The following is a 57,671-nucleotide window of genomic DNA, read 5'->3' on the forward strand; positions in this document are numbered from 1 at the left end:
CGAGATCCTGGAGCTGAAGTCGACCATCAACACCATGGTGGACCAGCTCTCCGCCTTCGCCGACGAGGTCACCCGCGTCGCCCGCGAGGTCGGCACTGAAGGCAACCTCGGCGGCCGGGCCCAGGTGCGCGGTGTCTCCGGGGTCTGGAAGGACCTCACCGACAACGTCAACTTCATGGCGGACAACCTCACTTCGCAGGTCCGCAACATCGCCCTCGTCTCCACCGCGGTGGCGCAGGGCGACCTCGGCAAGAAGATCACCGTCGAGGCGAAGGGCGAGATCCTGGAGCTGAAGTCGACCATCAACACCATGGTGGACCAGCTCTCCGCCTTCGCCGACGAGGTCACCCGCGTCGCCCGCGAGGTCGGCACCGAAGGCAACCTCGGCGGCCAGGCGCAGGTCCGTGGTGTCTCCGGCGTCTGGAAGGACCTAACCGACAACGTCAACTTCATGGCCCTGAACCTGACCTCGCAGGTCCGCAACATCGCGCAGGTGACCACGGCCGTCGCCAACGGCGACCTCTCCAAGAAGATCACCGTCGACGCGCGCGGCGAGATCCTCGAACTGAAGGACACCGTCAACACGATGGTGCAGCAGCTCCGCGCCTTCGCCGACGAGGTCACCCGCGTGGCCCGCGAGGTCGGCACCGACGGCCGGCTCGGCGGCCGGGCGCAGGTGCTGGGCGTCTCCGGGGTCTGGCGGGACCTGACGGACAACGTCAACTACATGGCCGACAACCTGACTTCCCAGGTGCGGAACATCGCCCAGGTGACCACCGCCGTCGCCAACGGCGACCTCTCCAAGAAGATCGACGTGGACGCGCGCGGCGAGATCCTGGAGCTGAAGACCGCCATCAACACGATGGTCGACACCCTCTCCTCCTTCTCCTCCGAGGTCACCCGCGTGGCCCGCGAGGTGGGAAGCGAGGGCCAGCTCGGCGGCCAGGCCCGGGTGGAGGGCGTGTACGGCACCTGGAAGCGCCTGACGACCAACGTGAACGAACTCGCCTCGAACCTCACCACCCAGGTCCGCGCGATCGCCGAGGTCGCCTCCGCGGTGGCCCAGGGCGACATGTCCCGCTCGATCACGGTCGAGACCCGCGGCGAGGTCGCCGAGCTGAAGGACAACATCAACCTGATGGTGGCCAACCTGCGCGAGACGACCCGCGCCAAGGACTGGCTGGAGTCCAACCTCGCCCGTCTGGCCGCCCTGATGCAGGGCCACCGGGACCTGATGGAGGTCGCCGACCTGCTCCTGCGCGAGCTGACCCCGCTGGTCAACGCCCAGTACGGCGCGTTCTTCCTGGCCGACCCGGACGAGGAGAGCGCCTCACTGCGGACCGCCGTTCCGGCGAAGGGACTCGCGTTCATCGCCGGGTACGGCTCGGCCCAGGGCACGACGATCGAGACCGGCGGCCTCCCGGTGCACGGGCTGGTCCGGCAGGCGGCCCGCGAGAAGAAGCGGATCCTGGTCGAGGAGGCCCCGCCGGACTACATCAAGATCAACAGCGGGCTCGGCGAGGCGGCTCCTACGAGCGTCGTCATCATCCCGATCCTGTTCGAGGACAAGCTCCTCGGCGTGATCGAGCTGGCGTCCTTCTCCCGCTTCTCCGATGTGCACCTGGCGTTCTTCGACCAGTTCGTGAACACCATCGCCGTCGCCATCAACACGATCATCGCCAACTCCCGTACGGAGTCCCTGCTCGGCGAGTCCCAGCGCCTGGCAATGCAGCTCCAGGAACGCTCGGACGAACTCCAGATGCAGCAGGCGGAGTTGCAGCGCTCGAATGCCGAACTGGAGGAGAAGGCGGCGCTGCTGGCGACGTCGTCGCAGTACAAGTCGGAGTTCCTGGCGAACATGTCGCACGAGCTGCGCACCCCGCTCAACTCCCTGCTGATCCTGGCCCGCCTGCTCTCCGACAACCCGGACGGCCGTCTCTCCGACCAGGAGGTCCAGTTCGCGACCACGATCCACCGGTCGGGCTCGGACCTGCTCCAGTTGATCAACGACATCCTGGACCTGTCGAAGATCGAGGCGGGCCGGATGGACGTACGCCCGAAGAAGCTGCCGCTGATCAAACTCCTCGACTACGTCCACGCCACGTTCCGCCCGCTCACCCTGGACCGGGGGCTCGCCTTCGAGGTGTCGGTCGGCGAGAACGTGCCGCGCGAGATGTACTCCGACGAGCAGCGTCTGCAGCAGATCCTGCGCAACCTGCTGTCCAACGCGATCAAGTTCACCGCGACGGGCCGCGTCGAGCTGCGGGTGGGCCGGCTCAAGGACCCCGAGCACCGCTACGTCCGCGAGAGCGACGAGGTGATCGCCTTCGCGGTCAGCGACACCGGCATCGGCATCGCGCGGGAGAAACTCCCGGTGATCTTCGAGGCGTTCCAGCAGGCCGACGGCACCACCAACCGCAAGTACGGCGGCACGGGACTCGGCCTGTCCATCAGCCGCGAGATCGCGGGCCTGCTGGGCGGCCGTATCGTCGCCGAGAGCGAACCCGGCAAGGGCTCCACGTTCACGCTGTACGTCCCCGTCGTCAGCCCCGGTCACCCGGCGACCGGACCGGCACCCGAGGACCGTTCGCTGCCGGTGCCGGAGCAGTTGTCGACGGAGCCGTTCCAGACGACCCACGACGCGGACGACTCATGGCCGACGCCGACCAAGCTGGAGGCGTGGCAGACGGGCCGGGCGGGCCAGGTCCTGCCGGGCCGGCGGGTGCTGATAGTGGACGACGACATCCGCAACGTCTTCGCGCTCACCCATGTGCTGGGCCGGGTCGGCATGCCGGTGCTGTACGCGGAGAACGGCCGCGAGGGCATCGAGTCGCTGGAGCGCACGCCTGACGTCGAACTCGTCCTGATGGACATCATGATGCCGGAGATGGACGGATATGAGACGATCTCCGCCATCCGCCGCACCCCGCGCTGGGCGCACCTGCCCATCGTCGCGCTGACCGCGAAGGCCATGCCCGGAGACCGGGAGAAGTCCATCGCGCGGGGCGCCAACGACTACGTACCGAAGCCGGTGGACGTGGATCAGCTCCTCACCGTCGTCTGCGACCTCCTGGACCCCGAGGGCGCGCAGCCGGAGGGCCGTACCGCGAAACCGGACCACACCGCAGTACCGGGACCGGACACTTCAGAGGGAGAAGAGGTCCCGCCGACCATCACCGAATGAGGCCACTTCACCATGAGCGCTGAGGCAACGACCGACGAGCGTGCCGGCATCCTCCTAGTCGACGACATGGAGGACAACCTGATCGCGCTGGAGGCCGTCCTGGGGTCCCTCAACGAGCCGCTCGTCCGCGCGCGTTCGGGCGAGGAGGCCATGAAGGCGCTGCTGCGGCAGCGCTTCGCCCTGGTCCTGCTCGACGTCCGGATGCCGGGCATGGACGGTTTCGAGACCGCCGCGAACATCAAACGGCTCGACCAGACCAAGGACGTCCCGATCATCTTCCTGACCGGGGCTGAGGACGAGCCGGGTTACGCCTTCCGCGGCTACGCCACCGGGGCCGCCGACTATCTGACCAAGCCGTTCGACCCCTGGGTGCTGCGCGCGAAGGTGTCGGTGTTCCTGGATCTGTACCGCAAGAACAGGCAGTTGGAGCACCTGCTGAGCCGCGAGCACGTCCAGAGCAAGCAGCTCAGCACACAGCTCGCGGCCCTGGAGGACCAGCTCTCCGACGGCACCGCCCCGGACGTGACGGACCTGCGCGCCAGGGTCCATGAGATACGCCGGCTGGTCGGCTAGGGGTGCCCGTCCCGACCTGAAGGGGCGCGGGGCCGTCTCGGTTTACGGCTCCACCGCGTGGGCGCGACCGGCCGCAACGGACCGGCAGACGCCCCGCAGCCCCGCCCTCCCCTACGCCTCGCGCGTACCGGCGTACATCTCCTCGATCAGCGCCTTGTACTCCCGCTCCACAACGGGCCGCTTCAGCTTCAGGCTCGGCGTGATCTCACCGTGCTCCACATCGAGGTCCCGCGGCAGCAGCCGGAACTTCTTGATCGTCTGCCACTTCTGAAGCCCCTCGTTGAGCTTCCTGACGTAGCCGTCGACCATCTCGACGGTGGCCGGCGCGGCCACGATCTCCGCGTACGGCTTCCCGGACAGCCCGTTCTCCTCGGCCCACGCCTGGATCGCGACCTCGTCCAGCGCGATCAGCGCGGTGCAGAAGTTCCGGTCGGCGCCGTGCACCAGGATGTTGGAGACGTAGGGGCACACGGCCTTGAACTGGCCTTCGACCTCGGCCGGCGCGATGTACTTGCCGCCCGACGTCTTGATGAGGTCCTTCTTGCGGTCGGTGATGCGCAGGTACCCGTCCGGGGACAGCTCGCCGATGTCACCGGTGTGGAACCAGCCGTCACTCTCCAGCACCTCGGCGGTCTTGTCGGGCAGCCCGTGGTAGCCCTCCATGATCCCGGGGCCCCGCAGCAGGATCTCCCCGTCGTCCGCGATGCGGACCTCGGTGCCGGGCAGCGGCTTGCCGACCGTGCCGGTGCGGTAGGCCTCGCCCGGGTTCACGAAGGACGCCGCCGAGGACTCGGTGAGGCCGTAGCCCTCCAGGATGTGGATGCCGGCGCCGGCGAAGAAGTAGCCGATCTCCGGGGCGAGCGCGGCCGACCCCGAGACGCAGGCGCGCAGGTTGCCGCCGAAGGCCTCACGGATCTTGGCGTACACGAGCGTGTCGGCGACCTTGTGCTTGGCGGCGAGGCCGAACGGCGCGGAGTGGGTGCCGGTACGCCGGAAGTTGTCCTGGGTGACCTTGGCGTACTCACGGGCGACCTCGGCGGCCCACTGGAAGATCTTGTACTTGGCGCCGCCGCCCGCGCGGGCCTTGGCGGCGACCCCGTTGTAGACCTTCTCGAAGATGCGCGGCACGGCGGCCATGTACGTCGGCTGCACGACCGGCAGATTCTCGATGATCTTGTCGACGCGGCCGTCGACGGCGGTGACGTGGCCGACCTCGATCTGGCCGGAGGTGAGCACCTTGCCGAAGACGTGCGCGAGCGGCAGCCACAGGTACTGCACGTCCTCCGCGCTGACCAGGCCGGTCGCGGCGATCGCCTTCGCCATGTACGACCAGTTGTCGTGCGGCAGCCGCACGCCCTTGGGGCGGCCGGTGGTGCCGGAGGTGTAGATCAGGGTGGCGAGCTGGTCCTTGGTGATCGCACCGACCCGCTGCTTGATCAGCTCGGGGTCTTTTTCCAGCCGGGCCGCGCCGCGGGCCTCCAGCTCGGCGAGGCTGAGCACCCAGTCACCGGTCTCGACACCAGCCGCGTCGATGACGACGACATGCGTGAGGTTCGGCAGCTCGGCGCGCTTCTCCAGCGCCTTGGCCACCTGGGCGGCGTCCTCCGCGATCAGCACCCGGCTCTCGGAGTCGGAGAGGATGAACGCCGACTCCTCGGCGTTGGTCTGCGGGTAGATGGTGGTCGTCGCGGCGCCGGCGCACATGATGCCGAGGTCGGCCAGTATCCACTCGATCCGGGTCGAGGAGGCGAGGGCCACCCGCTGCTCCGGCTGGACGCCCAGCTCGATGAGCCCGGCCGCGATGGCGTAGACCCGCTCGGCGGCCTGCGCCCAGCTCAGCGACTTCCACTCGTCGGGACCCTGCCCCGAGGCCGGCGGCAAGGGATAGCGGTATGCCTCGGCGTCCGGCGTGGCATCCACGCGCTCCAGGAAGAGGGTCGCCACGCTCGGCGGGCGGTTCTCGATCAGTGTCTGTGTGTCGCTCACGACATCCTCCGGGGGCCCGCGACTGTGCGGCTGGTTCCACTCACGTTGTTTAACTCGCGAGTAACTATCGAGCAGGGATCAGGTTAAAGGTCGACAGGCCACTGCGTAAGGGCCCGCGCCCTGTCACTTCCTCCAGAGGGTCACTCGGTACACACAAAGGGGCCCGTTGCGCTTTCGCACGACGGACCCCTGTTGCGGCGATTTGCCGGGCCACCCGGTGTTACCTGCGGTTACTTCTTGCCCTTGCCCGACCCCGCGCTGTCATCACTGCTGAGCACGGCGATGAAGGCCTCCTGTGGAACCTCCACGGAACCCACCATCTTCATGCGCTTCTTGCCTTCCTTCTGCTTCTCCAGCAGCTTGCGCTTACGGGAGATGTCGCCGCCGTAGCACTTGGCGAGGACGTCCTTGCGGATGGCACGGATGGTCTCGCGGGCGATCACCCGGGAGCCGATGGCGGCCTGGATCGGCACCTCGAACGCCTGCCGCGGGATGAGCTCGCGCAGCTTGGCCACGAGCCGCACGCCGTACGCGTACGCCGCGTCCTTGTGGGTGATCGCCGAGAAGGCGTCCACCTTGTCGCCGTGCAGCAGGATGTCGACCTTGACCAGGCTGGAGGTCTGCTCGCCGGTGGGCTCGTAGTCCAGCGACGCGTAACCGCGCGTCTTCGACTTGAGCTGGTCGAAGAAGTCGAAGACGATCTCCGCGAGCGGAAGGGTGTAGCGGATCTCGACGCGGTCCTCGGAGAGGTAGTCCATGCCGAGCAGGGTGCCGCGCCGGGTCTGGCACAGCTCCATGATCGAGCCGATGAACTCGGTCGGCGCGAGGATCGTGGCGCGCACGACCGGCTCGTACACCTCGTTGATCTTGCCTTCGGGGAACTCGCTCGGGTTGGTGACGGTGTGCTCGCTGCCGTCCTCCATGACCACGCGGTAGACCACGTTCGGCGCGGTCGCGATCAGGTCGAGCCCGAACTCGCGCTCAAGGCGCTCGCGGATCACGTCGAGGTGGAGCAGGCCGAGGAAGCCGACGCGGAAGCCGAAGCCGAGGGCGGCGGAGGTCTCCGGCTCGTAGACCAGGGCGGCGTCGTTGAGCTGGAGCTTGTCCAGGGCCTCGCGCAGCTCCGGGTAGTCGGAGCCGTCCAGCGGATACAGGCCGGAGAAGACCATGGGCTTGGGGTCCTTGTAGCCCCCGAGCGCCTCCGTGGCCCCCTTGTGCTGGCTGGTGACGGTGTCACCGACCTTGGACTGGCGGACGTCCTTCACACCGGTGATGAGGTAGCCCACCTCACCGACGCCGAGGCCGTCGGCCCCGAGCATCTCCGGCGAGTTCGTGCCGATCTCCAGCAGCTCGTGCGTGGCGCCCGTGGACATCATCTTGATGCGCTCGCGCTTGTTGAGCTGGCCGTCGATGACACGGACGTACGTCACGACACCTCGGTAGGAGTCGTAGACCGAGTCGAAGATCATCGCGCGGGCGGGGGCGTCCTTGACGCCGACCGGTGCCGGGATCTCCTTGACCACCTTGTCGAGCAGCGCGTCGACGCCGAGGCCGGTCTTCGCGGACACCCGCAGCACGTCGTCCGGGTCGCAGCCGACGAGGTTGGCGAGCTCCTCGGCGAACTTCTCGGGCTGCGCGGCCGGCAGGTCGATCTTGTTCAGTACGGGGATGATCGTGAGGTCGTTCTCCATCGCCAGGTAGAGGTTGGCGAGGGTCTGCGCCTCGATGCCCTGGGCGGCGTCGACGAGGAGGACGGTCCCCTCGCAGGCGGCGAGCGACCGCGAGACCTCGTAGGTGAAGTCGACGTGCCCCGGGGTGTCGATCATGTTGAGGATGTGCGTGTTGCCGGGTTCGTGGGTGGGAGCCCACGGCAGCCGCACCGCCTGGGACTTGATCGTGATGCCGCGCTCGCGCTCGATGTCCATCCGGTCGAGGTACTGAGCACGCATCTGCCGCTGCTCGACCACACCGGTGAGCTGGAGCATCCGGTCGGCGAGCGTGGACTTGCCGTGGTCGATGTGCGCGATGATGCAGAAATTGCGGATCAGAGCCGGGTCGGTACGGCTCGGCTCGGGCACATTGTTAGGGGTCGCGGGCACGCAGGGTCCTGTCTCTTGAGGCGCCTTATGCCTCGGGTCGGATCGATACGTAGGTTCCATGGTCCCATGGGCGGCGACCGGGGACCGTTTTGGGCCGTCGGCCGGGCCACTGGTAGCCTGGGTGGCTGTGTCTCATGCCCTCTCAGCGCGAGGCACACCCAGAAAAATTCATCGGTGCGGGTCCCCTGCGGTCCCGTGCCAGAACCTGAAAAGGCTCAATCAGTGGCGAACATCAAGTCCCAGATCAAGCGGATCAAGACCAACGAGAAGGCTCGGCTGCGCAACAAGGCCGTCAAGTCCTCCCTGAAGACCGCGATCCGCAAGGCCCGTGAGGCCGCTGCCGCGGGTGACGCCGAGAAGGCCACCGAGTACCAGCGCGAGGCCGCGCGGGCGCTCGACAAGGCCGTCTCCAAGGGCGTCATTCACAAGAACCAGGCCGCCAACAAGAAGTCGGCGCTTGCTTCGAAGGTCGCTTCCCTCAAGGGCTGAACCCCTTATCTGGTCTGATCGGATCCGGCTTCCCGGATCCAGCCGCCGGTAGGACCCAGAGCGGGCCCTCTCTCTTCCGCTCCCGACCGGCACTCCGGATTCGCACGCGGCCTGCGTTCGCCACGCGGGTGCGGATCCACCAGCTCGATGCGAAGGCCCCGGAGCCTCGCCCTTCCCCAGGGCGGGCGCCGGGGCCTTCGGCATGCCCCGGTCAGGACCAGAAGTCGTTGCCCTTTTCGATGTCGGCGACGCACTCGTCGAGATCGGTGATCTTGTCACCGACGATCCGGAAGACGATGCCGCCCATCTCGTCGATGCTCTTGCCGCCCCGCTTGGCGGTGAAGTGGTGCACGGACATGGCGTGCCCGCGGCCGTCGACGAATATGTTGCGCAGCTCTACCCGGAATGTGCCGTCCGTCTCCGAGAAAAGCCGGCCGTAGTACCCGTCGAATATCGAGTCGACCCCTTTGTGGTCCCCCGACAGCGGGTGGGAGCCGGGCACATGATGCGTGCAGTCCCCGGTCATCATGCCGCGCAGGGTGTCCATGTCTCCGCGTTGGAAGGCCTCGTAGCCCTTGCGGACGATTGCTGCGTGCGGGTGTTCAGCCATGGTGCTCGCCACCTTTCGTCAGTCCGGCGATTTACGGCTGATACGCCCGATTCTCCTCTCCCGCCCCTAGCCACGCCCTCTGGACCGAGCCGCCCGCGCGATGGTCACGACCGCCTTCTCCAGGGCGTACTCGGGGTCGTCCCCACCGCCCTTCACACCGGCGTCGGCCTCGGCGACCGCACGCAGTGCGGTCGCGACTCCGTCGGGTGTCCACCCGCGCATCTGCTGGCGGACCCGGTCGATCTTCCAGGGCGGCATGCCCAGCTCGCGCGCGAGATCGGCGGGGCGGCCGCCGCGCGCGGAGGACAGCTTGCCGATGGCCCGGACGCCCTGGGCGAGCGCACTGGTGATCATGACGGGCGCCACGCCGGTGGCCAGCGACCACCGCAGCGCCTCCAGCGCCTCGGCCGCCCGCCCCTCGACGGCCCGGTCGGCGACGGTGAAGCTCGACGCCTCCGCGCGGCCGGTGTAGTACCGCCCGACGACCGCCCCGTCGATGGTGCCCTCGACATCGGCGACGAGCTGGCTCACCGCGGACGCCAGCTCCCGCAGATCGCTCCCGATGGCGTCGACCAGCGCCTGGCAGGCCTCGGGCGTCGCCGAGCGCCCGGTCGCCCGGAACTCGCTCCTGACGAACGCCAGCCGGTCGGCCGGCTTGGTCATCTTCGGGCACGCCACCTCCCGCGCCCCCGCCTTGCGGGCGGCGTCGAGCAGCTTCTTGCCCTTGACCCCGCCGGCGTGCACCAGCACCAGCGTGATCTCCTCGGCGGGCGAGGCGAGATACGCCGTGACGTCCTTGACCGTGTCGGCCGACAGGTCCTGCGCGCCGCGCACGACCACGACCTTGCGCTCCGCGAACAGCGAGGGGCTGGTCAACTCGGCCAGCGTGCCCGGCTGCAACTGGTCGTGGGTCAGCTCCCGCACATCCGTGTCCGCGTCGGCGGCCCGGGCGGCGACCACCACCTCCCGCACGGCACGGTCGAGCAACAGCTCCTCCTGACCCACGGCGAGGGTCACGGGGGCGAGTAGGTCGTCGTTCGCACTGTTCTTGGCCATCGCGACAAGGATGGCACGGGCCACTGACAGCCCCCGCCGGCGCCGGACACCGTGCGGGCTACGGCACGGCTACGGCTCCTCCCGCCACCCGTCCCACTCCCCCGCGAACTCGTCCAGCGCCCCCGGATCGAGCCGCCCGCCCTCGTCCCGCAGCACGACGAGCCACTGCGCGTCCTCGGCATCGTCCTCGCCGGCCAGGGCGTCCCGCACCAGGCGCGGCTCCTCGTCGATCCCGAACCGCTCCCCGAGTGCCTCCGCGGCTTCCTGGGCCGCGTCACGGTCGGGCAGCACCAGCACATGTCTCACATCGCTCACGGAGCCATTCTCGGGCACCGGGCGCGCGGCGAATCCCGGGTCAGCGGCGGCTGCACGTCCGGCTCGACTGGTTGCTCGGTCCCACCACCGCGATCCCCCGCGCCGGTATCGTCCGCCGGCTCACGGTGAAGCCGTCACGCCGCAATTCGGTCGTGGCCCAGCAGGCCGCCCGGGTCGGTGATCCGCACCGCCCTGTCGCGTCAGCCGCCCCGGCCGGGCTCGGTCACCGTCGGCACCCGGTCCAGCTCGATCCCGAACCGCTCCCGGTACATCCTCAGCACCTCCTCGTCCGTCCCCAACTCCCGCTCCTCCCGTGCCCCGTCCGCCGCCGTCGTCTTGAATGTGCGTCCGCTGAGCGTGATTCGTCCCCCTTCCTCCGTCACCCGCGAGCACACCAGCGACTGCGTGAAGTGCGACAGCGGCGAGGTGCTGTGCCACCACGCCCCGGCCACGAAGTCACCGAGCGCCCGGGGCCGCCGGTCCAGCCGGTACTGCGGCCTGGCGTCCATCACGACGTCCAGGTCCGCCGCCTCCGCCGAGTCGTACCCGCCGCGCACCCCGGCCGCGTCCGGCCCCGCCTCGACGACCCGGAACACCCCCGCCGGATCCACCTGCTCACCCCGCGCCTCGAACGCCAGCGGATAGTGGCTGTGCGCCCCGAACCCGACGTCCGCCAGCCAGGCGCCCCCGTCCACCGTGCCCACCTTCAGCGCCATGTGGTCGTAGGGAATCCCGAGCCGCCCCTCCTTGCCGTAGACGCGCGCCGCGAGCAGCGTGACATCGAAGCCCAGCGCGCCGAGCAACGCCCCGAACGCCCCGTTCAGTTCGTAACAGAACCCGCCCCGCCGCGCGCCCACCACCTTGTCCAGCAGCCGCTTCTCCTCCAGCACGATCTCCTCGCCGAGGTGGACCGAGAGGTTCTCGAAGGGCACGGTCTGCAGATGGCGCAGTTGCAGCTCACGCAGTACGTCCACGGTGGGCCACGCCGGGCGCTCGACTCCCAGACGTCGGAGATAGGCATCAGCCTCTACGGAATCCATGACCTCAGTCTCCCGCCACGGTGAGCCCCGCGCCCGTACCCGCGACGGCAATCGCCCCGTCCTCGTCCGTCCGCAGCACCACCGCGCCCTGCGCCCGCAGCGCCGCGACCGTGCCGGGAGCCGGGTGACCGTACGGGTTGTCCTTCCCGCACGAGATCAACGCCAGCCTCGGCGCGGCCCGGCGTATGAGCTCCGGGTCCTGGTACGCCGAGCCGTGATGGGCGACCTTCAGCACATCCACGCCGCCCAGCAGCGGCCCCGCCGGTGATCTCAACAGCGAGCGCTGGGCGGGGGGTTCCAGATCGCCGAGCAGCAGGAACCGCAGCCCGGCCGACCGGACGAGCAGGGTGACGCTGGAGTCGTTCGGGCCGTCAGGGGCGTCCGGGGCCAGGGCCGGGTGCGGCGGCGGCCACAGCACCCGCCAGCTCAGCGCCCCGGTGCGCCGCTCCTCCCCGGCCGCGGCCCGCGTCACCGGAATCCGCCTGGCAGCCGCCTCCCTGCGCACGAACTCCATCTGGTCCACCGGTTCTTCGTGCCCCGTCGTCTCGATCGCCCCCACCGCCCGCCCACGCAGCACACCGGGCAGGCCCGCCACATGGTCGGCGTGGAAGTGGGTCAGCACGACGAGCGGGATCTTCGTGATGCCGAGCTGACGCAGACACCGGTCGACCAGGGTCGGATCGGGACCGGCGTCCACCACCACGCCCGTCCCCTCGCCCGCCGCGAGCACCGTCGCGTCGCCCTGCCCCACGTCACACATCGCGAACCGCCACCCCGGCGGCGGCCACCCCGTGACCACCCTGGTCAGCGGCGGCGGCTGCACCACCGCAAGCAGGAGCAGCGCCCCGCAGACACCGCACCACCAGGGATGCCGCAGCAGCAGCCGGCCGGCGAGCAGGACCACCACCGTGCCGAGGGCGAGCAGCGCGGCTCCGGTCCAGTCGCCGGGCCAGTCCACTCCCGCGCCGGGCAGCGCCGCACCCGTGCGGGCGACGTCCGCCAGCCACCCGGCCGGCCAACTCGCGCACCAGGCCAGCACCTTGGCCACCGGCAGTGCGAACGGTGCCGTCGCCAGCGCGGCGAAGCCCAGCACCGTGGCCGGCGCGATCGCTAACTCCGCGAGCAGATTGCACGGCACCGCCACCAGGCTCACCCGGGCCGACAGCACCGCCACGACCGGCGCGCACAGTGCCTGCGCGGCAGCCGCGGCCGCGAGCGCCTCGGCGAGGCGCGCCGGCACCCGGCGTCTGCGCAGCGCCGCGCTCCAGCGGGGCGCGAGGGTGAGCAGGGCGCCCGTCGCCAGGACGGAGAGCAGGAAGCCGTAGCTGCGGGCCAGCCACGGGTCGTACAGCACCAGCAGCAGCACGGCCGTCGCCAGCGCCGGGATCAGCGATCTGCGCCGCCCGGTCGCCAGGGCCAGCAGCGCGACGGCCCCGCAGGCAGCGGCCCGCAGCACGCTCGGGTCCGGCCGGCACACCACGACGAACGCGAGCGTGAGCGCTCCGCCGAACAGTGCGGTCGTGCGCAGCGAGATACCGAGGCGGGGTGCGAGACCTCGGCGCTCGACGAGCTGGGCGAGGCCGGGCGGGCCGATGAGCAGGGCCAGGATGATCGTGAGGTTGCTGCCGGAGACGGCGAGCGTGTGCGCGAGGTCGGTCTCCTTGAACGCCTCGTCCAGCTCCGGTGTGATCCGCGAGGTGTCGCCCACAACCAGCCCCGGCAGCAACGCCCGCGCATCCGCCGGCAACCCGTCGGTCGCCTCCCGCAGCCCACCCCGCAACCGCCCTGCCAGCCGCTGCACCGCCGACGGCTCCCCCACGACCTCCGGCCCGGCCGACTCCCGCACCCGCAACACGGCCGCGATCCGATCCCCGTCCGCCAGGACGGGAGCGAGCCGGGCGGTCACGCGCAGGCGGGTGGAGGGGAGGAGGGTCAGCCAAGGGGAGGGGTGGGTGGCGGAGGGGGCGGAGGGGGCGGAGGGGGGTTGCGGGTGCTTGTGAGCGTTGGAGGGAGGCCGCAGGTGCTCGTGAGCGTTGGAGGGAGGCCGCAGGTGCTCGTGAGCGTTGGAGGGAGGCCGCAGGTGCTCGTGAGCGTTGGAGGGAGGCCGCAGGTGCTCTTCGGGATCGGAGGCAGGCTGCGGGTGCTCCTCGGCATCAGAGGCAGACTGACGCCACTCGTCGGCGACGGCTGAGGGCCCCCGGCCCGCGTCGACGATCACCAGCACCGGAGTCCGCGTCTCCACCGCCGTGCCGTCCGGCTTCTCGACGCGTCGTACGTCCGCGTTGACCAGCACGGCGGTCGGCGCCATGTGATCACCCTTGACCCTGGGGCGGGTGAGACGTGGGTCGGAGGTGACCTCGACCTCGGCGGTCACCGTGGCGTACTCCCGCGCCAGCCCGGGCACCGGCCCACGCCGCAGGTCAGCCCCGTGCAGCGCGGCGGAGACGGCGGCCGCGGCGATGCAGAGCAGCAGGGCGGCGGCCGACGTTCGGGGCCAGGCCAGACGCACCGGCACCCGGCCGCTCTGCGCGCTCGCCCCACCCCGTCGCACCGGCACCAGGCTGCTCTGAGAGCCCGCCCTGCCCCGTCGCACCGGCACCCGGCCGCTCTGCAGGCCCGCCCCACGTCCCGGCGCCGGCACCTGGCCGCTCCGCGAGCCCGCCCCATCCCGTCGCACCGACACCCGACCGCTCCGTGAGCCCATCCCACCCCGCCGCACCAGCAGCAGTACGCCTGCCGCGAGCAAGCAGACCACCGCCGCGCCGGCCACCCACTCCGGCGGAGCGTCCAGCGTCAGTGCCGCCGTCGCCCAGGCGGCGAGCGCCGGCGGGACCAGGCGCAGGTCCGGCGGTCCTTCCTGACGGGGGTGGGCTGCGCCGAGCCGTCCTCCGGACGCGGCGTGAACAGCGGCCCGGGCGGGACTGAGGTCGGGTGCGAGGGTGTCGTGGCCGTCCTGCCTCATGGCCGTACGAGATTCCGTAGATCGGCGAAACGGCGATCGCCGATGCCGTTGACCTCACGCAGCTCGTCCACCGAGCGGAAGCCGCCGTGCTGGGTGCGGTAGTCGATGATGTGCTGGGCCAGCACAGGGCCGACGCCCGGGAGGGTGTCCAACTGGTCCACGGTGGCGGTGTTGAGAGGGATCGGCGCGGCGGGTGCGGCACCGGGGGCCGCTGCGCCGCCCATGCCCGTGCTCGCGCCGGCCTCAGGAACCGCCGCCGCTGGAGCGCCGACGATCACCTGCTCGCCGTCCACCAGGAACCGGGCCCGGTTGAGGGTGTCGGTGTTCGTGCCGGGGCGCACTCCGCCGGCCGCACGCAGCGCGTCGGCGACGCGCGAGCCCGCCGGCAGGCGATGGATCCCCGGCTCGCGCACCTTGCCGCTGACGTCCACCACGATCTCGGGCGCCGCAGTCCCCACAGCACCGGCCGCCGAGGCACCGGCGCCTGATTCAGCGGACCCGGGGTCATCGCCTTGCTCCCCGCCGGCTTCGCCTCCTCCCCCGTACGGTGCCGCCGCCCGCACCACCTCAGGAACCCGCACGGACTGTGCCCGCCCGGCCCAGAAGTGCTGCACCGCGAAGCCGGCCGCGAGGACGAGCACCACGGTGAGCGCGACCACGTTCCGCCGCTCCAGCCCACATCGCGCCTGCAACCACACCGGCACCCGCTCCCGCAACGCCAGCCCGGCCCGCACCCGCCACTCCCCCGAGCCGGCACCTACGGCCAAGCCCGCGACGCCAGCACGGGCCCCAGCCCCAGCACCGGCACCGGCACCGGCACCGGCACCGGCACCGCTGCCAGCATCGCCGCCAGCGTCATCACCAACATCAGCCGCACCGACGCCATCACCAGAAGCAGCCCCGGAACCAAGCCCGCGGCCCGCCCCGGCGGCCACACCGGCATACGCCACATCGGGGTCCCTTCCCGCACCCGAACTCCGACCCGGCGGCCCCACCTCAGCGGCCACACCGGCATACGCCACATCCGGGTCCCTCTCCGCACCCGCACCCGCACCCCGACCCGGCGGCCCCGCCCCCGACTCCCCCCACTCCCGGACCCGTTCGGCGAAGATCACCTCCGCCCTGCGCCGCAGCTCCTCCGCCGACGCGTGGCGCTGACGTGCCCTCCCCGTGACATGCATGCCTCGCCGGTGACGGGTGCGCCCGTCGGAGTGCGGGCCGCGCCCCGGGCCGCTGGTCGCTGCCGCGGTGCGGGCGCGTGTGGACGTGGGCGTGGACGGGCCCGGACGCGTGACGGTACGTGAACGTGTACGTGATCGAAGTGCCATGCGACGAGGATCGGACACCCCGCCACACCCGCGATGATCTTGCTCAATTCCCGGGGATTACCGCCCAGTTGTGGAAAACCCCGCCACCCGCACGAGTGACTCAAGCACCCAGTTGGCGCGTGATCGCAGCAACGCCTATCGCGGCGAAACCACAACCCCCAACAACCCGGGCCCCGTATGCGCCCCGATCACCGCCCCGACCTCGCTCACATGCAGGTCGGCCAACCCCGGCACCCGCGCCCGCAGACGATCCGCCAGCGCCGACGCCCGGTCCGGCGCCGCGAGATGGTGGACCGCGATGTCGACCTGTGCGCTGCCCGCTCGGTCGGCCGCGATCTCCTCCAGGCGGGCGATCGCCTTGGAAGCCGTGCGGACCTTCTCCAGGGGACCGATCCGGCCGCCCTCAAGCTGCAACAGCGGCTTCACAGCGAGCGCGGAGCCCAGCAGGGCCTGCGCGGCGCCGATACGGCCGCCGCGGCGCAGATAGTCGAGGGTGTCGACGTAGAAGTAGGCGGCCGTGGCCCCGGCCCGTTTCTCGGCGGCTGTGACGGCCTCGTCCATCGTGCCGCCCGTCTCCGCGACCTCGGCCGCCGCGAGCGCGCAGAACCCCAGCGCCATGGCGATCATGCCGGTGTCCACCACCCGCACCGGAACCGGCGCCTCACGCGCCGCGAGGACCGCCGCGTCGTAGGTGCCGGAGAGCTCGGCGGACAGGTGCAGGGAGACGATGCCGGTGGCGCCGGACTCGGCGACCTGACGGTAGTGCTGTGCGAAGACCTCGAGGCTGGGGCGCGAGGTGGTGACGGGGCGTCGCTTCTGCAACGCCTGGGCGAGGGAACGGGTCGAGATCTCGGTGCCCTCGTCCAGTGCCTGGCCGCCGACGACCACGGTCAGGGGCACCGCTGTGATGCCGTGGCGCTCCATCGTCCGGGGCGGCAGGTAGGCCGTTGAATCGGTGACGATAGCGACATGGCGGGACATGAGCTGGAGGTTACCTGGCGTAGTGCCCGGGCGGCAGCCCGACCCCGCTCAGCCGGTGAAGCCTTGACCGGAGCGGCGCGTGGCCGTGGGGGCTCAAGTCGTGCTCTCGGGACGGGGTTTCTTCTGCCAGGGGTATGTCTGGCGCGGGCCCGGCGGGTTGATGGCGGGCCTCGTCGGTTCCTCGGCCCGCTGCCGCTGAGGGCTGTCCGGCCAGGTCTGCTCGGCGGTGCCGGCCGCGTCGGCGTCGGGTGCCTCCGGCCACGGGGGCGGCGGGGAGGACGGACGCTCCGGCGCCTGCCCCGCTGCCGCGGATCCCGCCTTCGAAGATCCCGTGGCTGAAGATCCCGTCGTCGAGGATCCGGCCGTCGAGGACCCGGTCGCGGTGGACCCTGTCGTGGCGGACCCGGTCGTGGCGGACCCGGTCGCCGTGGATTCCGTCGTCTGCCAGTGCCGCAAGGCGCCGGTCTCCACGTCGATCTGCGCGCTGAGGGTGTCCAGGTCGTCGTCGGCGAACCGGCGGGCCCGGTCGCGGGCCGCCCAGCGCAGCGAGTCCGCCGCCTCGACGACGCGCCCGGTGCGCTCGCGCAGCTCGGGCAGCCGCGTGGCGAGCGTCGTACGGTCCGGCTCGGACTCCAGGCGGCGCAGCTCCGCGTCCAGTTCGTGGCCGTGCGCGCTGAGGCGCTCGAAGAGGCCGAGGGACTCCTTGAGGGACTCGTCCTCGCTCACGCCCGCGTGCAGGGCGTCCTGGGTGGCGCGCATCGAGGTGCGCAGCTTCAGCCGCAACTGCGCGAGCTCGCCGGCCGCGCCGGGCTGGGCGAAGGACTTGGCGCGCAGGGTGTGGTCCTCGACCGTGCGCCGGGCGTGGGTGATCGTGTCGTCCACGCGGCGCTTGGCGGCGCCGACCACCTTCACCGTGGCATACGCGCCGAGTGCGACGAAGAGCACGAAGAGCAGGGCCACGACTGCGATCACTGCTTCCACAAGCTCCTCCTCGGACCGGCCGCGACCCATGTCACGTCACTCTTCAACGGTAAACGCAGCGGGCAGGCCCGGAGTTCCAGAAGAACCCCGAACCTGCCCGTAGGGGATCACCCCGAGCCGTCCGTCGTGATCATGACGCCCGGCGGCATGCTCACCGACCGGACGGAGACTTCCGGCCCAGTCCGAGCACGCCGCCGGACGGAGACTTCCGGCCCGGCCCGAGCACGCCGCCGGACAGAGACCGCCGGCCCAGCCCGAGCACGCCGCCGGACAGAGACCTCCGGCCCGATCCGAGCACGCCGCCTGGACAGCCCGGCCCGAGCACGCCGCCGAACAGAGACTTCCGGCCCGATCCGAGCCCCGAAGCCCTACGCCGGAACGATGTTCACCAGCTTCGGCGCCCGCACGATCACCTTCCGGATCCCGGCCCCGTCCAGCGCCGCCACGACCTTCTCGTCGGACAGCGCGACCTTCTCCAGGTCCTCCTCGGAGATGGCCGGCGAGACCTCCAGGCGGGCCTTGACCTTGCCCTTGATCTGCACGACGCACGTCACCGTCTCGTCGACCACGTATGCGGGGTCGGCGACGGGGAAGTCCTCGTGCACGACCGAGCCGGTGCGACCCAGCTTGCGCCACAGCTCCTCGGCGATGTGCGGGGCCAGCGGCGCGACCATCAGCACCAGCGACTCGGCGACCGAGCGCGGCACGGCGCCGCCCGCCTTGGTCAGGTGGTTGTTCAGCTCGGTGACCTTGGCGATCGCGGTGTTGAACCGCATGCCCTCCAGGTCCCCGCGCACACCGTCGATCGCCTTGTGCAGGGCACGCAGCGTGTCCTCGTCGGGCTCGGCGTCCACCACCGTCACGGCACCGGTCGACTCGTCGACGACGTTGCGCCACAGCCGCTGCAGCAGCCGGAACTGGCCGACCACCGCGCGCGTGTCCCACGGCCGGGAGACGTCCAGCGGGCCCATCGCCATCTCGTACAGACGCAGCGTGTCGGCGCCGTACTCGGCGCAGATCTCGTCCGGAGTGACGGCGTTCTTCAGGGACTTGCCCATCTTGCCCAGCAGCCGGGAGACCTTCTCGCCCTGGTAGTAGTAGGCGCCGTCGCGCTCCTCCACCTCGGCGGCCGGCACCGCGATGCCGCGGCTGTCGCGGTAGACGTATGCCTGGATCATGCCCTGGTTGAACAGCTTGTGGAACGGCTCCGCGGAGGAGACGTGCCCCAGGTCGAACAGGACCTTGGACCAGAAGCGCGCGTACAGCAGGTGCAGCACGGCGTGCTCGGCGCCGCCGACGTACAGGTCGACACCGCCGTGCGGCTGGCCCTCGCGCGGGCCCATCCAGTACTGCTCGATCTCGGGGTCGACCAGTTGCTCGCTGTTGTGCGGGTCCAGGTAGCGCAGCTCGTACCAGCACGAACCGGCCCAGTTGGGCATGGTGTTGGTCTCACGCCGGTACCGCTTCGGGCCGTCGCCCAGGTCCAGCGTGACGTTGACCCAGTCCTCGTTGCGCGACAGCGGCGTCTCGGGCTCGGTGTCGGCGTCGTCCGGGTCGAAGGTGCGCGGGCTGTAGTCCTCGACCTCGGGCAGCTCCAGCGGCAGCATCGACTCGGGCAGCGCGTGCGCGATGCCGTCCTCGTCGTAGACGATCGGGAAGGGCTCGCCCCAGTAGCGCTGGCGGCTGAACAGCCAGTCGCGCAGCCGGAAGTTGACCGTGCCCTCGCCGACGCCGGACTGCTCCAGCCATTCGGTGATGCGCGCCTTGGCCTCGACGACGCCCAGGCCGTCCAGGGAGATGCCCTCAGCCGTGGAGTTGATGATCTTCGCGTCGTACGACCCGAAGGCGTTCTCCCACGTGGAGGTGTCGGTGCCGCGTCCGTCCGTCGGCTCGACGATGCAGACGATCGGCAGCTCGAAGGCGCGCGCGAACTCGAAGTCACGCTGGTCGCCCGCCGGTACGGCCATGATCGCGCCGGTGCCGTAGCCCATCAGGACGTAGTCGGCGATGAAGACGGGGACCTGCTCGCCGTTGACCGGGTTGGTCGCGTACGAGCCGATGAAGACGCCGGTCTTGTCCTTGGCCTCGGCCTGGCGCTCGACGTCGGACTTGGAGGCGGCCTGCGCGCGGTAGGCGGCGACGGCCTCGGCCGGGGTCGCGTGGCCGCCGGTCCACACGTCGTGCGTGCCCTCGGGCCAGGCGTCCGGGGTGAACTTGTCGACCAGCGGGTGCTCGGGCGCCAGCACCATGTAGCTCGCGCCGAACAGGGTGTCGGGGCGCGTGGTGAAGACGGTGATGCGCTCGCCGTCGACGGGGAAGTCGACGCGGGCGCCCTCGGAGCGGCCGATCCAGTTGCGCTGCTGCAGCTTGATGGCCTCGGGCCAGTCCAGCTCGTTCAGGTCGTCCAGCAGCCGGTCGGCGTACGCGGTGATCCGCATGTTCCACTGCCGCAGCTTGGCCTTGAAGACCGGGAAGTTGCCGCGCTCGGAGCGGCCCTCGGCGGTGACCTCCTCGTTGGCCAGCACGGTGCCCAGGCCGGGGCACCAGTTGACCGGCGCGTCGGAGGCGTACGCCAGGCGGTACTCGCCCAGGATGTCGGCGCGCTCGCCGGCGGTCAGCGCGTCCCAGGAGCGCCCACCGGGAACGGCCCGCTCACCGGACTCGAACTGCGCGACCAGCTCGGCGATCGGCCGGGCCTTCTTCGCCTCCTCGTCGTACCAGGAATTGAAGATCTGCAGGAAGATCCACTGGGTCCACTTGTAGTAGTCCGGGTCGATCGTGGCGAACGACCGGCGCTTGTCGTGACCCAGGCCCAGCCGGCGGAGCTGGACCTTCATGTTCTCGATGTTGGCCTCGGTGGACACGCGCGGGTGCGTGCCGGTCTGCACGGCGTACTGCTCGGCGGGCAGGCCGAAGGCGTCGAAGCCCAGGGTGTGCAGGACGTTGTGGCCGGTCATGCGCTGGAAGCGCGCGAAGACGTCGGTGGCGATGTAGCCCAGCGGGTGGCCGACGTGCAGACCCGCACCGGAGGGGTACGGGAACATGTCCATGATGAACTTCTTCGGCTTGGCGACCAGCCCGGGATCGCCCGCCAGATCACCCTTGGGGTTCGGCGCCGCGTACGTGCCCTCGGCGTCCCAGAAGTCCTGCCAGCGTGCCTCGATCTCGGCGGCCACGGCCGCCGTGTAGCGGTGCGGCGCGGCCACCTCGGCGGCAGCGGGGTTCGTCTCGCTCATGATCCTCAAAGCTCCATCGATCGTCTCTGCCGGCGGCTGCGATTCCCGAAAAACGAAAAATCCCCTCGCACAGGAGGGGACGCCGCGCCGATGCCGACCATCCGTTTCGCCCGGTGGTCGGGATTGATCAGCGCGGCTCGCTAAGCAGAAGGCGTACGGCACGCATGGCGTCAGGGTACCGCAGCGCCGTAGCGGGTCGCGACGGGCTTCTCAGGGGGCGCGTGACAGCACTCATGAGAGGCCTCACACATGAACAACCGTGCCCCCCGCTCCGTACCTGTGAGTTGTGAAGACATGGAAAAGCTGAACAACGTTCAATTGTTACCTGGCGTAACAGTCACTAAGGGACACCGCGAGTCCCACACAGCCCGTAGATAACAACGCAATAACTCAAACGCCGTACCCCCCGGTATGGAGCCACTTAGAGTGCGGCAGCGGGACCGCCTTCCCGAACCGCTCGGAGTTGCCCCCATGAACCCTCGTCGTAGTAACAGTTCGCTCCCCAGGCCGGGCCGGTCGGCCTACGGGGTGGCGACCGCTGCTGTACTGCTTCTCATACCCCTGGTCGTGCTGCTCGGCGGCGCCTGGCTCCAGGAGTTCCTCAACTTCGGTGCCGGCGTCCTGTCGCTCGTCTGCCTCACCTGCTCGGTGATCTGGGGCCTCGTCGCCCAGGACCGGATGATCCTCAACACCCGCCAGCGGATCATCGCGCAGGGCATCCACCGGGTGACCGCCGTGGGCTCGATCGCCTTCCTCCTGGTGCACATCGGCGTCAAGCTGGCCCTGGACCACGCCAGCCCGATCGCCGCACTGATCCCCTTCAGCCTGGTGTTCGCCGGCGGCAGCGAGATCCCGGGCAGCGCGTTCCTCATCGGCCTGGGCTCCCTGGCCGCCCTGCTCATGATCTTCGTGGGCATCACCGGCGCCCTGCGCAACCAGTTCGCCTCCCCGGCGCCGGTCGCCGCCCGCTGGCGCGCGATGCACATGCTGGCCTACCCGGCCTGGTGCTCGGCCCTGATCCACGGCCTGTTCGCCGGCCGCCCGGCGAAGACGTTCTTCATGGTCAGCTACGAACTCTGCGTCGTCGCCGTCGCCGCGGCCCTCGCCCTGCGCGCCGCCCCGCGCCCGGTCAAGCGCAAGGTCGCCGACCGCCTCGCCCAGATCATCGGCAACGAGCCCGGGCCACGCGAGGACCTGGAGGAGAGCCGCACCCGGGCGGCGTCCGGTTCCTCCCTGCCGGGCTACGAGAGCCGGCGTCCGGGGCGGGGTTCGCGCGACGAGCGCCCCTCCCGCGACGAGCGCACCGGCCCGCTGCCCGGCATGCCCTCGCAGGCCCCCTCGGCCGCGGAGACCACGGGCGGTTTCGCCGCCGCCTACCGCGCCGTCAACCCCCGCTCCCGCGGGCAGCAACAGCAGCCGTACGCCGACCAGACCTCACGCATGGACATGCCCCTGGACATGCAGCCGACGGAGGCGATCCCGCGCGTCGACGGCAGCATGAGCGGCACCGGCAACTGGCCCATCCCCTCCCCACCCCCGGTCGGCGAGGCACCCCCGTCCTCCTACGACCCGCTCAACGACACGGGATACAACATCCCGGTCTACGACAATTCCGGCAACACGACCTACGGTTCGAACACGTCGGGCTACGGCGCCAACGCGGCCGGCTACGGCTCGAGTGATGTGTACGACACCGCTGAGACAAACGCCGCCTTCGGTACGTACAACCAGAACGACACGTACAACAACAGCGGTCCCGCCACTGAAACATTCCCCGGTGCCTCCTACGACTTCGACGCACCGGGTTCGGGCGAACCTTGGAACACGCCTTCCGGAGGGTTTAAGTGAACGAGGCCCTGCCCGACGTACCCGAAGTCCGCGTGGTCGGGCTTCCCCAGCTCACGTCGGGCTTCGACCTTGTCGAGAGACTCGATCTGCCCATGCACCTGAAAGTGCACGGGCCGCTCGAACCGATGGGCGGCGAGCAACTCGCCAAGCTCGCCGAGAACATCAACCTGAAGGGCCGCGGCGGCGCGGGCTTCCCCTTCCACAAGAAGCTGCGCTCGGTCGCCGAGGCCGCGATCAAGCGCGGCGTACGGCCGGTCGTCGTGGTCAACGGCAGTGAGGACGAACCGGCCTGCCGCAAGGACACGGTGATGATCAACCGTGCCCCGCATCTCATCCTGGACGGCGCGCTGCTGTGCGCCGAGGCCCTGGGTGCCCGCACGCTCGTGGTGGGGGTCACCCGGGAATCGACCCAGCGCTCCATGGAGGCCGCCCTCGCCGAGCGCGGCCTGAGCAACACCCGCCGCTCGGCGCTACGCGCGTTCGTGCAGCGCAATCCGGTGCGCATGGTCACCGGCGCCGCCGCCTCCCTGATCCGCTCGATCGACGGCGGCCCGGCGATCCCGGCCGGCCGCAAGGTCAGCGCCTCGCAGAACGGCGTCGGCGGCGCCCCCACCCTGCTGTCCAACGCCGAGACGTTCGCCCAGCTCGCCATCGCCGCCCGCATCGGCCCGGAGCGCTACGGCAACACCGGCCTGTACGACGAGCCGGGCACCGTGATGCTCACGGTCTCCGGCGCGGTCGCCCGCCCGATGGTCATCGAGGTGCCCACGGGCGTGCCGCTGCGCTACGTCCTGCAGCTCGCCGGCGCCCCGCCGGTGCCGCAGGGCGTGCTGACCGGCGGCTACCACGGCAAGTGGATCGACGCGGCGACGGTCAACGAGGCGGTCGTCTCACGCAACTCCCTGGACGCGGTGGGCGGTTCGCTGGGCGCCGGCGCGATCCTGCCGATCACTCAGGAGACCTGCCCACTGGGCGAGTCGCTGCGGGTGGCGCAGTGGCTGGCCGAGGAGAGCGCGGGCCAGTGCGGCCCCTGCTACCTCGGCCTGCCGGCCGCCGCGCGCGGCCTGGAGGACATCCTCAACGGCGGCGGCCCGGCCGCCCTGGAGGCGCTCAAGCAGGTCGCCAAGAACGTGAAGCGGCGCGGCGCGTGCTCGCACCCGGACGGCTCCGCGATGTTCCTGGAGTCGACCATCAAGGCGTTCACCGACGACCTCGCGGCCCACGTCCTCGGCAATGGCTGCGGACGGCCCGTGGAGGGCGTTCTGCCGCTCTTCGAGGGCGGCAGGGCACCCACCGGCATCCCGGGCGGCGCCGAGGAGGAGGAGAACGGCCCCAGCCGCCAGAAGATCTACGTCGACTGGACGCTGTGCCGCGGCCACGGCCTGTGCGCGGACATCCTCCCGGAGGTGTTCCAGCTCGGCGCCGACGGCTTCCCGACCGTCGCCCAGGCGATGGTCCCGCGCTACGCCGAGGCCAAGGCCCTGCGCGCGGTGCGCCGTTGCCCCGCCCTCGCCCTGCGCATCGAGGAGGACACCCGCGGGCAGGACACCTCCCGCAACAACCTGCCGGTCCTCTCCCAGGGCCGCGGCAGGCGCGCCCTGGGCCGCTGAGAGTCGGGGCCGTCCCACCGGGACGGCCCCTGGAACCAGCGGTGTTCGCACACGAAGAAGATCCCGCCGGATGGATTCCATCCGACGGGATCTTCTTGTCTCACTGTGGAGCTAAGGAGAATTGAACTCCTGACCTCCTGCATGCCATGCAGGCGCTCTACCAACTGAGCTATAGCCCCTTGCGTTCCGCCCGGTCTCCCTGGCGGCGACGCCAACATTACCGGTCGACCGGGTGCAGCACCAAATCGTTTGCCTTCGAGGGCAGTACGACCCTAAATGTCGGAATTTACGACCCGAGGATCATGCCGTGACGAAGGAATAGAAGCGCTTGAGCGTGCAGTGTTCTTCGAGCAGGCGGCCATAGATCGGCTCGCCCTCGAGTTCACGGTACGTCTCGATCGGGTCGCCTTTTATGATCAGCGCCCGCGCGCATTCCTCGCACCAGTACTGGTAGTCGGGGTTCACCGGTTCCATGTCACGGACGATCGGCGTGCCGCTGCCGCACCAGTCGCACTTACGCCTGTGTGCACCCATCGATCAGCTCCAGATGTGGCCGCAGGCCGTGCACACGTAGGAAACTCCGCCGTTGTCACCGAGAAGCTGGGCGACATGGACGGAGCCGCAGGAAGGGCAGGAGAGGCGGGTGATCGTATCCCGTGTCAATGCTGCTTCGGAGAGGTGACCGACCTCTCCGAGGATGCTCGCAGGCATCGCTACTCCCTCCCGTCGGGCCGCGCCCCCTCCGGCCGTTTGATTCTGCCACGGCCGGACCAATACGGTCAGCGACGCCTCAGTACCAGTCCGGACACGGCAGCCTCCGTGGCCGTGCGGACGATGCGAACACGCACCCCAACGCGCCTCTCCTGAGAGGTATACGCCTGCGAGGCCCAAGTGACTCAAGCCGGACCCGAACAGTTCGGATACCAGAAGATCCCGCCGATCTGAGCGATCGACGGGATCTTGTTGTCTGACTGTGGAGCTAAGGAGAATTGAACTCCTGACCTCCTGCATGCCATGCAGGCGCTCTACCAACTGAGCTATAGCCCCTTGCGTTCCGCCCCGCTCAGCGGCGCGAACAAGAAGAACTTTAGCCTGCGACCTGCCAGAAAGTGAAATCCGGGTCCCGGGTCGTCCCGGCCGGGACCCGCACGTCAGTCGTCGTCGCCGAGCACCGGCTCCGGCAGGGTGCCGGCGTTGTGCTCCAGCAGGCGCCAGCCGCGCGCGCCCTCGCCGAGGACGGACCAGCAGCAGTTGGAGAGGCCGCCGAGGCTCTCCCAGTGCCGGGCCTGGAGGCCGAGGAGGCGGCCGATGGTCGTACGGATGGTGCCGCCGTGGCTGACCACCACGAGCGTGCCGTCGTCGGGGAGCTTGTCGGTGTGCCGAAGCACCACGGGCGCGGCGCGTTCGGCGACCTCGGTCTCCAGTTCGCCACCGCCGCGGCGCACCGGCTCACCGCGCTTCCACGCGGAGTACTCCTCGCCGTACCGGGCGATGATCTCCTCGTGCGTCAGGCCCTGCCAGACGCCCGCGTAGGTCTCGCGCAGGCCCTCGTCGTGCGTCACCTCCAGGCCGGTGAGCCCGGCCAGCTCGGCGGCCGTGTTCGCGGCGCGCTGGAGGTCGGAGGCGATGATCGCGTCGGGTTTGAGGCCCGCGAGCAGCCGGGCGGCACGGCGGGCCTGGGAGATGCCCGCCTCGGTGAGAGGGACGTCCGTGGTGCCCTGGAAGCGGCGCTCCACGTTCCAGGAGGTCTGGCCGTGCCGCCACAGGATGACGCGGCGGCCGCGGCCGGGCTTGCCCGCGGACACCTCGCCGGTGGCACTCATCGCCACTCACCGCCGAGCTCGGCGGCCTCCTCGGCGGCCTGGAGCTTGGCATGCTCGGCGGCCTTGCCGCGGGTGGCCTTGGCGTCCTCGGGCAGCTCGAGCTCGGGGCAGTCCTTCCACAGTCGCTCCAGGGCGTAGAAGACGCGCTCCTCGCTGTGCTGGACGTGGACGACGATGTCGACGTAGTCGAGCAGCACCCAGCGGGCCTCGCGGTCGCCCTCGCGGCGCACCGGCTTGGCGCCGAGCTCCTTGCTCAGCCGCTCCTCGATCTCGTCGACGATCGACTTGACCTGGCGGTCGTTGGGCGCGGAGGCCAGCAGGAAGGCGTCCGTGATCGACAGGACGTCGCTGACGTCGTAGGCGATGATGTCGTGCGCGAGCTTGTCGGCTGCGGCCTGGGCGGCGGTGTTGACGAGCTCGAGGGAACGGTCGGTAGCGGTCACTACAAGGCTTTCGATCGGCGGACACTTGACTTCACTCGACATCAAGGGTCTCACGGACCAGTGACAGCACCCCACGTGATTATCACTTCACGTGGGGTGGCCTGCGGTGATGTGCCGGCTGCCGCTACGAGGACGACGGTTCGTAGTCCTGGCCCAGGAGCACCGAGACGTCGGCGTTCGCGGACACGTCCCCCTTGGCGACCGCGTCGGCGGACAGGCCCAGGGTCTTGGCGACCTCGGTGGCGTTGTCCTTGTCGGCGGCGTCGGCGTAGACGACCTTCGACGTGGCCTCGGTGGACACGTTGCCGCCCTCCAGGAACGTGAAGCCGCCGTTCAGCAGCACCACGCGGGCCTTGCCGGTGTTGTCCTTGACGCCGCTGGCATTGCGCACGGACACCCGGATCGCGGCGTCCTTGTCGGGGCTCTTCGCGGTGCCGCCGAGGACGTCCTTGACCACGCCGGCGCTCGCCTGGGCGCTCAGCGAGCCGTCGGTCCGGACCGGCAGCATGGCGGTCTTGTAGTCGCCGCCCTTGGCGAGGTCGGCGAGTCTGGCGAGGAAGGCGCCGAGGTCCTTGTCGGTCAGCGGCGGCTCGATGATCATGCCCAGCGTCTGCACGGTGGTGGTCGCACCCTGCGCGTCCGAGGTCAGCTTGCGCAGCACCGCCTGCATGACCTGCCCGAACCGCTCGAGCTGGGCGTTCTGCGCCTCGCCCGAGCCCTGGTAGGTGGCGTAGGCGACGGCCGACTTGCCGCTGAGGGTCTGGGCCTTGCCCTTGCGCACCAGGGGCGCGGTGCCCTTGGACTTGGCGTCCGGGTCGGGGACGTTCGCGTTGGTGTCGACCTCGATGTTGCCGATCAGGTCGACGAGGTTCTGCAGGTAGGGGGTGTCCAGCCGCCAGGTGCCCTGGATCTCGGTGCCGAGGACGGTGTCGATCTCGTCGCGGGTGCCGGAGGAGCCGTCGTCGTCGACCGACTTGGCCAGCGTGGTCGTGGTGCCGTCGTCGCCGGAGAGCGCGAGGGAGTTGGGCAGCAGAACGGTCGTGCCCTGCTTGGTGGTGGTGTTGTCGACGAGCAGCGCCGTGGTGGTGCCGCCCTTCTTGGTGTTGTGCAGGTGGACGACGATCACGTCGCGCTTCTGGGCGCCCACGGGCGTCGCGGTGTCCTTCTTGTCGTCCGACGACGTGAGGCCGGGCAGCTTCCCGGCGTACCAGAGGTAGCCGACGCCGCCGGCCGCGGCGAGCGCCAGGACGACCACGAGGGCGACCACACGCGCGCGTGCCCGCCGCTTGGCCTCCTCGCGGCGCTCGGTGCGGTTCTCGGTGAACTTCAGCCAGTCGATGACGTCCTCGGAGTCCTGGTCGGGCTCCTCGACGAAGGCGAACTGCTCGGTGCGGTAGTCCCTCTCGCCCCGCTCCTGGGTCACCGGCTCCTCGACCGGCCCGGCCTGGTGCGGGATGTAGGCGGTCTGCTCGGCGACCCGGGGCTGCTGACCGCTGGTGGCGGTACGGCCGTAGGGGTCGTACGGCGCCGAGTGCCCGCCGGTGTACTGCTGCTGATGCGTTCCGGTGTGCTGCTGGTGCGTGCCGGTGCCGTACGGGTCGTAGGGCGGCGTGGCCGGCTGCCGGCCGGTGTCACCGCCGCCGTAGGGGTCGTACGGCTGGGCCGGCTGCTGCCCGCCCGTGGCGTACGGGTCGTATCCGTAGCCCTGCTGTGTGTAGCCGTCGTACGGCTGCTGGGTCTGCTGCTGCGGCGGGACCTGTCGGTACACCGGCCGCCCGTACTCGTCGTAGCCGACCAGTTCGTACTGGTCGGCGCCGTGTCCTGCGGCCCCCGCGTCGTATCGGTCGTTCACCGGTAGCCCCTCTCGGCTCACTGCCTCACTCGCCGCGGTACAGCTCACGTTTGTCGATGTAGCGCACGACTCCGTCCGGCACCAGATACCAGATGGGATCTCCCTTCGCGACTCTCGCGCGGCAATCGGTGGACGAGATGGCCAGCGCGGGAACCTCGACCAGCGACACGCCGCCCTCCGGGAGACCCGCGTCGTCCAGGTCGTGGCCGGGCCGGGTGACCCCGACGAAGTGCGCGAGGGAGAACAGCTCCTCCGAGTCGCGCCAGGTCAGGATCTGGCCGAGGGCGTCGGCGCCGGTGATGAAGAAGAGGTCCGTGTCCGGATTGAGCGCGCGCAGATCGCGCAGGGTGTCCACCGTGTACGTCGGACCGCCGCGGTCGATGTCGATGCGGCTTACGGAGAACTGCGGGTTCTCGGCGGTGGCGATGACCGTCATCAGATAGCGGTCCTCGGCCGGGGAGACGTGCCGGTGGCTCTTCTGCCACGGCTGGCCGGTCGGCACGAACATGACCTCGTCCAGGTGGAACTGCGCGGCGACCTCGCTGGCCGCGACCAGGTGCCCGTGGTGGATCGGGTCGAAGGTTCCGCCCATGACGCCGAGACGGCGCTTGCCGGGGTTCGACGGGCCGTTTCCGGGGCCGGTAGGCATGTCCTGCTCTCCCATGCGTGCAGACCCTACCGGCCCCGCCTGAGGGCTCCGGCCGGCAGTCGCGCGGGCGGAGCGGGGGGCCTGGCCGGGACTCAGCGGTCGCGGTTGAAGCGGGTGGTGATCCACAGCAGCAGCAGGAGAATGAGGAACGCGCCGCCGCCGGTGGCCAGCGGGCTGATGCTGCTGTGGTTGCCGCTGTGCTCCTCGCCCTCGGCGGCGAGGGTGACCAACTGGGCAGCGGCGCTGTGGAGGCTCATCTTCGGCGTGACCTATCGGTGTGGGCGGGATAGAGATGTCGGCCCATCGTAAGCGGGCGCCGTGACGGCGAACACGCCGACTCCACCGTTGGGGCGCGCCGGACGGACCGACGGGCAACCTTCGCGGCGGTTCAGTCGTCCTTCTGCCTGTAGCCCCGCAACAGGAACCACGCGGTCAGCACACAGCCCACGACCATCACGATCAGTACCACCCGGAGCAGATTCCCCGCTCCCTGCTGCTCGGCCGCCCTCGCGGCCTCGGTGAGCCAGGCGGCCGAGGGGTTGTGCTCCATGACGCGGAACTCCTTCGCTGTAGTGCCCGTCCAAGGTAACTCCGCCTAGGCTGGGCTCTGCTTCGGGGGGCGCAAAGGACGGAACAAGGCTCCGCAAAGGGCCGAGAGAGACCCATCCACTCGCACATGGGGGAAGACATGTCCGACGGCCACGAGCACAACGGGCACGAGAACGTGCCGAGCAGGCAGCGCAGGCGTTTCCCGGGGATCTCCTCGCGTGCGTACGAACACCCCGCGGACCGTTCGGCCCTGGTGGCCCTGCGCAAGCTCAGCGGCTTCGACACGGTCTTCAAGGCGCTCAGCGGGCTGCTGCCCGAGCGCAGCCTCCGGCTGCTGTTCCTGTCCGACTCGGTGCGGGTGTCGGACCAGCAGTTCACGCACCTCAACGACATGCTGCGGGACGCCTGCTACATCCTGGACCTGGAGAAGGTCCCGCCGATGTACGTCAACCAGGACCCGGTGCCGAACGCGATGTGCATCGGCCTGGACGAGCCGATCATCGTCGTCACTACGGGTCTGGTGGAGCTGCTCGACGAGGAGGAGATGCGGGCGGTCGTCGGCCACGAGGTGGGCCACGCCCTCTCCGGCCACGCGGTGTACCGCACCATCCTGCTGTTCCTGACCAGCCTCGCCGTCCGGGTCGCGTGGATCCCGCTCGGCAACCTCGCGATCATGGCGATCGTGACTGCGCTGCGCGAGTGGTTCCGCAAGTCGGAGCTGTCCGCGGACCGGGCGGGCCTGCTGGTCGGCCAGGACCTGAAGGCCTCGATGCGCGGGCTGATGAAGATCGCGGGCGGCAATCACCTGCACGAGATGAACGTGGACGCGTTCCTGAAGCAGGCCGAGGAGTACGAGGCGGGCGGTGACCTGCGCGACTCGGTGCTGAAGATCCTGAACGTGCTGCCGCGCTCCCACCCGTTCACCACGGTCCGCGCGGCCGAGCTGAAGAAGTGGGCCGAGAGCCGCGACTTCCAGCGGATCATGGACGGCCACTACCCGCGGCGCAGCGAGGACAAGGACACCTCGGTCACCGACTCCTTCCGCGAGTCGGCGTCCCACTACGCCACCCACGTGAAGTCCTCCAAGGACCCGCTGATGAAGCTGGTCACGGACATCGCCGGCGGCGCGGGCGACCTGGGCGGCCGGGTGCGACGGGGCTTCGGCGGCTTCACGAGCGCGCCGCCGAGGGACGAGCCGGGGCGGGACGGCGCCGACGGCACGGACGGCGGCACCGACCGGGCGGACGGTCCGGACGGAGCTGACGACACCGGGAAGGACCGCTGACGGCGGTCCCTCGAAGCTCGCGCGGAGTTCACACCTTCGGCTGCGACCCCGTCGCCAGCGACCCGCACAGTGCCGTGGCCCCGCCCGTGGCGTACGGGTCGGTGCCGGCCGGGCCGCCCTCCTTCGCCGTCTGGCCCGCGAGCAGCGGATGCAGCCGGTTCGTGGAGTCCTCGGCGCAGGACAGCGGGCCCGCCTGGACATAGGAGACGACGAGCTGGGTCTGGTGCAGCCGCAGGTCCTCGCGGTCGAAGCGGAAGTGCAGCTCACGGCGCACGGTGAACAGCGACGCCTCGGCCGCCTTCGCCGCGGCGTCCGCCTTCTCACCGGCCCCGTCCGCCACTGCCCGCAGCGCGTACACGAACGTGTGGTCGGCGGTGACCTCAAGCGTCGAGGAGTCGGTCTCGGCGGCCTGGAGCGTCCCCTGCACCCGGATGCCTCGATCGGCCAGCTTCGCCTGCGAGGAGTCGAAGCGGACCAGCCACCCGGTCGGCGCATGCCGGCCGTCCGCGGCCGGGTGCCCGAAGCTCTGGTCGAACTGGTCCAGTTGGTCGGGGTCCAGCAGCACCCGCACCGGCCGGACCTGGTCGCCGGTCAGCACCTCCGGGTACAGCGAGGACCGCACGATGTAGTCCTTCGCGATGCTGAGCGCGTTCGTGACCTGACCGTCCGAGAAGTGCGCGGTGCGCCGCGCGGCCGGCAGCGGGATGCCCTCGGCGCCGATCCGGAACTGGGCCGCGGGGCTGCTCGCGTACAGGTGGTCGGTGTCGGCCGTTCCGGGCACCTCGCCCTCGGGGGCGAGCGGGATCACCGTCATCCGCAGGGGCTCGGCGGGCGGTCCGGACTCGGCGGGGCTCTGGTAGGGGTGCCGTACACCCATGTAGATCGCCGTACCGAAGGCCACGGCGATCAACAGGACGAGGACGAGAGCCTGCCGGGACAGCCCCCGGCGCATGGGGGGACGGCGGCGTACGGCAGGGGCGTGGTCTGCCATCCGCTCCTGCGCGGAGAACTCCTGAAGGCGGGCAGCGCGGACGAACGACTCGTCGAAGACGACGGATCGGTACTCTTCCTCGCCACCTCCGGGGCCGCCTTCGGGTGTCCCCTCAGGTGGGTCTCCAGGCCCTCCCATATCTTCAGGGTAGGTCGCGGAGAGCTCGGGTAAACGCCCCGCTGCGCGACAAGTTCTGACAGGTTCTCACCAGGATCGCCCGACAGCTCTCCGTAGCGCTCAGGCCCTCGATCGACCCCGCGTCAGGGCGTGCGCGGGGTTGCCGGAACGGCCGGTGGCGAGTACTCGGCGGAGGCGGAGGGAGCCGCTCCGCTGCCTTGCTCCAGGCCGGTGGAGGCCGGGGGCGGGACCTGGTCCCTGCTGCCGCCCGAGGAGGCGCCGCGATAGACCGCCGTGAAGGCCAGCGCGACCATGCCGATGCCCATCACCAGGGCGAGCATCCAGGCGACGGGACGGTGCCAGCGGACCTGCTTGCCGTACGTCCCCGGGGCGCCGTAGTGGCCTTCGAGGATGTCCGTGTCGTCCAGATCGTCCAGCTCGGGATCATGGCGGAAAGCGGGGCGGTCGTCGGGGCCGTACCCCTCCTCGTACCGCTCGCCCCGGCCGTGGGCCCGGCGTGCTTCCGCCTCGGAGGCCTCCGCTCTGGCCTGGGCGGCGGCAAGGAGGCGCTCGACGGCGGTCGGCTCGTGCACTGCGGCCGCCTGTACGAAGGCCTCGTCGAAGACCACGGAGGCGAACTCTTCGTCCGACACCCCGCGGTCGTGGTCGTCGTCGGGCTCCCAGCCGTCAGGGAACGGCGTGCCCCCCACGTCCTCCGGCACGGGATCCAGAGTAGTCCTGGGGGGTCAATTTGGGCAGACGGTATGGAAATTCATCCGCCCAGTGAGACACCTCTGGTGCAGCACGGAGGCAGTCCGGGGCGCGTGTCGGATGCATATGCCCTGGCCGCGCGCCGTGCGCCCCAAGGCCCGCCGATGCGCCCCGGAGGGCCCGAGAACCGCCTGATTCAGCGCCGTACGTGCCCGTCACCGGTGACGATGTACTTGGTGCTGGTCAGCTCCGGCAGCCCCATCGGGCCGCGGGCGTGCAGCTTCTGCGTGGAGATGCCGATCTCCGCGCCGAAGCCGAACTGGCCGCCGTCGGTGAAGCGGGTGGAGGCGTTCACGGCGACCGTCGTGGAATCGACCAGTTGGGTGAAGCGGCGGGCGGCCTGCTGCGAAGTGGTGACGATCGCCTCGGTGTGGCCGGACGTCCACAGCCGGATGTGCTCGACGGCCTTGTCCAGCGAGTCCACGACCGCGGCGGCGATGTCGTACGACAGGTACTCGGTCTCCCAGTCCTCGGCCGTGGCCTCGACGACGGTCGCCTTGGAGTCCTTGGCGTACGCCATCACCCTCTCGTCCGCGTGCACGGTCACGCCGGCCTCCGCGAGGGCGTCCAGGGCGCGCGGCAGGAACTCGGGGGCGATGTCCTGGTGGACCAGAAGGGTCTCGGCGGAGTTGCAGACGCTGACGCGCTGGGCCTTGGAGTTGATCAGGATCTCGATCGCCATGTCGAGGTCTGCATGGGCGTCGACGTAGACGTGGCAGTTGCCGGTGCCGGTCTCGATGACGGGGACGATCGACTCCGAGACGACCGTCTGGATCAGCGAGGCGCCGCCGCGCGGGATCAGCACGTCGACCAGGCCGCGCGCCCGCATCAGCTCGCGCACGCTCTCACGGCTCTCGCCGGGCACGAGCTGCACGGCGTCGGCGGGCAGCCCGGCCCCGCCCACGGCGTCCCGGATCACCCGGACGAGGGCCGTGTTCGACTCGTACGCCGAGGCGGAGCCGCGCAGCAGCACGGCGTTGCCGGACTTCAGGCACAGGGCGGCGGCGTCCACGGTGACGTTCGGGCGGGCCTCGTAGATGATCCCGACGACGCCCAGCGGGACGCGGACCTGGCGCAGGTCGATGCCGTTGGGGAGGGTCGAGCCGCGTACGACCTCGCCGACCGGGTCGGGCAGCGCGACGACGTCGCGCACATCGGCGGCGATGGCCCGCACCCGCTCCGGCGTCAGCGTCAGCCGGTCGATGATCGCCTCGCTGGTGCCGGCCTCGCGGGCCTTGGCGATGTCCTTGGCGTTGGCCTCGACGATCTCACTCGTACGCACTTCCAAGGCGTCCGCGATGGCGAGCAGCGCGTCGTCCTTCTCGGCCCGCGGCAGCGGGGCGAGGTCGGCGGCAGCGGCCTTGGCGCGGTAGGCGGCCCGGTTGACCGGGGACATGGAGTCGTACGGTGAGAGCGTGGTCATGAAAGAAGGGTAGTGCGGTTGCGCGGCCGTTCCCCCGCGCATTCCGAACCGCGAGACAAGCCGCCCAGGGCCGCTCAATAGGGGTGGACGCCGACCGGAGTCGCCGGCGGCGGTCCGTAGCCCTCGGCGATGCGCTGGTGATAGGTCTCGCGGTCGATGACCTCCAGGCCGACGATCTCCCAGGGCGGCAGTCCGGCGCTCTGCCGGTGCTCGCCCCACAGGCGCAGGGCGACGGCGGCCGCGTCGTGCAGATCGCGGGCCTCTTCCCAGTAGCGGATCTCCGCGTGGTCGCCCGCGTACCGGCTGGTCAGCAGAAAGGGGTGGTCGTGGGCGAGCTGTTCGAGAGCGCGCCGCACCTCCTTCAGCGGAGCCTCCCGGCCGGAGACCGAGAGAGTGACGTGCCACAGGCGGGGCAGGTCCTCGGGCTGCTCGTACCGGTCGCCGGCCGCCACGCTCGTCAAGGCACGCTCCTCACCGGCCGCACGGGACGAGCCCCCACCGGCACTGCGGGACGCCGTCCCAGGGCGCACTCGTCTCACGACGGCCTCCTTTTCGCAGTGACCGACCCGGTGGTCGTGCGGAATGTGTCCCGTAGACAAAGTTGAGCAGGCCGCAAGGGCTCGCGGGGCGATTTTGCGGAACGTCCACCTCAGGGCGACGTTTGAAACGGGGCGTTCCCCCTGTTTTCGGCCGGGGGTCCGGGGGTTGCCCCCGCGAGAACGCAGCGCGGAACGTCCACCTCAGGGCGACGTTTGAAACGGGGCGTTCCCCCTGTTTTCGGCCGAGGGTCCGGGGGTTGCCCCCGGGAGAATGCAGCGCGGAACGTCCACCTCAGGGCGACGCTTGAAACGGGGGCGTTCCCCTGTTTTCGGCTGCCTAGGGCTCGAGGAGCACCAGGTCGTCCCGGTGCACGACCTCCCGCTCGTACTCCGCGCCCAGCTCCCGCGCGAGCTCGCGCGTGGAGCGGCCGAGGAGTTGGGGGATCTCCTTGGCGTCGAAGTTGACGAGTCCGCGTGCGACCGCGCGTCCGGCGCCGTCGCGCAGTTCGACCGGGTCGCCCGCGCTGAACTCGCCCTCGACGGCGGCGATCCCGGCCGGGAGCAGGGACTTGCGGCGCTCCACGACCGCCCGTACCGCGCCGTCGTCCAGGGTGAGCGACCCCTGGGGCGTGGAGGCGTGCTGGAGCCACAGCAGACGGTCGGCGGAGCGCTTGCCGGTGGCGTGGAAGTAGGTGCCGGTGTCGCCGCCGGACAGGGCGTCGGCGGCGTGGACCGCGCTGGTCAGGACGACCGGGATGCCGGCGGCGGCCGCGATCCGGGCCGCCTCGACCTTGGTGACCATGCCGCCGGTGCCGACGCCGGCCTTGCCCGCGCTGCCGATCTCGACGTGCGCGAGGTCCTCGGGCCCCCGTACCTCCGCTATCCGCGAGGTCCCCGGCCTGCTGGGGTCGCCGTCGTACACGCCGTCCACGTCGGACAGCAGCACCAGCAGGTCGGCGCGGACGAGGTGGGCGACGAGGGCGGCGAGCCGGTCGTTGTCGCCGAAGCGGATCTCGTCCGTGGCGACGGTGTCGTTCTCGTTGACGATCGGGAACGCGCCCATCGCGAGGAGCTTGTCGAGGGTGCGCGAGGCGTTGCGGTGGTGGGCGCGGCGGCTCATGTCGTCGCTGGTCAGCAGCACCTGGCCCACGCGGACGGCGTAGCGCGCGAAGGAGGCGGCGTAGCGGGCGACGAGAAGGCCCTGGCCGACGCTGGCGGCGGCCTGCTGGCGGGCGAGGTCCTTGGGGCGGCGGCGCAGCCCCAGCGGGGCGAGCCCGGCCGCGATGGCGCCGGAGGAGACCAGGACGATCTCCCGCTCCCCGCCGCTGCGGCCCTTGGCGAGGACGTCGACCAGCGCGTCGACGCGGTCGGCGTCCAGGCCGCCGGACGCGGTGGTCAGCGACGAGGAGCCCACCTTGACGACGACCCTGCGGGCGTCGTGCACACCCTGTCTTGCCCTTGCCACCTGTGCTCTTCCCCCTCGCCCGGACGCCGGTTGCCTGCCCCGAAATCTACGCGAAGCGGATCCTGCGGCGTGCATCGGTCCAGCCCCCGGACAGCCAAAACGTGACCATTTTCAGCCACCCAAGGCCTTCAAGACATGTGCGTGTCGTCTGTACGCTGCCGCGCGTTAACCGGAGCGCAGACTTCCCGCGCCGACCTTGGAGTGACCGCACTTGCCCACACCCCTGTCCAGCATCCCGGCCAGAGCCCTGGTCGCGGCGCTCCTGGTCGCAGCCTTCTGCGCCCAAGCCGTGGCCGCGCTGCGGCCGAACGTCCCGCTGCTGCTGGCCTCGACGGTCGTGTCCCTGGCCGTCGAGGGCGTGATGTACCGCTGGCAACGCGGCATGCTGTCGGTGTTCGCCAAGTCGCACGCGGACATCACCGTGCGGCATGTGCTGCGGGACCTGCTGCTGGTCGTCGCCCTGCTGCGGCTCGGCGAGCAGAACCGGGAGACGCTGTACACACCGCTGGTCGCGGGCCTGCTCGCCTTCTACGCCCTGCACTGCGCGATCCAGGCGGTCTCGGTGCTGGTCCGCCGCACCCGCACCCTGCCGGTGGTCACCCGCAACATCGACGCCTCCGCGCTGCGCCTGTCCCCCGCCCCGCCGGTCCTGCTGCGCCGCCCCGGCGACCGTCTGCTGGTCTTCGGCCTCCCGGCCACGGCGGGCCTGCTGACCACGGCGGCCACCGACGACCCGCGCTGCGCCGCCCTTGGCATCGCGCTGTCCCTGGGGCTCGGCCTGGTGGGCCTGTACGACCTTCTGGTACGGCTGCTGCCGAGCCGCCGCCCGGCGGGCGAGCACGAGACGCTTCAGTGGCTGGACGCCTGGCTGGCGGAGTACCGGCCGACGGCCGGCCTGTACTTCTCCGGCGGCCTCTCTTCGGCTTATCAGGCGAACATGTGGCTGGAACCGCTCGCACAGCTTGAGGGCCGTCCGCTGATCGTGCTGCGTGAGCGGTTCATGGTGCAGAAGATCGGCCCGACCGACGTACCGATCCTGTGCCTGCCGAAGGTCTCCACGCTGATGCGTCTGGAGGAGTCCTCGCTGGAGGTCCTCATCCACCCCTCGAACTCCGGCAAGACCTCCCAGGTCCTGCGGATCCCCACGCTCAAGCACACCTTCGTCAACCACGGCGAGAGCGACAAGCTGTCGTCCTGCAACCCCTACGCGAAGGCCTACGACGAGGTGTGGGTGGCCGGTCCGGCGGCGCGCGAGCGGTACGCGCTGGCCGAGGTCGGCGTCGAGGACAAGGACGTGGTGGAGATCGGCCGCCCGCAACTGGACGCCGTACGGCCGTACGAGGGGGCGCCGGCCGGTGCGCTCACGACGGTCCTGTACGCGCCGACCTGGGAGGGCTGGGACGGCAACCCGGGCAACACCTCGGTGATCGAGGCCGGCGAGAACCTCGTACGGGCGCTGCTCGCGGACCCGGCCGTGCGGCTGCTGTACAAGCCGCATCCGCTGACCGGGTCGGTCGATCCGCGGGCCGGGGCGGCCGATCTGCGGATCCGTGAGCTGATCCGGGCGGCGGTCCGGGAGCGGGCGGGCGAGCGGCCGCGTGACACCGCGGAACTCGACCTTCGGACGAAGGAGCTGGACCGCCTGACCACGACCGCGATGCGGGCGGGCGCCGACCAGCTCGAGCGGATGCTGCTCCAGTCGGCGCCGGAGCCGGGGCGGGCGGCCTCGGTGGCGGCGGCCACGGCGGCCTGGGAGGAGGCGTACTGGGCCTCGCTCCCCGAAGGGGAGCACCAGGTCTTCATCGGTGCGCGGCCCACGCTGTACGCCTGCTTCAACGTGGCCGACCTGCTGATCAGCGATGTGTCGAGCGTGATCAGCGACTTCCTGGCGAGCGGGAAGCCGTACGCCGTTGCGAACACCAGCGGCCTCGCCGAGGAGGTGTTCCGCAAGTCCTTCCCGACGGTGCGCGCGGCGACCGTCCTGACGCCGGACGCGGCCGGGGTGCCGGACCTGCTGGAGACGGTGCGGCACCCCGATAAGGACGAACTGGTCCAGGCCCGGGCCGAGTTGAAGCGCCATCTGCTGGGGCCGGACGAGCCGACGTCACAGGAGCGCTTCAACGAGGCCGTACAGGCGCTGTGTTCGCAGGCCCGGGAGCACAGGGTGCGGATGGCGGAGCGGCTGGCGGCGGAGGCCGCCACGGAGATCCCCGAGCAGCGCCGGTCGCCTACGCCGCCGCAGCCCGCCCACCCGGCGTAGGCCCGCCGGAGGACCTCAGCACCCGGCGCGCCTTGCGCACCGCACGCCGCAGGAACGAGTCCGCGCCGCCCTCCTGGTAGCCGGGGTAGGCGCGGGCCTGGCGCGGTTCGGCGAGGTACACCGAGTCGGGGATCCCCGCCGCGGCGTCCCGGAAGTGCGGGTAGGCGAGGTACACACGGCGGCCCTTCTTCTCCAGGAGGGCCGCCGGCTGCTTCTTGGCCTTGACGAACTCCACGACCGGCAGCAGGAGTTCGGGGCGCTGCTCGGCGACCAGATGCAGCCGCAGCCGCTCGTCGACCTTGAGGCGGCGGGCGATGCCCGGCGTCCAGAAGGCGTCCATGAGGGGCTTGGCCAGTTCCAGCTTGTGCTGCCGGACCTTCTCGCTGTCCTTGGCGTACTTGGGTCCGAACTGCGGCAGCAGGGTGATGAGGAAGGGCCGCAGCATGAGCAGGTCGCGGCGCTCGCCTGCCGGTACGTGGTCGGCTATCAGGTTCATCAGGGCGCGCGCGGAGTCGAAGCGCAGGCTGTAGCCGCCGCTCTTCGTCACGTGCTTGCCGTCGTCGCGGCCCACCAGGTAGTAGCAGGTGTAGTCGGCGATCACGGAGACGCCGTCGGCCCGCAGATAGGCCTCCATCGTGAACAGTGCGTCCTCGCCGGTCCACAGGGACTCGTCGAAGCGCATGTTGTGCCGGGTCAGCAGCTCACGGCGGAACAGTTTCTGCGCGCTCAGCGTGAACTTGATGTTGGAGGAGAAGACGTCCGTCCGCTCCAGCGTCTTGCCCCACATCGACTTGGGCGCGGTGCGGTTGACGCCCTCGATCCGGCCGAGCACCACGTCCGTGCCGCATCTGTCGGCCATCGCGACCATGCGCTCGAGGGCCTCGGGGCCCAGCCGGTCGTCGGCGTCCAGGAAGAAGACGTACCGCCCGCTCGCCTTGCCCAGTCCGACGTTGCGCGGGCCGCTGGGCCCGCCGGAGTTGTCCTGCCGGATCACGGTCACCTGCATGGGCACACGGCCCGCGAACTCCTTCAGGCACTCCCCCGTGCCGTCCGTCGACCCGTCGTCGACGGCGATGACCTCGATGCGTTCCGGGTCGATGGTCTGGGCCTCGACGGACGCAAGGCACTCGACCAGGTACGGCATCGCTTCGTACGCCCCGATGATCACAGTCACATCAGGCTGCGTGACGGTCACGTTTCCCCCTCGTCAATGGGATATTTCCCCCGTATCAGCTAATTCGCTACCTGGTAGACGGCCGGATATTGGAAGCGGTTGCCTCATGACTGTCATTTGGTGGCCCAGATCACATAGCGAGCTGACATGGGCTCAAGCTATTCGGGCAACGTAAGAGGCCATCCAGAAACGGCGCGGCCCCCGAGGATCGCTCCTCGGGGGCCGCGCCGTTCGTGGGGTCCGCGGGTCAGCCGGCGATGTCGTCCCCGGCCGCCGTCAGCCGCGTCGCCGGTACGGTCGCCGGCTCGGGGTCGGGCTCGGGCTCGGGGTCCGCGTCTGCTCCGGCCGCCGCCCGCGTGTCCTGGCCGGCGTTGCGGGTCTCGGCCTTGCTCGCGAGGTTCGCCACGGCGGTGTTGAACTGCTCGATGGACGTCGGCTCGTCCGGTCCCAGCAGGTACCGCTTGAGGTCACCGCGGTCCTCGGCCAGCGGGTCGGCCGCCGGGTCGCGTACGGCGTCCAGCAGGCCGTCCAGCTCGGTGGCGCCGTTGGACAGGATCACCGCGGCGCGCACGGCCGTGTTCTGCCGCTTGAACTCCTCCACGCCCAGCTCGGCGGAGTCGGTGACGGCGTACGGCTTGCCGCTGGCGATGAAGTCCGAGACCACGCTGGAGATGTCGGAGACCATCGCGTCGGAGACGTTGAAGCAGTCGTACAGCCGCGGCTCGGCGCCCGTGATGACGCGGTGCTCGTGGCTGCCGAAGGAACGCCAGTACGCGGTGTTCCACTCGGCGCGCAGTCGGGCGACCTCCTCGTGCCGGGCGATGTCGACCAGGCCGTCGCGAGTGGCCTCCGCCTCGTCGCCCTTGCCGTTGCCGTTGGCGCCCTTGCCGGACAGCTCGGCGAGCCGGGCCTCGATACGGGCGAGCTCGGCCTTGGCGGCGGTGCGCGCGGCTGCGTCGGCCGTGAAGCGGGCGTCGGTGGCGCGCTCGGCGGCGGCCTGCTCGACCAGGGCGGTGATCCGGCGGTGCGCGGCGCCGGCCTCCTTGCTGACCGTGCCGGTGAACGGGTGGGGCTTGTACAGCACGCGGACCGGCGGGTCGGCCGTCACCAGCTTCCTGACGATGTTCTCGCCGGCCAGCACGATCGAGGTGTTGCCGGGGTTGCCGTCCCAGCCCTCCCAGGTCGGGGCGTACAGGACCGTCGGGATCCGGCCCTCGGGGACACCGCTGAAGCCCTTGATCGGCGCGAGCTGCGGGCGGCCGACCTCGACGATGTCGTCGTCGCGGACGCCGACGTCGGCTATGGCGTAGCGGTCGCGGCCCGCGCGGCCGGCGGTCCACACCTCGTCGTAGACCTTGCTGTACGGGTTGACGCTGGCCAGCTTGTCGCTGTCGCCGTGGCCGATGAAGACGTGCTTCATGGTGGGCACGCGCAGCAGGTGGATGTTCTTGCCGACGTTCGCGGCGTACAGGGCGACGCGCACGTTGGTCAGGTCCAGGTTCATCAGGTGCACGCCGCCGGGCACGCAGATGACGGGGACGGTGGTGGCCGCCATGTTGTTCAGGATGACCCGCTCACGCAGGATGATCAGCGGCTTGGAGTTGAGTTGCTCCATGGTCTCCAGCCACATGTTGACCTGGTACGCGGAGTCCTTGGAGCCGGAGAAGTACAGCACCGTCTCGGGCCGGTACTCGGCCAGCCAGTCGTCGACGGCGGCCAGGACCTTCTCCGCGTTCGGCGGGACCTTCGCGCCGCGCACGTACGGCACCAGCCCCAGCACGTACAGCACGCCCAGGCCCACCGTGATGCCGATGCCGATGAAGCCCGCCACGGCCGACTCCACGGCCGCCGAGACGAGGATGCCGGCCACGGCCGCGAGGTCCAGGTGCAGCATCTTCTCGGCGGAGCGGTGCAGCAGCACGCGCGGCGGGGCGTCCGGGATGCGGATGCGCGAGGCGAGGTCGACGTTGCGCGTGGCGACCGGCATCCGGCGGCGGTTGCGGATCAGGGTGACCAGCGCGCCGTGCGGGGCCTGCAGGCCGTAGAAGGCTATGAAGCAGGCGACCGCGCCGTAGTAGACCAGGTCGTCCGCGAGGCCGAGCCGGGCCAGCAGCAGGATCAGCAGCAGCTCCCTGATCAGGAAGCGGATCGACAGACCGGCCCGGACCTTGCTCAGGCGGTTGACCAGGTAGCTGCCCTTGCGGTGCAGATAGTGGTCCGCCAGGTACGTCACGGCGGCCGCGGCCGCGAAGGCGGGGACGCTCGGGACGAGCGCGGCAAGCATGAGTGCCGGGAAGCCCAGCATCATGAGGGCCGCCGCGGCCAGCTCGGCCGTGCTGCCCACCCGGGCGACGCGAATAGCAGTGGATATCACGGAGAACCTGCTCAGGAGAGGGGCCGGTCTGAAGGGGGAAGGACTCAGGCCCCTGTGAATTCTTCGTGAACGAAGATTCGCAGAGGCCTGAATTCCATAAGGCTATTAAATCTTGATTATGCCATGCCGTCCTGCCGGTCCAGGACACTGGCCAGCGCCTGCTCGAAGCCGGAGGCCTGGCCGGCGGCCGCCGTCGGGTCCTGCTGGCGGACGTCGATGACATGGCCGGTCAGTTCGGACAGCAGCACGTCCAGGGACGTCCGGGCGACGGCCTCGGAGGAGAGCAGGCTGCCCGCGGGCTCCTGGCCGAAGGCCTTGGTACGCATCGGGGTGGCGGTGCGCTCCGGGTTGATGCAGTTGACGCGGATGCCGTCGCCGGCCCACTCGTCGGACAGGGCCTGGGTGAGGTTCACCATGGCGGCCTTGGTCGAGGAGTACAGGCTGTACTCGGCGCGACCGCGGGTGTAGCTGCTGGAGGTGTACAGCAGCAACTGGCCCTTGGTCTCGGACAGGTACTTGTACGAGGAGCGCGCGATCTGCACCGGGGCCAGGTAGTTGACCTTCAGCGCCTCCTCGATGGTGGCGTTGTCGGTCTCGGCCAGCTTGCCGATGCGCAGCACACCGGCGGTGTTGACGACGTAGTCGATCCGGCCGGTCTCCGCGTACGCCTTGGACAGCGCGTCGTCGACCTCCTCCGGGTTCTCCACGTGCGTGCCGGTGGTGGAGCGGCCCAGCGCGTACACCTTGGAGCCGTAGGACTCGGCGAGTTCGGCGATGTCCTTGCCGATGCCGTAGCTGCCGCCGAAGACGACGACGGTCTTGCCGGTCAGCAGCTCGCGGTAGGCCTCCTCGGAGACCTGCTCGGGCGTGGCGGTGGAGGCCAGTTGGAAGAGCTTGTCGGCGATGAAGACGTCGACGGGCTGGGTGACCTTCATGTTGTACTCGTCGCCCGCGACGACGTGGATCGGCACGTCCGGCAGGTACTTGAGCACGACGGAGCAGTCGTCCGTGGCCTGGAAGTTGGGGTCGCCGGCGGCGACCTCGTAGGCCCGCTTGATCGTGGACAGCTTGAAGGCCTGCGGCGTCTGGCCGCGGCGCAGCCGGGAGCGGTCCGGGATCTCGGTGATGAACTCGCCGTCCTCGCCGTGCGTGCGCGTGACGATGATGGTGTCCGCGGACGGGATGGCGACGTCGACGGCCTGGAAGCGCTCCAGCGCCACGACACAGTCGTCGATCACTCGCTGTGACAGCAGCGGGCGTACGGCGTCGTGGAACAGGACGTTCAGGTCCTCGCCCTCGGCCAGGCCCTCACCGAGGGCCGCGATGGCGCGCTCGGTGGTCTCGTTTCGCGTCGAGCCGCCTTCGATGATCTTCTTGACCTTGGTGAACCCGGCCTTGGCGACGATCTTCTCGATGTCCGGCACGTAGCCCGGCGCCATCAGCACGATGATGTCGTCGATCGAGTCGGCCTTCTCGAAGGTGGTCAGGGTGTGCTCGATGACTGCCTTGCCGGCGATCTTCAGCAGTTGCTTGGGGATCGACAGACCCACCCGCTGACCGGTGCCACCGGCCAGGATCACTGCGGTGGTACGGGGCTTGGCTATGTGCTGGGACACAGGTGACCTACCTTGTGGCGACTGGGAACTTGGAAATGGTCCCACTTGTGGTTACCGCAGTGCAAGGTGAGCGTCCCCGCCTGCATATGTGCGCGCAACCTGTCATTCACCTTGTACGCATGGTCAATGGCGAGAAGCCCTCCCAAGGTTCCGGGTAATTGCTGTGAGTAACCGCACAGGCGGCGGCACGGGGCCGGCGAAGCCGCAACCGCTTGAGGCAACGGTGCCCGAGTACCCGAACGAGTCCCCCCGACGACGCCTGACGGACCGTGCGCCACTTTGCGGACGCGTTGCGCCGTACGGGTGCCGCGGCGGCCTCGGCGGCCCATCGCGGGGTGCAGATCTTCACATCGCCGGGACCGGGAGCGCACGTGTTCTTCATATGCATCACGGCGTCGTTCCGGACGAGCTGTGAATACAGCTCCGCGGCAGTTCATTGGCGCGGAATTCCTTATTAAGATTCCGCAGCATTTCGGTCTCGGCGAGGGTGAGCGAGCGATTCGCCGCGTCCGGAATGGGACGCAACAGACCTTTCGGCAGCCCGGGCGGCGCCTCGAAGGTGCGCATCAGCCCCTCGCCCGGCGCCGACCGCTCGCGCCCGGCGCTCGACGAGCCGGTCGACCTGGGACACGGATGAGTCCCAGGTCTCCCACCGGCCGTCGCGGCGGTTACACGACCTCGACGCCCGGCCTGCCCGCCTCCACCCGCAGTTGCGCGAGCGTGCTCGGCGTCGCCGTCTGTGCGCGGACCGTGTCCACGACCCTGACCTGCGCGTCGATGCCGTCGCGGCGGATGTCGAAGAGGTGGTAGCCGCGGTGGGCGTCGAGCAGCTTCCAGTGCGGGTTGTCCGGCACTCGCGGGTCCCACTCCTTGTGGAACGCGGCCTGGTCCTGGTCGCCGTTGCTGGAGATGGACGTACCGACGAACTCTGCGCCCACGACGGCGGAGTCCGGGTCGGCGTAGTCCTCCTTGAGGTCGCTGATCATCGTCAGATGGCGGTCGCCGGTGAACACGACCGGGTTGCGGACGTGCTTCAGCTCCTCCATCAGCTCGTTGCGTTCCGCCTGGTAGCCGTCCCAGGCGTCGTAGAACCAGAGCTTGCCCGGGCCGACCTGGAGGTCGGTCTCGGCCATCATGATCTGCGAACCGATCATGTTCCAGCGGGCCGGCGAGTGCCGCAGCCCGTTGATCAGCCACTCCTTCTGCTCGGCGCCCAGCATGGTGAGCGACGGGTCCTGGGCCGCCTCCTGGGTCTTGACCTGGTCGCTGCGGTACTGGCGGGTGTCCAGCACGCTGAGCCGGGCCAGCCGGCCGAACTCCAGACGGCGGTACATCTGGATGTGCGGGCCGTTCGGGATGGCGCTCGCCCGGACCGGCATGTGCTCGTAGTACGCCTGGTAGCCGGCCGTCAGCCGGGCCACGAAGGCGTCGTGCGACTGCTTGTCCGGGTCCTGCGGGATCTCGCCGGCGAAGTCGTTGTCGATCTCGTGGTCGTCGAAGGTGACCACGAAGGGCGCGTTCGCGTGCATCGCCGCGAGGTCCGGGTCGGTGCGGTACTGGGCGTACCGGTTGCGGTACTGCACCAGGCTGTACGGCTCACCCGTGCCCTCGTGCCGGCGCACGCCCGTCGACGACGGCGTCGACTCGTAGATGTAGTCGCCGACGAACAGGACGAAGTCGGGGTCCTGCTCCAGCATGTCGGCGTACGGCGTGAAGTAGCCGTGCTGCCAGTTCTGGCAGGACGCCAGTGCCATGCGCAGACTGCCGCCGGAGCTGTGCGGGTGGGGCGCGGTGCGGGTGCGGCCGGTGGGCGAGAGCTGGCCGCCGGCGCGGAAGCGGTACCAGTAGGTGCGGCCCGGCCGCAGTCGCCGTACGTCGACGTGAACGCTGTGCCCCAGCTCGGGCCGGGCCTGGGCGACGCCCCGGCGCACCGGCTTGCGGAACCGCTCGTCCTCGGCGAGCTCCCACTCGACCGAGACGACGGCGTCGGGCATGCCGCCGCCGTTGAACGGGTCGGGCGCGAGCCGCGTCCACAGCACGATGCCGTCGGGCAGCGGGTCGCCGGAGGCGACGCCGAGGCTGAACACGCCGTCGGGCAGCGGTGTTTCGGCTGCTCGGGCGGCGGTCGGCAGCCACAACTGGGCGGAGGCCGCGGCGCCGAGCACGGCGGCTCCGGCGGTCAGGAAACGGCGTCTGTCGGTGGACACGGGCCCGGTCTCTCCGGTCATCGGCGAACTCCCTTGCCTCGCTGGCCTCTTGGACACTTCGGATGCTCACGCTTCAGGGCGGTCCGCCCGTTGAACGGCATACTTCGCGTGCATGACAAACAGGGAGACAACAGAAGACCCGTCGCAGTGGTGCACGAACGTGCCCTGGCCGCGACGGGTCTGTCGATGGATCAGTACGTGAACCCGGCGCCGAGGCGGGCGTTCGCCGCGACCGTGCCGAGGGTGCCGGCCCCGAAGGTGAACGAGCCGGTCGGGGTGATCCCGGCCGAGGTCGACCTGAACACCCACACCGAGCCGGCGTCGGCGTTCTCCCCCGGTGCGCCGACGACGAGTTCGGCACGGCCGTCGCCGTTGCCGTCGACGAGGTGGGTGGCGGTGCCGAAGACGTCCTTGGTCTCCGCCGCGCCCGGCACCTCGGCGGTGGCCTGGTTGACGCCCTTGGCGCCGGTGCCGTTCAGGCCGCCCGCGCCGCCGCGCAGGACGACGGTGCCGCCGGCGTCGCTCAGGCCGTCGAAGTCCTCGCCGGGTACGCCCGTCGCGACATCGGCGTACCCGTCGCCGTTGACGTCGGCGACCGAGATGTCGGTCCCGAAGCCGTCGCCGCGCTCGGCGGCCCCCGGGACCCCGGTGCTGTCCTGGTTGACGTACATCACCTTGGTGCCGACGGGCCCGTTCGCGGAGCCGGGTATGAAGGCGACCCGGCCGCCCCTGGGGATCGGCGTGTCGAGGTCGCTGTCGTAGCCGTCGACCGGACGGCCCACGACGATGTCCGCGTACCCGTCCCGGTTCACGTCCCCGACGCCGACGGACTCGCCGCCCTGCACCCGCAGCCCCCGCGCGTCGCGGACCTGGGTGCCCTCGGCCAGGCCGTCCGGCGTGCCCCGCCAGTAGGTCACCCGGCGGGCGTCGTACTCGTCGCCGTCGTTCATCGTGCCGACGACGTCGTCGATGCCGTCCCCGTCGACGTCGCCGGTGGCCAGGTCCAGGAAGCGGGGGTCGGAGTCGTCGGCGACGGTCTGCTCGCCACCGCTGGCGGCACCGTCCCGGCCGAACGGCCCCTTGACGACGCGCAGTTTGTAGGTGCCCTCCACGACCACGAGGTCCGTCGTCCCGTCGCCGTTCACATCGCCGAGGGTGAGCCGTCCGTGCTCGCTGAGCCGGTCGTAGGTGGAGTGCCCGTACGCCAGCGCGGCCCCGCCCGACAGCCCCTTCGGGCCGCCCCACACGACCTGCACGAGCCCGGTCTCGGCGCCCCCTTCGACCGAGTCCTCGCCGGTGACGCCGACGACGAGGTCCGCGTAGCCGTCCCGGTCGAGATCGGCGGTACCGACCGCGCTGCCGAACCGGTCGCCGGTCTCGGCGGAGTCGGGGACGCCGGTGGCGTTCTGGCTGATGACCTGCTTGGACGTGGTCTTGAGCCCGCTCGCCGACCCGTACACCACGGCGACGTACCCGGCCTGCGTCTTCCCGCCGACGGTCGCGTCGGGCGCCGCCACCGCGAGGTCGGAGTAGCCGTCGCCGTTGAAGTCGTCGTGCAGCTCGGCGGCGGCCGGCGCGGAACCGGCCGACGCCTGCGCCGCCGGGAGGACGACGGCGCCGGTGACGGCCATGACGACCGCGAGGCACGTGCGGAGCGTGCCACGGTGCTTGTTCATGTCGCTTTCTCCTGTGTCGCGTTCGTACGGGGATGTGGTCGCCGTCAGTCGGCCGTCGAGGCTCCGAACAGGGCCCCGGTCGCGGGCAGGCCCATGGTGGCCGAGCCGAACGAGAAGGAGCCGCTCGCCGTGACGCCGGAGGAGGTGGCCGAGAGGACCCACAGGGAGCCGTTGCCCGCGTTCTCGGCCGGGTCGCCGACGACCAGGCCGTCCTTCTTGTCGCCGTTGCCGTCGACGAGGGCGCTCTCCGCGCCGAACCGGTCCGCCTTCTCGGCGGTGCCCGGCACCCCGGCGGTGTTCTGGCTGAACGACTTGTATCCGCTCGCGGTCAGCCCGCTCGCGCTGCCTCGCAGCACCAGCACGGTGCCGGCGTCGGTGATGCCGTCGAAGTCCTCGCCGGGCAGCCCGGTCGCGACGTCGAGGTAGCCGTCGCCGTTGGTGTCGCCGATCGACAGGCCCGAACCCATGCCGTCGTGGTACTCGCCGACGCCCGGCACACCGGGGCTGTCCTGGTTGATCCACACCGGCTTGCGGGTGGTGGAGACGCCGCCGGGGCCGCCGTACACGACGATCAACGCGCCGCCCCTGGTGGGGAGTTCGACGTCGCTGTCGTAACTGTCGTTGGAGTGGCCGACGACGATGTCGGCGTACCCGTCCTTGTTCAGGTCGCCGATCTCGATGTCCTCGCCGCCGATGATGCGGCCCTGGCCGTCCTTGAGTACGCCCTTGTCGGTGAAGCCGTCGGGCCCGCCGACGAGCAGCGACACCACGCGCGAGTCGGGCTCCTCGGTGGAGGTGCTGCCCACGGCCAGGTCGGCTATGCCGTCGCCGGTCACGTCACCGGCCGCGATCAGCCCGAAGAAGCTCATGCCGTCCGGGTCGACGGTGAAACGCCTGGCGCTCGCCGAGTTGCCGTCGCGGGTGAACGGACCGCTCAGCACACTGCCGTCGCCCTGGCCGAGCTCGTCGCCGTACGGGTCGCCCATCATCGTCACATCGGGGTTCTTGTCCCCGTCGACGTCCGCCACGGCGAAGGCGCCCAGGCTGGTGGCCGGTACGTCCCGAAGGAAGGTCGGCTCGGCGGACAGCCCCTTGGGGCCACCCCAGTTGACGACGACGAAGCGTCCTTCGTAGCCGCTCACCGGGCTCGACCTCGTGGTCGACAGCAGGTCGGCGTATCCGTCCCGGTCGAGGTCGGCGCTCTGGAGGGCGGAGCCGTACTCGGTCCGCGCCGGCGAGGCTCCCGTCCGGCTCGCCCAGGTCAGCACCTGCTTGCGTGAGGTCGACAGCCCGCTCGACGAGCCGTACAGCACGCTGACCGCCCCGGCCTTCGTCTGCCTGCCGAGCGCGGTGCCCGGGGCGCCGATCGCCACGTCGGGATACCCGTCCCCGTTGAAGTCGTCGTGCAGCCGCTTGCTGCTCGGCGCTGCGGTCGTCGCCTCCGTGGCGGCGTTGACGGCGGGGACCACAAGTGCACCGGCGAGGAGCGCGATGCCGGTGGCGAGCACCAGGCGTCTGCGGCGGGACAGGAGGGTGCGGCGGCGGGAACGCGAGGGCACGGCAACTCCGGCGGTCGGAAAGGCGGTTGGAACGCGTGGCGAGGTCCAAGATCCTCATCCACGACGCCCAGTACGACTCACCGGCATGCCGTGTGGTTGCCCTGGGATACCCCGGGAATTTTCCCGCCGTTCACCGATTCGGCCAGTGCCGAGTCCGGGCACGACAACGCCGGGGCGCCTTTTCGGCACCCCGGCGTCCTCAGAACCGGCTGTCTCAGAACGGCTCGAAGTCGTCGAACTCCCGCGACGCCTCGTCCCGTTCGGCCTCCCGGTCACGCCTGCGCTGTGCGGCGGGCCGCGGTGCCTCGAAGCGGTGGTCCTCGCCCCGGCGCCCGAGCATCTCGGCACCGGACATCATCGTCGGCTCCCAGTCGAAGACGACGGCGTTCTCCTCGGGGCCGATGGCGACGCCGTCCCCGGAGCGGGCCCCCGCCTTCATCAGCTCCTCCTCGACACCGAGGCGGTTGAGCCGGTCGGCGAGGTAGCCCACCGCCTCGTCGTTGTTGAAGTCGGTCTGCCGCACCCAGCGCTCGGGCTTCTCGCCCCGCACCCGGAACAGCGGCTCCCCGCCGGCCTCCTCGGGCGTCACGGTGAACCCGGCGTCGTCGACGGCCTTGGGCCGGATCACGATCCGCGTCGCCTCTTCCTTCGGCTTCGCGGCCCGCGCCGTGCCCACCAGCTCGGCCAGCGCGAACGACAGCTCCTTCAGCCCCATGTGCGCGACCGCCGACACCTCGAAGACCCGGTAACCACGGGCCTCCAGGTCCGGCCGCACCATCTCGGCGAGGTCCTTGCCGTCCGGTACGTCGATCTTGTTCAGGACGACGATCCGCGGCCGGTTGTCCAGGCCGCCGTACTCCCGCAGCTCCGCCTCGATGATGTCCAGGTCGGAGACGGGGTCACGGTCGGACTCCAGCGTCGCGGTGTCCAGGACGTGCACCAGCACGCTGCACCGCTCGACGTGCCGCAGGAACTCCAGGCCCAGGCCCTTGCCCTGGCTGGCACCCGGGATCAGGCCCGGTACGTCGGCGATGGTGTACACGGTCGAGCCGGCGGTCACCACGCCGAGGTTGGGCACGAGGGTCGTGAAGGGGTAGTCCGCGATCTTCGGCTTGGCGGCGCTGAGCACCGAGATCAGCGAGGACTTGCCCGCGCTCGGGTAACCGACCAGCGCCACGTCGGCGACCGTCTTCAGCTCCAGGACGATGTCCTGAAGATCCCCGGGCACACCGAGCAGCGCGAAGCCGGGCGCCTTGCGCCGGGCGGAGGCGAGGGCCGCGTTGCCGAGGCCGCCACGGCCGCCCTGGGCCGCTACGTACGACGTCCCGTGCCCGACCAGGTCGGCGAGGACGTTGCCCGCGCGGTCGAGGATGACGGTGCCGTCCGGCACCGGGAGGACGAGGTCCTGGCCGTCCTTGCCGGAGCGGTTGCCGCCCTCGCCGGGCTTGCCGTTGGTGGCCTTGCGGTGCGGCGAGTGGTGGTAGTCGAGCAGCGTGGTGATCGACTGGTCGACGGTGAGGATCACGTCCCCGCCACGTCCGCCGTTGCCGCCGTCGGGTCCGCCGAGCGGCTTGAACTTCTCACGATGGACGGAGGCACAGCCGTGGCCTCCGCTACCCGCGGCGACGTGCAGTTCGACGCGGTCCACGAAGGTGGTCATGGTGGGGTGCCTCCAGCACTGCGAAAACGTACGGATATATCTCTTGCGTAACACGCGAAAGGCGGACCCGCCTTCCCGACCGGGAAGTGAGGTCCGCCTCGCGAAGCGTTCGGTCGAGCCTTGGGTCAGACGACTCAGGCGACCGGAACGATGTTCACGACCTTGCGGCCACGGCTGGTGCCGAACTCCACCGCACCGGCCTGAAGCGCGAACAGCGTGTCGTCGCCGCCACGGCCGACGCCGGAGCCCGGGTGGAAGTGGGTGCCGCGCTGGCGGACCAGGATCTCACCCGCGTTGACGACCTGACCGCCGAAACGCTTCACGCCGAGGCGCTGAGCGTTGGAGTCACGACCGTTCCGGGTGGACGATGCGCCCTTCTTGTGTGCCATCTCTCCTCAGTCCCTTACTTCGCAGCCGCGGGGATCTCAGTGACCTTGATCGCCGTGTACTGCTGGCGGTGGCCCTGACGACGGCGGTAGCCGGTCTTGTTCTTGTAGCGAAGGATGTCGATCTTGACGCCCTTGTGGTGGTCCACGACCTCGGCCTGGACCTTGATGCCGGCCAGGACCCACGGGTCGCTGGTCACAGCGTCGCCGTCGACAACGAGCAGGGTCGAGAGCTCGACCGTGTCGCCAACCTTGGCAGTGGAAATCTTGTCAACCTCAACGATGTCGCCGACAGCAACCTTGTGCTGGCGACCACCGCTGCGCACGATGGCGTACACGCGGATCTCACTCTCTCGCTCGGGAACGGCACCCCCGCAGTCCAGCCGTCCGGCACGCGGACAGCCTCTCCAGGACACCCAGTGCTCCGGAGGAAGAGGTTTACGGGGATGTGGCGTGCCTATATCCACTGACACGCCGACGGTCAAGGTTACGGGGCCGTGGCCGGAAGGGTCAAACCGGGCCGGGCCCCAGGAGAGTGGGGCCGGTCACAGGGACCGGCCGCACCACACGTCATTCGTCGTGTGTCACTCGTCGGTGGCGGCGGAGACCGTGGTCTTCTTCGCCGTCGACTTGGCCGCGGCCGTCTTGGTGGTCTTCGCCGCCTTCTTGGCCGTGACCTTCTTGGCGACCGTCTTCTTGGCCGCGGTCTTCTTGGTGGCGGCCTTCTTCGCCGTCGCCTTCTTGGCCGTCTTACGGGCCGTCTTCTTGGCCGGAGCGGCCTCCTCGACGCCCTCCTGCGCGGCCGGGGCCTGCGCCTCGGCGGTGGGCTCGGCCTGCGTCTCGCCCGCCGGGACGACCAGGACGGCCGCCTCGTCGGACGCGGTCGGCGCGGTGGCCTTGCGCACGGCACGGCGTCGCGGACGGGCCGGGGCGGCGCTCTCGGCGACCGGCTCTGCCGCGGCGGGAGCCTCCTCGGCCGGGGCCTCGGCGACCGGCTCGGGCGTGGCGGCGGCCGTCTCGCCGACCGTCACCACGGTGGCCTCGGCACCCGCGGGCGACCCGGCGGGCGCGGACACCTTGCGGGTGGCGCGACGCCGCGTACGGCCCTTGGGCGCGGCTTCCTCGGCGGCCGCGCTCTGCACGACCGCGTCCTCCGCAGCCGCCGGCTCGGCCTTGGCCTGCGCGGCCGGCTCCGGCTGCACCGGACGCTCGATCTCCTCGGCGACGGTCACGTCCTGAGCGGTGGGCACCGCCCCGGCCTTCCTCGGCGCACCCGCCGGAGCCGACACCCGCCGGCCTCCGCGGCGCCGCGAACGACCACCGCGTGCGGCGGCCTCGGCCTCGGCGACACTGCTGTACAGCTCCTCGTCCGGCGCGAACGCCGGCTCGGCCAGCGCGGCCGGCGCCGCGACCTCGGCAGCGACCTCGGCCTCGGTCTCCGCCTCCTCCTCGGCCGTCTCGGCCGGCTCGGTGGCGACGGACGCCTCGTGGACGTGCTCGGGACCGGCACCGGCCCGCGCGCGCTTCTTGCGCTTGCCGCCGCCACCGGTGGACGTCGGCTGCTCCATGTGCACGATGACACCGCGGCCGTTGCAGTGGACGCAGGTCTCGGAGAAGGACTCCAGCAGGCCCTGGCCGACCCGCTTGCGGGTCATCTGGACGAGCCCCAGCGAGGTCACCTCGGCGACCTGGTGCTTCGTCCGGTCCCGGCCCAGGCACTCCAGCAGGCGCCGCAGCACCAGGTCCCGGTTGGACTCCAGCACCATGTCGATGAAGTCGATGACGATGATGCCGCCGAGGTCGCGCAGCCGAAGCTGGCGGACGATCTCCTCGGCCGCCTCCAGGTTGTTCCTGGTGACGGTCTCTTCGAGGTTGCCGCCCTGACCGGTGAACTTGCCGGTGTTGACGTCGACGACGACCATCGCCTCGGTCCGGTCGATCACCAGCGAACCGCCGCTGGGCAGCCAGACCTTGCGGTCCAGCGCCTTGGCGAGCTGCTCGTCGATCCGGTACGTGGCGAAGACGTCGACCTCGCTGGTCCACTTCTGAAGCCGCTCGGCCAGGTCCGGCGCCACGTGCGAGACGTACCCGTGGACGGTCTCCCAGGCGTCGTCACCGCTGACGACGACCTTGGAGAAGTCCTCGTTGAAGATGTCGCGGACGACCCGGACGGTCATGTCCGGCTCGCCGTACAGCAGCGTCGGGGCGTTGCCGTTCTTGGCCTTCTTCTGGATCTCTTCCCACTGCGCCTGGAGCCGCTCGACGTCGCGGCGCAGCTCGTCCTCGCTCGCGCCCTCGGCGGCGGTGCGCACGATGACGCCCGCGTCCTCGGGGACGATCTTCTTGAGGATGGTCTTCAGCCGGGCCCGCTCGGTGTCGGGCAGCTTGCGGCTGATGCCGGTCATCGAGCCCTCGGGGACGTACACGAGGTAGCGGCCCGGCAGGGAGACCTGGCTGGTCAGACGGGCACCCTTGTGGCCGATCGGGTCCTTCGTCACCTGGACGAGCACGGACTGGCCGGACTTCAGGGCGGACTCGATACGACGCGGGCCGTTGGCCATGCCCAGCGCCTCGAAGTTGACCTCACCGGCGTAGAGCACGGCGTTGCGGCCCTTGCCGATGTCGATGAAGGCGGCCTCCATCGACGGCAGCACGTTCTGGACCTTGCCCAGGTAGACGTTGCCGACGTACGAGGTCGACTGCTCCTTGTTGACGTAGTGCTCGACGAGGACGTTGTCCTCGAGGACGCCGATCTGCGTACGGTCGCCGTACTGGCGGACCACCATCACGCGCTCGACCGCCTCACGGCGGGCCAGGAACTCGGCCTCGGTGATGATCGGCACCCGGCGGCGGCCCTGCTCACGGCCTTCCCGGCGGCGCTGCTTCTTGGCCTCCAGGCGCGTGGAGCCCTTGATGGACTGCACCTCGTCGGACGGCTCGGCCTTCGGGCGCGGCTCGCGGACCTTGACGACGGTGCGCTCGGGGTCGCCGTCGCCGGGCTCGGTGTCCACGGAGGTGTCACCGGCGCGACGACGACGGCGACGGCGGCGACGGCTGGAGGAGCTGGACCCGGAGCCGTCATCGGCACGGTCGTCCTCGGCGTCCTCTTCCTCCTGCTCGGCGGTGTCCTCGGCGTCCTGCTCGGCCTGCGCGGCGGCGGTCTCGTCGGTGTCCTCGGCGTCCGACTCCGCGGACTCGCCGCGACGACGGCGCCGGCCACCACGCCGGCGGCGACGACGGGACCCGGTGTCCTCGGTCTCCTCGCCGTCGGCGATGTCCTCGGCGCCGTCCTCGGCGTCCTCGGTCTCGTCCTCGGCGGCGGTCTCGACGACCTGCGTCTCGGTCTCCTCGGCGTATCCGCCGCTGCGGCGGCGACGACGGCGCCTGGACGCGCCGGCCTGCTCCTCCGGGAACTCCTCGACGTCCTCGGTCTCCGCCTCCGCGGCGGCGGCCTGGGCGGCGGCGCGCTCGGGCGTCTGGAACTGGGGCTCGGTGAACACGGGCGCCTGGAACACGGCCACGGCGGGCCGCGCCGGGCGCGGTGCGTCCTCGGCGTCGTCGGAGGCGGCGGTCCGACCGGGCTCGGCGAACCCGCCGGCGGCCCGACGGACGACCCGGCGACGGCGCCGGGGCCCGGCTTCCTCGCCGGTCTCGGCGGCGGGAGCCTCGGCGGCCGCGGTCTCATTGCCGACACCGGTGGCCACGGCGGTCTCCGCCGTCACAGGCGTCTCGGTGGACTCGGGCGACTCCGGCGATTCGGCGGGAGCCTCTGTGGCAACGGCCTCGGCCGCGCGCCGCGTTGCACGACGACGGGTACGACGCGGAGCGGCCTCCTCGGCCACCTCCGCGGGCTCGGCGGTCTCGACTGCGGCGGGCGCCTCGGGTGCCTCCGTCTCGGCGGCGGCCTCCGCGGCGTCCGGAGCCCCGGCGGGCGCGGACACCCGACGCGTGGCACGACGACGCGCACGACGCGGGGCGGCCTCCTCGGCCACCTCCGCGGGCTCGGCGGTCTCGACTGCGGCAGCGGCCTCAGCGGGCTCGGCCGCCTCGACGGGCGCGGGGGCACCGGCGGGTGCCGACGCCCGGCGCACGGCACGGCGGCGCGTACGGGGCGCGGCCGGCTCGGCGGGTACCTCGGTGCTCTCCGCGGCGGCGACCGGGGTCTCTTCCTCGGCGACCGGCGCGGCGGCCGTCACGGGAACGACGGTCTCGGCAGCCTCGGCGGCCTCGGGCGACCCGGCGGGCGCGGACGCGCGGCGCACCGCACGGCGACGCGGACGACCGGTGGGTGCGGCCTCCTCGGCGGCCGCCACGGCCTCCGCCTGCTCCTCGGTCTCTTCGTCCTCGGCGGCCTCAGGAGTCACCTCGGCCTCGAGGGCCTCGACGTTCTCCTCGGCCTTTTCGGCCTCTTCGGTCACGGCCGCGACATCCGCGACCTCCGCGACCGGTATGGCCGGCTCGACAACCTCCGTGGGCTGCCCTTCGGCGGCGGCCACGGGCGGTCCCGCCGGGCGGGACGCGGCACGACGCCGACGGCGCGGCGGCAGGGTGTCGCTAGGAGTGTTCAGTTCGGAACCCTCGGTGGGTTCGGTCGGTTCGAGCATGCGGGCGTTTCTCCCGTCAGGCTCCCGGGCGCCGCGCCTGGTCCGGCAGCATGCCGGTGACGTCCGCGGCTCGCGCGGTGCGCGACTGCCGCCGTCCGGGGCGCGGGCGCCGCACGGGAGCTCTCTGTGTCCTGTCTCGCCGGTTCCGTACGCCTCATGCGCACGGCCTGGCGAAAGTCTTCTGGTCGGTGCGCTGCCCGACCCAGGTGGCTCCCGAGTACGAGGGCTGCGCTTCGACGTACGTCCCTACGCGGAACCTTCCTTACGCCGGCGCCGTCGCGGCGGCAGCGGGCTCGGCCTCGGTTGGGGCCGTCGCTGCCTCGCGGTCGGGCGCGAGCGGGTCGGTCACCGTGCCGGTCTCTTCATCGAACAGCCCCTGCGCCAGCCTGGTCACCGCTGCGGGGACCGGCGGCGCCAGGTCGGCCACGGCGCGGAGACCGGACAGGACGTCGTCGGGTCGTACGGCAGGCGTCACGTGCCGAACAACCAGCCGCAGTATCGCACAGGGCTGGTCGGTCGGCCTATCAGCCGTTTCATTATGCGTTTCAAGTTGTGCGACCGCCGGGCGGGCGTCGAAGGTCCGGATGCCGTTCTTGGTCATCCGCTGGACCTCGACGGCCTCGGCGGCGTTGAAGGCGGCGACCGCCCTCTCGGCCTGCTCCGGTTCCACCCCGTCCAGCCGCAGCTCCCACACGGAAGCCGTCAGCCGGTCGGCGAGCCCGGATGTCCGCGCCTCGACGGCATCGATGATGTCGAGCCCGGGGGGCAGCGACTCGTCGAGGAGGACACGCAGCTTCTCCGGATCCCGCGCCTCGGTGAGCGCGATCTCCAGGTACTCCGCCTCACTGCCCGTGCCGGTGGGTGCGGCATTGGCGTACGACACCTTCGGATGCGGCGTGAACCCCGCCGAGTACGCCATCGGCACCTCGGCGCGGCGCAGCGCACGCTCGAAGGCGCGCTGGAAGTCACGGTGGCTGGTGAACCGGAGGCGGCCGCGCTTGGTGTAGCGCAGTCGGATGCGCTGCACCGCGGGTGCGGGCGGCGGGCCTTCGGGCTGTCGCTTGCCCAGTGTCGTTCAGTCCTTCGTGAGAGCGGTCGTACTACTACCAAGAGTACGTGTCTCGCGGCCCCGGGGTTCCCGCCCGGGCACGGCTTCACGCTCCCGGGACTCCCCGAACAGCATCCGCCGGAAGTCGGCGCGTGCCTGCCGCACCGACTCCCGGGCGGAGGCGATGGCCTGCCGGGTGGCCCGGCCCACACTGCGCGCGGCCTCGGCGGCGGGGCGTAGCACCGCGTCCCGCACGACGTGCCCGACGGGCGTGAGCACCGTCCGGTACACCCAGCGCACCGGCTCGACGAAGATCCATCGGAAGAGGTCCGCCAGGAACCGTCCGACGGCGAGCGAGATCCGTCCGGCGATCCGCCAGGCGTGCCCGAGGGCGTCCCAGATCTCCTTGCCGACGACGGCGAGCACCCGGCCGACGGGGGCGAGGACCCATCGGTACAGGGCCAGCGCGGGCAGCACGAACAGCACGCGCGCGACCCAGTACAGCGCGATGCCGATACCGGTGACGACGGTGGTCACAAGCCATACGACGCCCTTCGCGCACCAGGCGACGGCATGGCCGACCGGCGTCAGGATCCACTCGTACAGCCACAGGGCGGGTACGACGAGGAGGTACCGGGCCAGCCAGGCCACCGCGCCGAACACGCCGAGCCCGATGGCGGCGAGCACCGCGCCGAGCCCCTTGAGGACCCACATCACGGCGTGTCCGATGGGCGTGAGCACGCGCGCGTACAGCCACGCCAGCCCCGCCCCGATCCCCCGGGCCACCCACGCGCACGCGTGCCCGACGGGAGTCAGCACGTACCGGTACAGCCACACCAGGGGTATGACGAAGAGCACGTTCCCCAGCCGGGCGAGGCCCTTGGCGACCGGCACCACGACGT

The 57,671-nt window shown here is 70.7% G+C and carries 43 protein-coding genes and 2 tRNA genes (1 of these 45 cut by a window edge); 7 read left to right on the top strand and 38 right to left on the bottom strand.

All coding sequences use genetic code 11. The features are described from left to right. On the top strand, positions 1-3,184 hold a 3,184-nt coding region (locus ACZ69Q_RS29110; protein ID WP_471047132.1), incomplete at its 5' end, for a HAMP domain-containing protein. A 12-nt stretch (positions 3,185-3,196) separates the two neighbouring features. After that, positions 3,197-3,757, top strand: coding sequence for a response regulator (locus ACZ69Q_RS29115; protein WP_471047133.1), 561 nt, complete (start codon positions 3,197-3,199; stop codon positions 3,755-3,757). A gap of 111 nt (positions 3,758-3,868) precedes the next feature. Here ACZ69Q_RS29115 and ACZ69Q_RS29120 read toward each other — a convergent pair whose 3' ends face one another. Then, entirely contained in the window at positions 3,869-5,743 is a 1,875-nt protein-coding gene (locus ACZ69Q_RS29120; protein ID WP_471047134.1) for an AMP-dependent synthetase/ligase, read from the bottom strand. 230 nt (positions 5,744-5,973) lie between these two features. Further along, positions 5,974-7,842 (bottom strand): translation elongation factor 4, encoded by a 1,869-nt coding sequence (gene lepA, locus ACZ69Q_RS29125; RefSeq protein ID WP_471047136.1) that lies wholly within the window; start codon positions 7,840-7,842, stop codon positions 5,974-5,976. A gap of 222 nt (positions 7,843-8,064) precedes the next feature. Between lepA and rpsT the strand changes: the two genes are divergently transcribed. Beyond that, on the top strand, positions 8,065-8,331 hold the full coding sequence (rpsT, locus tag ACZ69Q_RS29130; protein ID WP_471047138.1) for a 30S ribosomal protein S20: 267 nt from the start codon (positions 8,065-8,067) through the stop codon (positions 8,329-8,331). A 211-nt stretch (positions 8,332-8,542) separates the two neighbouring features. On the opposite strand, the gene ACZ69Q_RS29135 is transcribed toward rpsT, so the two are convergent. From ACZ69Q_RS29135 to leuS, 9 genes are all read right to left on the bottom strand, one after another. Further along, positions 8,543-8,941: a nuclear transport factor 2 family protein gene (locus tag ACZ69Q_RS29135; RefSeq protein WP_471047140.1), complete on the bottom strand. Its 399-nt coding sequence runs from the start codon at positions 8,939-8,941 to the stop codon at positions 8,543-8,545. A gap of 66 nt (positions 8,942-9,007) precedes the next feature. Further along, positions 9,008-9,997, bottom strand: a complete 990-nt coding sequence (gene holA / locus ACZ69Q_RS29140) for a DNA polymerase III subunit delta (RefSeq protein ID WP_471047142.1) — start codon at positions 9,995-9,997, stop codon at positions 9,008-9,010. Between the two features lie 69 nt (positions 9,998-10,066). Next, complete coding sequence (locus ACZ69Q_RS29145) at positions 10,067-10,312, bottom strand: hypothetical protein (RefSeq protein WP_107907336.1); 246 nt, start codon at positions 10,310-10,312, stop codon at positions 10,067-10,069. A gap of 200 nt (positions 10,313-10,512) precedes the next feature. Further along, positions 10,513-11,352, bottom strand: a complete 840-nt coding sequence (locus ACZ69Q_RS29150; RefSeq protein WP_471047145.1) for an arylamine N-acetyltransferase family protein — start codon at positions 11,350-11,352, stop codon at positions 10,513-10,515. A 4-nt stretch (positions 11,353-11,356) separates the two neighbouring features. Continuing rightward, positions 11,357-14,314: a ComEC/Rec2 family competence protein gene (locus ACZ69Q_RS29155; protein WP_471047147.1), complete on the bottom strand. Its 2,958-nt coding sequence runs from the start codon at positions 14,312-14,314 to the stop codon at positions 11,357-11,359. Continuing rightward, entirely contained in the window at positions 14,311-15,495 is a 1,185-nt protein-coding gene (locus ACZ69Q_RS29160; RefSeq protein WP_471047149.1) for a ComEA family DNA-binding protein, read from the bottom strand. Before ACZ69Q_RS29160 ends, ACZ69Q_RS29155 begins: the two co-directional genes overlap by 4 nt. A gap of 282 nt (positions 15,496-15,777) precedes the next feature. Beyond that, complete coding sequence (locus ACZ69Q_RS29165; RefSeq protein WP_471047151.1) at positions 15,778-16,623, bottom strand: DegV family protein; 846 nt, start codon at positions 16,621-16,623, stop codon at positions 15,778-15,780. Between the two features lie 93 nt (positions 16,624-16,716). Beyond that, a complete protein-coding gene (locus ACZ69Q_RS29170) occupies positions 16,717-17,604 on the bottom strand; it encodes a hypothetical protein (RefSeq protein ID WP_471047153.1) in 888 nt (295 codons plus the stop codon). Between the two features lie 368 nt (positions 17,605-17,972). Next, the gene (gene leuS, locus ACZ69Q_RS29175) at positions 17,973-20,840 is read right to left on the bottom strand and encodes a leucine--tRNA ligase (protein WP_471047154.1); all 2,868 of its coding nucleotides are present in this window, start codon (positions 20,838-20,840) and stop codon (positions 17,973-17,975) included. Positions 20,841-21,311: 471 nt separating this feature from the next. On the opposite strand from leuS, the gene ACZ69Q_RS29180 reads away from it, so the two are divergent. Together ACZ69Q_RS29180 and ACZ69Q_RS29185 are read left to right on the top strand one after the other, a co-directional pair. Beyond that, positions 21,312-22,688 (top strand): cytochrome b/b6 domain-containing protein, encoded by a 1,377-nt coding sequence (locus ACZ69Q_RS29180; protein ID WP_471047155.1) that lies wholly within the window; start codon positions 21,312-21,314, stop codon positions 22,686-22,688. After that, the gene (locus ACZ69Q_RS29185) at positions 22,685-24,298 is read left to right on the top strand and encodes an NADH-ubiquinone oxidoreductase-F iron-sulfur binding region domain-containing protein (protein ID WP_471047156.1); all 1,614 of its coding nucleotides are present in this window, start codon (positions 22,685-22,687) and stop codon (positions 24,296-24,298) included. The genes ACZ69Q_RS29180 and ACZ69Q_RS29185 overlap by 4 nt, the downstream gene beginning before the upstream one ends. Before the next feature lie 106 nt (positions 24,299-24,404). Here ACZ69Q_RS29185 and ACZ69Q_RS29190 read toward each other — a convergent pair. The 9 genes from ACZ69Q_RS29190 to ACZ69Q_RS29230 all read right to left on the bottom strand — a co-directional run bounded on the left by ACZ69Q_RS29190 (position 24,405) and on the right by ACZ69Q_RS29230 (position 29,615). Then, a tRNA-Ala gene (locus ACZ69Q_RS29190) sits at positions 24,405-24,477 on the bottom strand. 121 nt (positions 24,478-24,598) lie between these two features. Further along, a complete protein-coding gene (locus tag ACZ69Q_RS29195) occupies positions 24,599-24,832 on the bottom strand; it encodes a hypothetical protein (protein WP_003976229.1) in 234 nt (77 codons plus the stop codon). Positions 24,833-25,272: 440 nt separating this feature from the next. Next, a tRNA-Ala gene (locus ACZ69Q_RS29200) sits at positions 25,273-25,345 on the bottom strand. Positions 25,346-25,449: 104 nt separating this feature from the next. After that, positions 25,450-26,121 carry a histidine phosphatase family protein gene (locus ACZ69Q_RS29205; protein WP_471047158.1) on the bottom strand — a complete coding sequence of 224 codons (672 nt, stop codon included), beginning with the start codon at positions 26,119-26,121 and terminating at the stop codon, positions 25,450-25,452. After that, positions 26,118-26,564, bottom strand: a complete 447-nt coding sequence (gene rsfS, locus ACZ69Q_RS29210; RefSeq protein ID WP_471047160.1) for a ribosome silencing factor — start codon at positions 26,562-26,564, stop codon at positions 26,118-26,120. Before rsfS ends, ACZ69Q_RS29205 begins: the two co-directional genes overlap by 4 nt. A 124-nt stretch (positions 26,565-26,688) precedes the next feature. Next, a complete protein-coding gene (locus tag ACZ69Q_RS29215; RefSeq protein ID WP_471047162.1) occupies positions 26,689-28,416 on the bottom strand; it encodes an LCP family protein in 1,728 nt (575 codons plus the stop codon). Between the two features lie 25 nt (positions 28,417-28,441). Then, positions 28,442-29,080 (bottom strand): nicotinate-nucleotide adenylyltransferase, encoded by a 639-nt coding sequence (nadD, locus tag ACZ69Q_RS29220; RefSeq protein ID WP_471047164.1) that lies wholly within the window; start codon positions 29,078-29,080, stop codon positions 28,442-28,444. A 77-nt stretch (positions 29,081-29,157) separates the two neighbouring features. After that, positions 29,158-29,322 carry a hypothetical protein gene (locus ACZ69Q_RS29225; protein WP_471047166.1) on the bottom strand — a complete coding sequence of 55 codons (165 nt, stop codon included), beginning with the start codon at positions 29,320-29,322 and terminating at the stop codon, positions 29,158-29,160. 131 nt (positions 29,323-29,453) lie between these two features. Continuing rightward, positions 29,454-29,615, bottom strand: a complete 162-nt coding sequence (locus tag ACZ69Q_RS29230; protein ID WP_093745985.1) for a hypothetical protein — start codon at positions 29,613-29,615, stop codon at positions 29,454-29,456. Positions 29,616-29,753: 138 nt separating this feature from the next. On the opposite strand from ACZ69Q_RS29230, the gene ACZ69Q_RS29235 reads away from it, so the two are divergent. Beyond that, a complete protein-coding gene (locus tag ACZ69Q_RS29235) occupies positions 29,754-30,899 on the top strand; it encodes a M48 family metallopeptidase (protein ID WP_471047168.1) in 1,146 nt (381 codons plus the stop codon). Between the two features lie 28 nt (positions 30,900-30,927). Here ACZ69Q_RS29235 and ACZ69Q_RS29240 read toward each other — a convergent pair whose 3' ends face one another. From ACZ69Q_RS29240 to proB, 5 genes are all read right to left on the bottom strand, one after another. After that, on the bottom strand, positions 30,928-32,028 hold the full coding sequence (locus ACZ69Q_RS29240; protein WP_471047170.1) for an SCO2583 family membrane protein: 1,101 nt from the start codon (positions 32,026-32,028) through the stop codon (positions 30,928-30,930). A 122-nt stretch (positions 32,029-32,150) separates the two neighbouring features. Then, positions 32,151-32,729, bottom strand: coding sequence for an SCO2584 family spore wall biosynthesis protein (locus tag ACZ69Q_RS29245; RefSeq protein ID WP_471047172.1), 579 nt, complete (start codon positions 32,727-32,729; stop codon positions 32,151-32,153). 185 nt (positions 32,730-32,914) lie between these two features. Next, positions 32,915-34,201: a glutamate-5-semialdehyde dehydrogenase gene (locus tag ACZ69Q_RS29250; protein ID WP_471047174.1), complete on the bottom strand. Its 1,287-nt coding sequence runs from the start codon at positions 34,199-34,201 to the stop codon at positions 32,915-32,917. A gap of 74 nt (positions 34,202-34,275) precedes the next feature. Beyond that, entirely contained in the window at positions 34,276-34,740 is a 465-nt protein-coding gene (locus tag ACZ69Q_RS29255; protein WP_107906579.1) for a hypothetical protein, read from the bottom strand. A gap of 337 nt (positions 34,741-35,077) precedes the next feature. Then, the gene (gene proB / locus ACZ69Q_RS29260) at positions 35,078-36,184 is read right to left on the bottom strand and encodes a glutamate 5-kinase (RefSeq protein ID WP_471047562.1); all 1,107 of its coding nucleotides are present in this window, start codon (positions 36,182-36,184) and stop codon (positions 35,078-35,080) included. Positions 36,185-36,416: 232 nt separating this feature from the next. On the opposite strand from proB, the gene ACZ69Q_RS29265 reads away from it, so the two are divergent. Beyond that, a complete protein-coding gene (locus ACZ69Q_RS29265; RefSeq protein WP_471047176.1) occupies positions 36,417-38,465 on the top strand; it encodes a hypothetical protein in 2,049 nt (682 codons plus the stop codon). On the opposite strand, the gene ACZ69Q_RS29270 is transcribed toward ACZ69Q_RS29265, so the two are convergent. From ACZ69Q_RS29270 to ACZ69Q_RS29330, 13 genes are all read right to left on the bottom strand, one after another. Then, the gene (locus ACZ69Q_RS29270; RefSeq protein WP_471047178.1) at positions 38,434-39,660 is read right to left on the bottom strand and encodes a glycosyltransferase family 2 protein; all 1,227 of its coding nucleotides are present in this window, start codon (positions 39,658-39,660) and stop codon (positions 38,434-38,436) included. The genes ACZ69Q_RS29265 and ACZ69Q_RS29270 overlap by 32 nt on opposite strands. Before the next feature lie 226 nt (positions 39,661-39,886). Continuing rightward, positions 39,887-42,013: a hypothetical protein gene (locus ACZ69Q_RS29275; protein WP_471047180.1), complete on the bottom strand. Its 2,127-nt coding sequence runs from the start codon at positions 42,011-42,013 to the stop codon at positions 39,887-39,889. 116 nt (positions 42,014-42,129) lie between these two features. After that, the gene (locus tag ACZ69Q_RS29280; protein WP_471047181.1) at positions 42,130-43,629 is read right to left on the bottom strand and encodes an SDR family NAD(P)-dependent oxidoreductase; all 1,500 of its coding nucleotides are present in this window, start codon (positions 43,627-43,629) and stop codon (positions 42,130-42,132) included. A gap of 387 nt (positions 43,630-44,016) precedes the next feature. Next, entirely contained in the window at positions 44,017-44,196 is a 180-nt protein-coding gene (locus ACZ69Q_RS29285; protein WP_471047182.1) for a hypothetical protein, read from the bottom strand. 101 nt (positions 44,197-44,297) lie between these two features. Beyond that, positions 44,298-45,857: an alkaline phosphatase D family protein gene (locus tag ACZ69Q_RS29290; protein WP_471047184.1), complete on the bottom strand. Its 1,560-nt coding sequence runs from the start codon at positions 45,855-45,857 to the stop codon at positions 44,298-44,300. A 170-nt stretch (positions 45,858-46,027) separates the two neighbouring features. Then, complete coding sequence (locus ACZ69Q_RS29295; RefSeq protein ID WP_471047186.1) at positions 46,028-47,512, bottom strand: FG-GAP-like repeat-containing protein; 1,485 nt, start codon at positions 47,510-47,512, stop codon at positions 46,028-46,030. A 44-nt stretch (positions 47,513-47,556) separates the two neighbouring features. Beyond that, positions 47,557-49,071, bottom strand: a complete 1,515-nt coding sequence (locus ACZ69Q_RS29300) for an integrin alpha (protein WP_471047188.1) — start codon at positions 49,069-49,071, stop codon at positions 47,557-47,559. Between the two features lie 214 nt (positions 49,072-49,285). Further along, the gene (gene obgE, locus ACZ69Q_RS29305; protein WP_471047189.1) at positions 49,286-50,731 is read right to left on the bottom strand and encodes a GTPase ObgE; all 1,446 of its coding nucleotides are present in this window, start codon (positions 50,729-50,731) and stop codon (positions 49,286-49,288) included. 134 nt (positions 50,732-50,865) lie between these two features. Further along, complete coding sequence (gene rpmA, locus ACZ69Q_RS29310; RefSeq protein WP_351064556.1) at positions 50,866-51,120, bottom strand: 50S ribosomal protein L27; 255 nt, start codon at positions 51,118-51,120, stop codon at positions 50,866-50,868. A 14-nt stretch (positions 51,121-51,134) separates the two neighbouring features. Beyond that, on the bottom strand, positions 51,135-51,455 hold the full coding sequence (rplU, locus tag ACZ69Q_RS29315) for a 50S ribosomal protein L21 (protein ID WP_007381993.1): 321 nt from the start codon (positions 51,453-51,455) through the stop codon (positions 51,135-51,137). Between the two features lie 246 nt (positions 51,456-51,701). Further along, positions 51,702-55,721, bottom strand: a complete 4,020-nt coding sequence (locus ACZ69Q_RS29320; protein ID WP_471047191.1) for an Rne/Rng family ribonuclease — start codon at positions 55,719-55,721, stop codon at positions 51,702-51,704. Between the two features lie 262 nt (positions 55,722-55,983). Continuing rightward, positions 55,984-56,748, bottom strand: a complete 765-nt coding sequence (locus ACZ69Q_RS29325) for a TIGR03936 family radical SAM-associated protein (RefSeq protein WP_471047193.1) — start codon at positions 56,746-56,748, stop codon at positions 55,984-55,986. A 48-nt stretch (positions 56,749-56,796) separates the two neighbouring features. Then, positions 56,797-57,671: the 3' portion of a hypothetical protein gene (locus ACZ69Q_RS29330; RefSeq protein WP_471047195.1), read on the bottom strand. It continues 247 nt past the right edge of the window; the window shows 875 of its 1,122 coding nt (coding positions 248-1,122); the start codon falls outside the window, past its right edge — the gene reads right to left on this strand; the stop codon is at positions 56,797-56,799.

The sequence above is a fragment of the Streptomyces sp. NPDC036764 genome (assembly GCF_055609385.1).

What these genes read in the sequence shown, in the direction of transcription:
- ACZ69Q_RS29150 (WP_471047145.1), bottom strand. Translation starts at nt 11,352, where the DNA reads ATGGATTCCGTAGAGGCTGATGCCTATCTCCGACGTCTGGGAGTCGAG.
- ACZ69Q_RS29180 (WP_471047155.1), top strand. Translation starts at nt 21,312, where the DNA reads ATGAACCCTCGTCGTAGTAACAGTTCGCTCCCCAGGCCGGGCCGGTCG.
- leuS (WP_471047154.1), bottom strand. Translation starts at nt 20,840, where the DNA reads ATGAGCGAGACGAACCCCGCTGCCGCCGAGGTGGCCGCGCCGCACCGC.
- ACZ69Q_RS29115 (WP_471047133.1), top strand. Translation starts at nt 3,197, where the DNA reads ATGAGCGCTGAGGCAACGACCGACGAGCGTGCCGGCATCCTCCTAGTC.
- ACZ69Q_RS29240 (WP_471047170.1), bottom strand. Translation starts at nt 32,028, where the DNA reads ATGGGAGGGCCTGGAGACCCACCTGAGGGGACACCCGAAGGCGGCCCC.
- ACZ69Q_RS29290 (WP_471047184.1), bottom strand. Translation starts at nt 45,857, where the DNA reads ATGACCGGAGAGACCGGGCCCGTGTCCACCGACAGACGCCGTTTCCTG.
- ACZ69Q_RS29285 (WP_471047182.1), bottom strand. Translation starts at nt 44,196, where the DNA reads ATGCGCACCTTCGAGGCGCCGCCCGGGCTGCCGAAAGGTCTGTTGCGT.
- ACZ69Q_RS29155 (WP_471047147.1), bottom strand. Translation starts at nt 14,314, where the DNA reads ATGAGGCAGGACGGCCACGACACCCTCGCACCCGACCTCAGTCCCGCC.
- ACZ69Q_RS29205 (WP_471047158.1), bottom strand. Translation starts at nt 26,121, where the DNA reads ATGAGTGCCACCGGCGAGGTGTCCGCGGGCAAGCCCGGCCGCGGCCGC.
- ACZ69Q_RS29250 (WP_471047174.1), bottom strand. Translation starts at nt 34,201, where the DNA reads ATGACCACGCTCTCACCGTACGACTCCATGTCCCCGGTCAACCGGGCC.
- ACZ69Q_RS29160 (WP_471047149.1), bottom strand. Translation starts at nt 15,495, where the DNA reads ATGCATGTCACGGGGAGGGCACGTCAGCGCCACGCGTCGGCGGAGGAG.
- ACZ69Q_RS29230 (WP_093745985.1), bottom strand. Translation starts at nt 29,615, where the DNA reads ATGGAGCACAACCCCTCGGCCGCCTGGCTCACCGAGGCCGCGAGGGCG.
- ACZ69Q_RS29195 (WP_003976229.1), bottom strand. Translation starts at nt 24,832, where the DNA reads ATGGGTGCACACAGGCGTAAGTGCGACTGGTGCGGCAGCGGCACGCCG.
- ACZ69Q_RS29295 (WP_471047186.1), bottom strand. Translation starts at nt 47,512, where the DNA reads ATGAACAAGCACCGTGGCACGCTCCGCACGTGCCTCGCGGTCGTCATG.
- ACZ69Q_RS29135 (WP_471047140.1), bottom strand. Translation starts at nt 8,941, where the DNA reads ATGGCTGAACACCCGCACGCAGCAATCGTCCGCAAGGGCTACGAGGCC.
- ACZ69Q_RS29225 (WP_471047166.1), bottom strand. Translation starts at nt 29,322, where the DNA reads ATGAGCCTCCACAGCGCCGCTGCCCAGTTGGTCACCCTCGCCGCCGAG.
- rpmA (WP_351064556.1), bottom strand. Translation starts at nt 51,120, where the DNA reads ATGGCACACAAGAAGGGCGCATCGTCCACCCGGAACGGTCGTGACTCC.
- nadD (WP_471047164.1), bottom strand. Translation starts at nt 29,080, where the DNA reads ATGGGAGAGCAGGACATGCCTACCGGCCCCGGAAACGGCCCGTCGAAC.
- ACZ69Q_RS29165 (WP_471047151.1), bottom strand. Translation starts at nt 16,623, where the DNA reads ATGTCCCGCCATGTCGCTATCGTCACCGATTCAACGGCCTACCTGCCG.
- obgE (WP_471047189.1), bottom strand. Translation starts at nt 50,731, where the DNA reads ATGACCACCTTCGTGGACCGCGTCGAACTGCACGTCGCCGCGGGTAGC.
- ACZ69Q_RS29320 (WP_471047191.1), bottom strand. Translation starts at nt 55,721, where the DNA reads ATGCTCGAACCGACCGAACCCACCGAGGGTTCCGAACTGAACACTCCT.
- ACZ69Q_RS29235 (WP_471047168.1), top strand. Translation starts at nt 29,754, where the DNA reads ATGTCCGACGGCCACGAGCACAACGGGCACGAGAACGTGCCGAGCAGG.
- holA (WP_471047142.1), bottom strand. Translation starts at nt 9,997, where the DNA reads ATGGCCAAGAACAGTGCGAACGACGACCTACTCGCCCCCGTGACCCTC.